The organism is Superficieibacter sp. BNK-5, from assembly GCF_047456055.1.
Classification (GTDB): Bacteria; Pseudomonadota; Gammaproteobacteria; order Enterobacterales; family Enterobacteriaceae; genus Superficieibacter.
Genome location: NZ_CP179893.1, coordinates 1,488,073 through 1,544,160, shown reverse-complemented (window position 1 = coordinate 1,544,160; position 56,088 = coordinate 1,488,073). Strand labels below are relative to the sequence as shown.

The window sequence follows — 56,088 nt, the reverse complement described above, 5'->3', positions numbered from 1 at the left end:
CCAACAGCTCAATGTACCGGGCAATAATCGGCGAGTCATACCAGTATTCGCCGTCATCGGTCACCAGCGCAGGCACTTTTCCCAGCGGGTTGTACTGCGCCACGCCGTTCGTCTGGTTATAAGGCAGTTCGTTGATAAATTCGAAGGTGATGCCTTTTTCCAGCAGGATCACCGAAATTTTGCGTACAAACGGGCTGGTATAGCTGCCGATGAGTTTCATGCCTGCTCCTTTCCGCCAACAAAAAGGTAATTATGATCGAAGATGACGGGATCATCCCGCCGTCTCGCGTTTAATCCTCTCTTTTATCAATAATTCTTTAATCGATAAACCGGTAGAGGCGCTGTCGCGCAGGTTATGCCGCGTAATTTCGGTGCAGAGAAACTCAATAATAAAGAGTTGAGAAATACGCGTGGCGATGGAGTCGCCCTGCATTGGCCCGGCGCTGCCGCTGGTCAGCAGGAAAGTATCCGCCAGTTCATTAAGCGGAGAATGGGGGCTGTGGGTAATCGCGAGTTTGTATACGCTTTTTTTCTGCGCCAGGCGAAAGGCGTTAACCACTTCCGGCGTCTCCCCCGAATGCGAGAAGGCGACGACAAAATCGTCCGCTTTCAGGTTGGCTAATTTCAGCGTCATAGTAAAGCGGTCGGTAAACGCTTCGGAATCGATGCCCAGACGGTTCATTTTGTCACGCGCTTCCATCGCCGCCAGCCCGGATGCGCCGAAGCCGACAAACATCACCCGCCGCGCGGTTAAGAAACGCTCCACCACCGGCTTAACGATTTTCATATCCAGCAGGCCGACGGTTTCTTTCACGGTGGTGTCGATGGTCAGGGCAATTTTATTGGCGACCTCATTACGTGAGTCGTCGAGAAAGATATCGGGCGACGAGGGTAAAGAAAGATCGCTCTCCGCCAGCAGCTCGCGCTTTAAATCGGCCTTAAGATTCAGCAGCCCGCTATAGCCGATTTTTTTACTGAAGCGAACAATCGTCGCCTCGCTCACGCCGATTTCCTGCGCCAGCTTTTTTATCGGTAACTGTACCATCTGCGCAGGACGCTGCAAAATGTAGCCCGCGATTTTGCGGTCCGTATCGCCCAGACCGCCGAGGATATTGGCAATGTACATGCGGACGTTTTCTTTATTCACACTCATTACGGGCTCTCCTGACCGATCCGTCTGGCAAGTCAGGTATTGTAATCGTCTCCCCATCAACTGTCTGCCGGGAAGCGCATGGCGAGGTGATGAATGTGCGTTTGTGCGGGTTCAAGCCAGCGAATACCGCGCTTGTGCTCGATTTGTCCGTCAAAATCGGGCGCATCGGTGGTGCCGCATAAAGGCTCCACGCACAGCAGATCGGCACCGGGCACGCCCCACAGGGCCAGCCAGGGCTGGTCGCCTGTCGTCAGAATAATACGCGCCTCTCCGGAGGGGGAGCAGATCGCGATCTGGCAATGCTGCGTCCCGGCAAAATAGATCGCGCCAGCGCTAAACGCCTGCGCCGTCAGCGGGTAGGTTTTTGCCTCTGGCGCGTCGCCGTCAATGACCAGCGTGCGCTGGTGGGTGGGAAACGGTCCGCACGGCGCGCCGCCGGAAAAGCGGATGTGCCATCCCTCCTGACTGGCGATCTGCAAAGCAAACCCTGGGTGCCAGCCCAGCGAATATCCCCAGCGCGCATTACCGGGGTTATGTACCTGCCAGCGGATTTCCAGTCCGTCATTGGTCAGTTGCCACGTAATGCGCATCCGCCATGCGAAGGGCCAGACGGCGCGCGAGTCGTCGTTATCGCACGCCTCAATCACCAGGCGCGTCGCGCTTTGCTCGCAGCAGCGGAACAGGTGATGGCGCAGAAATCCGTGGGCGGTGAGCGGGAAAAAACGTTCACCCTGCCACAGCCCGTGGTGGATAAGCTGCCCCACCACCGGGAAAAGCTGCGTGGCGACGTTGTTCCATATGTCCGGCTGCGGTTGCCACATCCAGTTACGCTGCGTGTGTTTGTCCCATAGCCGGGTAAGCTCAGCCCCCGTCGGGTTCACGCTGACCTGAAATCGCGCGTTCTCCAGCTGCCACGTCATGCTTATGCTTCCCTATGCCGTGCGCAGCAGCAGCCGCGTCTGATAAACCATTGCGCGATGCTTGTCACCCGTAAAGCAGCGATCAATAAGGGCATAAATATCCGTTTCTTCAAGCGGATCCGCCTGACGGGACACCATCGACGCATCAGCGCCATTACGCAGCAGAAACGTTAATGCTTCCCCGATACCCGCGTGCGCACAGCGATAACCTGCCACCTTCGCATTGATCCGCTGTGCGAACAGGCGGTCATCGTCGGCGTTAAGCGAATCGAGGGCGAAACGGGTATACAGTTCTGGCGGCGCATCATGCTGCTGCATCATGGGGATCATCGCCTGCGCGTAATGTAATGATAAAGCGGTATTTTCCAGCGTCTGATGCTGCCCCGGATCCTGTTTGACATCAAACAGCTTGTCGCCAAAGCGCCACGGATTCAGATAGCCGAAAGAGGCCGGGATCTGCATCACCTGTGCGCCCTGGGTGAAGTCAAAGCCCGGATGAATACGGATATTGTTTAACTCGCTGAGTTTAAAGGGGCTATCAATACGCGTGGGCATTAATGTGTATTCGAACAGATGCGCCTTGTCCTGCTCACGAGGACAGCGCATGTAGACGTACTCGCCGTCGGTAATATTGATATGGCCGCCGAAATAGCCGAACAGCGCATAATCACGGATAGCGTCATCGCGCTCAATGGCCGGGCGCAGCGACTGGCCGGTCATCGTCTGCGGACGCGGCACTTCAAAATAGTCCAGCAGCGTCGCCGGGATATCGATGGTTTGCGCCAGCGCGCTGCGCCGTTCACCCTGCGCCTGGCTACGCGGATCGCGGATAAAGAACGGCGTATTGGCGATTTCGTTATAGACGGGCATGATGTTTTTGCCCCACCAGTCGTGCTCGCCGAGCAGAAAACCATGATCGGTGCAGACAATAAATAGCGTGTCGTCCCAGAGATCTAACGCCTTAAGCTTGTCCATCACCTGACCGAGATAGTCATCGCACATGGTCATCAGCGCCTGGTAGAACTTGCGCGCCTTATCATCCTCTTTTCCGCCCGGTGCGCCGCAATAATAGGGTACCCAGCCGTCAAATTCGTCCGGTTTGCAGCCGTATTGCGCCAGATACTTTTCGGGCACAAAAAAGGGTTCATGCGGATCGAAACATTCAATTTGCAGGAACCAGTTGTCCTGATCGTGGTTGGTATCGAGGAATTCCATCCCGGCGCTGATGGTGCGATGGGTAAAGTGCTCCTGCTGCGTCGGCATCGCTTTCCGGTTGATCAGGTCCTGCGTCATTCGTCCGGCGCGGCGGCGCAGCGTCTCTTCATCCTCATTGCCCTGCCAGTGGATAGCAGGTTTTTCGACCTGTCCTTTCCAGCAGTCACCTTCCTGACCGCGAATAAATTCAAACGTCGAGTAGCGCGTGTGATAGGTTGCGCCGCCGTCACGCCAGTAGTGTTTATGATCCGTGACCATATGCGTATGTACGCCGTTATGGCGCAACGCCTGCATGGCGGAGAAATCGAACGGCTCCAGCGGCCCCCAGCTCCGGTGCAGGAAATTATAACGACCGGTATGCAGCTCACGGCGCGCGGGCATACAGGGCATGCTACCGACGTAGAAGTTGTCGAACTGGGTGGACTCTTGCGCCAGACGGGTAAAGTTGGGCGTAATCGCGTCGCCGCCATAGGGTGCAAGATGGTTGCGTGCCAGGGTATCAAACATCAACATTACTGCTTTCATAAGACGTCTCTCTTTATGAACCGATCAATTCTTCGACTTCGTTTTTAATCAGGGTGACGTGCGGGCCATAGACCACCTGTACGCCCTGACCGCGAATAAACGCCCCCCGGCTGCCCAGCGCCTTAAAATCATCTATTTTTACCTGCTCGGGGACATTTACCGTCACGCGAAGGCGCGTGGCGCAACAATCTACATCCACAATATTGGCCCGACCGCCAAGCGCTTCAACAATACCCGCCGCCCGGGCGCTGCCAGACACCGCGACGTCCGGCGCATCATCTGACTGTTCTTCGCGACCCGGCGTTTTGAGCTGTCGCCACTGAATGAGAAACCGAAACGAAAAGTAGTAGAGGCAGAACATCATAACGCCCAGCGGCAGCATCAGTAGCCAGTTGGTTTTGGCATTCCCTTGCAGCACGCCAAACAGCAGGAAATCAACCAGCCCGCCGGAGAACGTCTGCCCGACGGTAATTTCCAGAATATGAGTGCACATGAACGCCACACCGGTCAGCACGATATGAACGGCATACAGCAGCGGCGCACAGAACATAAAGGCGAACTCCAGCGGCTCGGTGATGCCGGTGACAAACGCCGTCAGCGCGGCCGAGAGCATCAGGCTGGCCACTTTCTTCTTATTTTCGGGTTTCGCGCACTGGTAAATCGCCAGCGCCGCGCCTGGCAGACCAAACATGAAATCGGCAAAACGTCCGGCCATAAAGCGTGAGACGCCGATGTAGTACTGCGTCACCGTCGGGTCGGCCAGTTGCGCAAAGAAGATTTTTTGCGTGCCCTCAACAACGTGACCATTTACCACCGCCTCGCCGCCTACGCTGGTCAGCCAGAACGGGAGGTAAAAAAGATGGTGCAGGCCAAGCGGGATCAGACATTTGAGGATCATGCCGTAAAACAGGGTGCCAACATATCCCGTTTTTTCCACCAGCCCACCCATATGACTAATGCCGGTCTGGATCGGCGGCCACAGCCAGAAAAGCGCGACGCCCAGAAAAATGGCAAAAAAGGAGGTCACGATAGGCACAAAGCGTGAACCACTGAAGAAGGCCAGCAGCGTGGGCAGTTCGGTTTTACCGTAACGCGCATGCACCCATGAGGTGAGCAGGCCCGCCATAATGCCGCCCATGACGCCGGTTTGCAGGGTAGTGATTCCCAGCACGCTCGCCTGCCCTGCGGCCGCCAGGTTATCCGTCTCCAGCGTTCCCGTCAGTAAGAGCGACGCGTTGATGGCTTTATTCATCACCAGAAAACAGAGTACCGCAGCCAGACCGGCGGTGCCTTTATCGCTACGCGCCAGTCCGACCGCAATCCCCACCGAGAACAGGAGGGCGAGGTTATCAAACACCACGCTGCCGCACAGTTTCATGACGGTGAAAATAGCCTGCACGACGTTATTGTCGAGAAAAGCATAGGTGGAGATGGTTACCGGGTTGGTAAAGACGCCGCCAAACCCCAGCAACATCCCCGCTGCGGGTAAAACGGCGATGGGCAGCATAAACGATTTACCCAGATTTTGTGCTCCGGAAAATAATTTGCTCATAGCGATCCCTGGTGTTGACGTAAGAAATTAAAGTTTCAACTTATAAAATATTTTATGAAACTATTATTCCGATCATTTGTTCAAAATGCCAACACCGGGTAATGAGATTAGTGAGCCATATCACTAATTTTTTCTCTGTCATTGGAATGACATGTTTTATGGCGATGGTTTCACTGGCGGGGCAGTCGGTAAGAAAATTACAGCGTAAATTTTAACCGCAGACGCAATTTGCGTTTGATCACACTCGGAAAAATCCTGACAAAAATATCTTGTGATCTAACTCACAAATAATTGACAAAGAGGGAGATAAAAAATGTGATTAACATCACATTAACGCCCGGATGGTGGCCTTTTTTAGTGCTGTGTTCTTTTTTTACACATACTATTTGTGATCTAAATCACTACAAACAGCCGTTAACCCCCTGCATTTAGGTGATCTACATCACATAAAAAGGTGCTCTCTGGACAGTTGACCGTTTAAGTGCCAGATTTCGCATTATCAACAGGGTACGGCTACCTCTGCCGCCATATTAACAAAAAACTCGGGCTTCCAGCCTCGCGACAGTACACATAAGAAGGGGTGTTTTATGTCATCCGATATCAAGATCAGAGTGCAAAGCTTTGGTCGTTTCCTCAGCAACATGGTGATGCCAAATATCGGCGCGTTTATCGCGTGGGGTATTATCACCGCGTTATTTATTCCAACAGGGTGGTTGCCTAACGAAACGCTGGCGAAACTGGTTGGCCCGATGATCACCTATCTGCTGCCGCTACTCATCGGTTATACCGGTGGTCGTCTGGTTGGCGGCGATCGTGGTGGCGTGGTCGGCGCTATCACTACCATGGGCGTTATCGTCGGTGCCGATATGCCGATGTTCCTCGGCGCAATGATTGCCGGTCCGCTGGGCGGCTGGGCGATCAAACGTTTTGATATGTGGGTAGACGGTAAGATCAAGTCCGGTTTTGAAATGCTGGTGAATAACTTCTCCGCTGGCATCATCGGTATGATCCTTGCGATTCTGGCATTCCTCGGCATCGGCCCTGCGGTTGAAGTCCTGTCCAAAGTTCTGGCGGCAGGCGTTAACTTCATGGTGGTGCATGAAATGCTGCCACTGGCGTCTATCTTTGTTGAACCAGCGAAAATCCTGTTCCTCAATAACGCCATCAACCACGGTATCTTCTCGCCGCTGGGTATTCAGCAGTCTCACGACCTCGGCAAGTCTATCTTCTTCCTGATCGAAGCTAACCCAGGTCCGGGGATGGGCGTTCTGCTGGCGTACATGTTCTTTGGTCGCGGCAGCGCTAAACAGTCTGCGGGCGGTGCGGCTATCATTCACTTCCTGGGTGGTATCCACGAAATCTACTTCCCGTATGTGCTGATGAATCCGCGTCTGCTGCTTGCCGTTATCCTCGGCGGTATGACTGGCGTGTTCACCCTGACCATGCTGAACGGCGGTCTGGTTTCTCCGGCGTCTCCGGGTTCCATCCTGGCCGTACTGGCGATGACACCGAAAGGCGCTTACTTTGCTAACATCGCCGCTATTCTTGCCGCGCTGATCGTTTCCTTCGTGGTTTCCGCTATCCTGCTGAAAACCAGCAAAGTGAAAGAAGAAGACGATATCGAAGCGGCAGCGCGTCGCGTACAGGACATGAAAGCCCAGTCTAAAGGCGCAACGCCGCTGGCAACGGGCGATGTGACTAACGACCTGAGCCACGTGCGTAAAATCATCGTGGCCTGCGACGCCGGTATGGGTTCCAGTGCTATGGGCGCGGGCGTACTGCGTAAGAAAGTGCAGGATGCGGGTCTGAGCCAAATCTCTGTTACTAACAGCGCGATTAACAGCCTGCCGCCGGATGTTGACCTGGTCATCACCCACCGCGATCTGACCGAGCGTGCGATGCGCCAGGTTCCGCAGGCGCAGCACATTTCGCTGACCAACTTCCTCGACAGCGGCCTGTATACCAACCTGACCGAGCGTCTGGTGGCGGCACAGCGTCATACGGACAACGAAGTTAAAGTTCGATCCAGCCTGCAGGACAGTTTTGATCAGCCGGATAACAACCTGTTCAAACTGGGCGCGGAGAACATCTTCCTCGGTCGCACTGCAGCCACCAAAGAAGAAGCGATTCTGTTTGCCGGCGAGCAACTGGTGAAAGGCGGCTACGTTGAACCTGAATACGTTCAGGCGATGCTGGACCGCGAGAAGCTGACCTCAACGTATCTGGGCGAGTCCATCGCCGTACCGCACGGTACGATCGAAGCGAAAGACCGCGTGCTGAAAACCGGTGTGGTATTCTGCCAGTATCCGCAGGGTGTTCGCTTCGGCGAAGACGAAGATGACATCGCCCGTCTGGTGATTGGTATCGCCGCTCGCAATAACGAGCACGTGCAGGTGATTACCAGCCTGACCAATGCGCTGGATGACGAAACGGTCATCGAACGTCTGACGCACACCCAGAGCGTTGACGAAGTGCTGGCGCTGCTGGCAGGTACTAAGTAACGTTTGTCCGCGTCTCTGCGGAGGCGCGGTTCTGACTCTCTCCCTTTGGGAGAGGGTTAGGGTGAGGTAAGCGCCTCACCCCAGCCCTCTCGGGTAAAAACATTGAGAAAGGTTATTTCTATGAAAGCATTACATTTTGGCGCAGGTAACATCGGTCGTGGCTTCATTGGCAAACTGCTTGCCGACGCGGGGATCACCCTGACGTTTGCTGATGTAAACCAGGTGGTTCTCGACGCCCTGAATGCCCGTCATAGCTATCAGGTTCATGTTGTCGGCGAAAATGAGCAGGTGGATACCGTGTCCGGCGTGAATGCCGTCAGCAGCATTGGTGACGAGGTGGTTGATTTGGTCGCTCAGGTCGATCTGGTCACTACCGCCGTGGGTCCGGTGGTGCTTGAGCGTATCGCCCCGGCCATTGCCAAAGGTCTGTTGAAACGTAAAGCGCAGGGCGTCTCTGCGCCGCTGAACATTATCGCCTGTGAAAATATGGTGCGCGGCACTACCCAGTTGAAAGGTCATGTCTTCGCCGCGCTGGCAGAAGAAGATAAAGCCTGGGTTGAAGAACACGTCGGCTTTGTTGACTCCGCCGTTGACCGCATCGTGCCACCGTCCGCCTCCGCGACCAACGATCCGCTGGAAGTGACCGTTGAAACCTTCAGCGAATGGATTGTTGATAAAACCCAGTTTAAAGGCGACCTGCCGACCATTCCAGGTATGGAACTCACCGACAATCTGATGGCCTTCGTAGAACGTAAACTGTTCACCCTGAATACCGGCCACGCTATCACCGCCTACCTCGGTCAACTCGCCGGGCACCAGACCATCCGCGACGCCATTCTGGATGAAAAAATCCGCACCGTGGTACAGGGCGCGATGGAAGAGAGCGGCGCGGTGCTGATCAAGCGCTACGGTTTCGATGCCGATAAGCACGCGGCCTACATTCACAAAATCCTCGGCCGCTTTGAAAACCCGTACCTGAAAGATGACGTTGAGCGCGTAGGCCGCCAGCCGCTGCGTAAACTGAGCGCGGGCGATCGTTTGATCAAACCGTTGCTGGGTACGCTGGAATATCATCTGCCGCACGCCAACCTGGTGAAAGGGATTGCCGCCGCGATGCATTACCGTAGCGAACAAGATCCGCAGGCGCAGGAACTGGCCGCGCTGATCGATGCAAAAGGTCCACAGGACGCGCTCGCGCAGCTTTCTGGCCTTGATGCTAACAGCGAAGCCGTTGAGAAAGCCGTAGCTGAATACAACGCCACCAAATGATGACCGATCTGGCGCAGGTTACTCTGCGCCAACCTTTTAGATTGTCAGATATGCAGGCAATAATGGAAGAAACCCAGGCCTTTGAAAACCGTGTGCTTGAGCGTCTGAATGCTGGCAAAACCGTAAGAAGCTTTTTGATTGCCGCCGTTGAACTCCTCACCGAAGCGGTCAATATTCTGGTTATGCAGGTATTCCGCAAAGACGACTACGCGGTGAAATATGCGGTTGAACCGCTGCTGGACGGTAATGGTCCGCTGGGCGATCTCTCCGTGCGTCTGAAGCTTATCTACGGCCTTGGCGTGATAAGCCGACCTGAGTATGAAGATGCTGAACTGCTGATGGCGCTGCGCGAAGAACTGAATCACGACGGTAACGAATATACCTTTACCGACGACGAGATCCTCGGGCCGTTTGGCGAGCTGCACTGCGTCACCGCCCTCCCCCCGGCTCCCCAGTTTGACGACAGCGATGCGGAACTTCTGGCGATGCAAATCCAGCGTTATCAGCAGGTTGTACGTTCCACGATGGTACTTTCCCTGACCGAGCTGATCTCCCGCATCAGCTTAAAAAAAGCCTTTCAGAAGTAACCTCGCGCACATTGGTGTATCCTTAGCGCAATCACCCTGATTCAGAGTCAATTTGTTATGAAAGAAGTCGAAAAGAACGAAATTAAACGCCTGAGCGATCGCCTCGATCTCATCCGCCACCAGCAGGCCGATCTGTCGCTGGTTGAGGACGCTGAAAAATACGCCGAACTGGAAAAAGAGAAAGCGACCCTGGAAACGGAAATCGCCCGCCTGCGTGAAGTCCACGGCCAGAAGCTGAGTGTCGAAGCGCAAAAGCTGAGCAAATTACCGTTCCGCCGCGCCATCACTAAAAAAGAGCAGGCCGATATGGGCAAGCTGAAGAAAAGCGTCCGCGGGCTGATTGTCGTGCACCCGATGACCGCGCTGGGGCGTGAGATGGGGCTGAAAGAAGTGACGGGGTTTGCGAAAAACGAATTCTGATCGTTTGCCTGGTAAGCACAATGCCACTGTATTGTGCTTATCCCTGATAAACCTCATCGAAATATCATGGCTGGCATTATACCTGAATGAAAATGCTACACGCCTGGCTTATAAACCAATACCTTTCTTATTGGCCCTACCAATTACCCCTTCAACCCTCCCGTACTTCACAATTCCTTAATTTTTACTCACACATACGTTGCTTACACATAACATTTAGTTAACCTTTCAAGGTCGTGACCCTAAACCCTCATATTGGCAGGACCACCTTTACACAGAATGTGACGCAGCAATGAGCGCAGACTCACTGTGTTGGCGTAACGGTGGGCCTCAGGAGACCTGCATGAACCTTTGGCAACAGAATTACGATCCGGCTGGCAATATCTGGCTCTCAAGCCTGATCGCTTCGCTTCCGATTCTCTTTTTCTTTTTTGCGCTGATAAAGCTCAAGCTGAAAGGCTATCTTGCGGCAACCTATACCGTGATTATCGCCCTGCTGGTAGCGCTGTTCTTCTACAAAATGCCGGTCGATCGCGCGCTGGCCTCGGTGGTGTACGGCTTCTTCTACGGGCTGTGGCCGATTGCCTGGATCATCATCGCAGCGGTGTTTGTTTATAAGATTTCAGTGAAAACCGGTCAGTTCGACATTATCCGCTCATCAATTCTGTCGATTACGCCGGACCAGCGTCTGCAAATGCTGATTGTCGGCTTCTCTTTCGGCGCGTTTCTGGAGGGGGCGGCAGGCTTTGGTGCGCCGGTGGCGATTACCGCTGCGCTGCTGGTTGGCCTCGGCTTTAATCCGCTGTACGCCGCCGGACTGTGCCTGATAGTAAACACCGCGCCGGTGGCCTTTGGCGCGATGGGTATTCCGATTCTGGTCGCCGGACAGGTGACGGGACTGGACAGTTTTGAAATTGGCCAGATGGTTGGTCGCCAGTTGCCGTTCCTGACGATTATCGTGCTGTTCTGGATCATGGCAATTATGGACGGCTGGCGCGGGGTGAAAGAGACGTGGCCGGCGGTGATGGTGGCAGGCGGCTCGTTTGCCATCGCGCAGTATTTAAGCTCTAACTTTATTGGCCCGGAACTGCCGGACATCATCTCTTCACTGGTGTCGCTGGTCTGCCTGACGCTGTTTCTTAAACGCTGGAAGCCGGTGCGGATTTTCCGCTTTGGTGATATGGGGGCAGCGCAGGTCGATCCTTCGCTTGAACGCACCCGCTACACGCCTGGGCAGATCCTGCGTGCCTGGTCGCCGTTTCTGTTTCTGACCGCGACGGTTACCCTGTGGAGCATTCCGCCGTTCAAGGCGTTATTTGCGCCAGGCGGTGCGATGTACAACTGGGTGATCAACATTCCGGTGCCGTTCCTCGATAAACTGGTTGCCCGGATGCCGCCGGTAGTCCACGAAGCCACCGCGTATGCTGCGGTATATAAATTCGACTGGTTCTCGGCCACCGGCACGGCGATCCTGTTTGCCGCGTTCTTGTCTATCCTTTGGTTAAAGATGAAGCCGGGTGCGGCATTGCACACTTTCGGCAGCACGCTGAAAGAGCTGGCGTTACCGATTTACTCAATTGGCATGGTGCTGGCCTTCGCGTTTATCTCGAACTACTCCGGCCTGTCGTCCACGCTGGCGCTGGCTCTGGCGCATACCGGCCACGCGTTTACCTTCTTCTCGCCGTTCCTCGGCTGGCTGGGGGTATTCCTGACCGGTTCGGATACGTCGTCGAACGCGCTGTTTGCCGCGCTGCAGGCCACCGCTGCGCAACAGATCGGGGTATCGGATATTCTGCTGGTCGCCGCTAACACCACCGGTGGCGTCACCGGCAAGATGATTTCTCCGCAGTCCATCGCCATTGCCTGTGCGGCAGTGGGGCTGGTCGGGAAGGAGTCAGATCTGTTCCGCTTTACCGTCAAACATAGCCTGATTTTCACCTGTATGGTGGGCGTGATCACTACGCTTCAGGCCTATGTCTTAACCTGGATGATCCCGTGATAATCATGCCTAAACGCCTGGCAGACGATGTTGCCGACCGTCTGCGGGCAATGATCGAAGAACAACAGCTGGAGGCGGGTATGCGTTTACCCGCCGAGCGCCAGCTCGCCGTCCAGCTTGGGGTCTCACGTAATTCTCTGCGCGAGGCCATCGCCCGGCTTAACAGCGAAGGGCTACTGTTGAGTCGTCGCGGCGGCGGCACGTTTGTGCGCTGGCAGCATGAAAACTGGACTGAACAAAATATCGTTCAGCCGCTAAAAATGCTGCTCGCGGATGACCCGGACTACAGCTTCGACATTCTGGAAGCGCGTCATGCGATTGAGGCCAGCACCGCCTGGCACGCGGCGCTACGTGCGACCAGCGCGGACAAAGAGAAGATTAAGCTTTGCTTTGAAGCCACGCTCGGCGATGACCCGGATCTGGCTTCGCAGGCAGATGTCCGTTTTCACCTCGCGATTGCCGAGGCTTCCCATAACGTCGTGCTGCTGCAAACTATGCGCGGCTTTTTTGACCTGTTGCAGTCCTCTGTTAAACAGAGTCGCCAGCGCATGTATCTGGTTCCGCCCGTTTTCGCCTGCCTGACCGAGCAGCATCAGGCGGTGATGGAGGCGATCCTCGCCGGTGACGCCGATGCCGCGCGCAAGGCGATGATGGCGCACCTCAAATTCGTCCATACCACGATTAAACGCTTCGATGAAGATCAGGCCCGCCAGGCGCGTATTACCCGCCTGCCCGGCGATCAGAACGATAATTCAAGGGAGAACAAATCATGATTATTTCCGCCGCCAGCGACTATCGCGCTGCCGCTCAACGCATCCTGCCGCCGTTTTTGTTCCACTATATCGACGGCGGTGCCTATGCCGAATATACCCTGCGCCGCAACGTCGAAGATTTGTCGCAGATCGCCCTGCGTCAGCGCGTGCTGAAGAACATGTCCGATCTGAGCCTTGAGACTACGCTGTTTAACGAGACACTTTCTATGCCGGTTGCGCTGGCTCCGGTCGGGCTGTGCGGGATGTACGCCCGTCGTGGGGAAGTACAGGCGGCAGCGGCAGCGGACGCGAAAGGCATTCCATTTACGCTTTCTACCGTGTCGGTGTGCCCGATTGAAGAGGTCGCGCCGACCATTAAGCGCCCGATGTGGTTCCAGCTCTACGTCCTGCGCGATCGCGGTTTTATGCGCAATGCGCTGGAGCGGGCAAAGGCGGCGGGCTGCTCCACGCTGGTCTTTACAGTGGATATGCCAACGCCGGGCGCGCGTTATCGTGACGCCCACTCCGGCATGAGCGGCGCAAACGCCGCGATGCGCCGTTACTGGCAGGCGGTAACCCACCCGCAGTGGGCATGGGACGTGGGCGTTAACGGTCGTCCGCATGATTTAGGGAACATCTCGGCCTACCTCGGCAAACCGACCGGGCTGGAAGATTATATCGGCTGGCTGGCCAATAACTTCGATCCCTCTATCTCCTGGAAAGACCTTGAGTGGATCCGCGAGTTCTGGGACGGGCCGATGGTGATCAAGGGGATCCTTGACCCGGACGATGCCCGCGACGCGGTACGCTTTGGCGCTGACGGGATCGTGGTCTCCAACCACGGCGGTCGCCAGCTTGACGGCGTGCTCTCCTCCGCGCGCGCCCTGCCCGCTATTGCCGACGCGGTAAAAGGCGATATTGCGATCCTCGCTGACAGCGGTATCCGCAACGGACTGGACGTGGTGCGGATGATCGCCCTGGGTGCGGATACCGTGCTGCTTGGTCGCGCGTATCTTTATGCGCTGGCGACGCACGGGCAGGCGGGCGTCGCCAATCTGCTGAATTTGATTGAGAAAGAAATGCGCGTAGCAATGACGCTGACCGGGGCGAAGTCGATTAAAGAGATCACACAGGATTCGCTGGTGCATGAATTGGGCAAAGCGCTGCCCAACGCCCTTGCACCGATGACACACGGAGATGCGGCGTAATTCCCCTCACCTCAACCCTTTCGATCTGCTATTCTGCCCCCGCAATTTAAGGGGGCAGTATGCTGAATATCGTTTTATTCGAACCGGAAATCCCGCCGAATACGGGAAACATCATCCGTTTATGCGCCAATACCGGCTTTCGTCTGCACATCATTGAGCCAATGGGCTTTGCCTGGGACGATAAGCGCCTGCGTCGCGCCGGGCTGGATTACCATGAATTTACCGCCGTCACGCGACATCACGATTATACCGCCTTTGCTGAAGCACAAAAGCCGCAGCGCCTGTTCGCGTTAACCACTAAGGGCACGCCGGCGCACAGCGCGGTAAGCTATCAGGACGGGGATTATCTGATGTTCGGCCCGGAAACGCGCGGCCTGCCTGCCAGCATTCTTGATGCCTTACCGGCGGAGCAAAAAATTCGTATTCCGATGATGCCGGACAGCCGCAGCATGAATTTGTCGAACGCGGTGTCGGTGGTGGTGTATGAAGCCTGGCGACAGCTGGGGTATCCGGGCGCGGTGTTAAGAACCTGATATTGGCCAGGGTGCTGCGTTTGCCCGACCTACAGAAGTGCCATACAGTCCACATACCGTAGGCCCGGTAAGCGTAGCGCCACCGGGCAACCTGCGCAGGAAGGCGGGCGTTAAATCCCGTCCCCGTACTCAAACCCGTTATGCGCGCTGAAATGCTGGTCCATATCCATGGCCGGTTTATCCGATTCCGGTTTACCGACGATGCGCGCCGGGACGCCGGCGACGGTGGTATGCGGCGGAACAGGCTGTAATACCACTGAACCAGCGCCAATCTTCGCGCCGCGTCCCACTTCAATGTTACCGAGGATTTTCGCGCCCGCGCCAATCATCACACCTTCGCGGATCTTCGGGTGGCGGTCGCCGCTGGTTTTACCGGTCCCGCCTAACGTGACCGATTGCAGAATAGAGACATCGTTTTCAATCACTGCCGTCTCACCCACCACAATGCCGGTGGCGTGATCGAGCATGATCCCATGACCAATCATTGCCGCCGGATGAATATCCACCTGGAAAGAAACCGACACCTGATTTTGCAGGAAAATAGCCAGCGCCTGACGGCCCTGATGCCACAGCCAGTGGCCGATGCGGTAGGCCTGGAGCGCGTGGAAGCCTTTGAGATAGAGCAACGGCGTGGAGTATTTATCCACCGCCGGATCGCGGGTGCGGACAGCCTGGATATCGCAGGCGGCAGAGGCAATCATCTCCGGGTCCGCTGCATATGCCTCTTCCACTACTTCACGGATGGCGATGGCAGGCATGATCGGCGAGGCCAGTTTATTCGCCAGCATATAGCTTAATGCACTGCCAAGATTTTCATGCTTCAGTAACGTCGCGTGATAAAAGCTGGCCAGCATTGGCTCGCAATCGGCCAGCGCTCTTGCTTCGGATTTAATATTGTTCCAGACGATATCCAGTTCTTCACACGGCATTGCTGACTCCAGCGGATATAGACGATCGGCCAGTTCTCTGCTGACCGTATCTGAGATAACAGTATTCCTTACGACTAGCTGCTGCTGCGCTCGTCCTTGCGCGAACGACCCAATAAGGTCAATGCTGCCTCGCGCGCATTTTTTCCGCAATACAATACCTGATAAATTTCCTCAGTTATTGGCATTTCCACCCCGAAGCGATGCGCCAGCGCGCGCACTTCTTTGGTATTGCGATAACCTTCAACCACCTGGCCGATTTTATCCTGCGCGCCCTGTACATCCATGCCCTGACCGAGCATCATGCCAAAACGACGGTTACGCGACTGGTTGTCGGTACAGGTCAGCACCAGATCGCCCAGACCCGCCATGCCCATAAAGGTGGACGGATCGGCACCCAGCGCAGCCCCCAGACGCGACATTTCCGTCAGGCCGCGGGTAATTAAAGCGGTGCGGGCGTTAGCGCCAAAACCAATACCGTCCGACATGCCCGCGCCGATGGCAATGACGTTTTTCACCGCCCCGCCCAATTGCACGCCGATAAAATCCGGGTTGCTGTAGACGCGAAAACTTTTGCCGCAGTGTAAAAGCTGCTGGAGATCGTCCGCAAAGGCGGTATCTGTCGCCGCCAGCGAGATCGCTGTCGGTAAGCCTGCCGCCAGCTCTTTAGCAAAGGTCGGGCCGGAGATCACCGCCAGCGGGATATCATCTCCCAGCGCTTCACGGGCGACATCCTGCAACAGGCGTCCGGTTTCCGCTTCAAGCCCTTTGGTCGCCCATACCAGCCGTGCATCGGCACGCATCAGCGGCTTAATCTGGCGCAGCACTTCGCCAAACACATGACTCGGCACCACCACCAGGATATTACGGCTGGCGGCCAGCGCGGTCGCTAAATCGCTCTCAAGGCGCAGCGTATCCGGGAAAGGGACATCAGGAAGGAACGCGACGTTGCAGCGATCGTGCTCAAGCGTCGCGATATGTTTGGGATCGTGGCCCCACAGGACAACCTGGTGGCCGTTTCTTGCCAGAGTGATGGCAAGAGCGGTGCCGTAAGAGCCGGCACCGATCACTGTCATTGACGCATTACTTTCGCTCATCAGGCATCCTGATGTTCTTCAGTACCTTCGCCGCCTTCGCCAGCCTGCTGCTGCAAATAGTTCATAAACAGCGCATCGAAGTTAACCGGCGCGAGGTTCAGTTGCGGGAACGTACCGCGTGAAACCAGGCTGGTGATGCATTCGCGGGCATACGGGAACAGAATGTTCGGGCAGTATGCGCCAAGGCAATGCGCCATCTGAGTGCCTTCAATGCCTTCAACGGAGAAAATACCGCCCTGCTGAACTTCGCACAGGAACGCGGTCTCTTCGCCAAGGGAGGCGGTCACGGTTACACGCAGTACTACTTCGTAAACACCTTCAGCCAGCTGGCTGGACGCGGTATCCAGATCCAGTTTAACTTCCGGCTGCCAGTCTTTCTGAAAAACGTGCGGCGCGTTAGGCGCTTCGAAAGAGATGTCTTTGGTGTAGATACGCTGGATCTGAAAAGCCATCTCAGTATTATTTTGTTCTGACATGTGAAAAACCCTTTAGTGTTGTCCTTAAAATATACGTCATCCTTCCGGTTGCATCCCTGATGCCATCCTGAATGATGTTTTGTATGCCTTAGCGCAGCAGAGGATCCAGTCCACCACGTGCGTCCAGCGCATACAAGTCGTCGCAGCCGCCAATGTGCTGCGCATCAATAAAAATCTGTGGGACGGTCGTGCGGCCACTGCGTTGGATCATCTCATCGCGTTTGTGCGCATCGCCGTCAATCGGCAGCTCTTCAAACGTCACGCCTTTGCTGTTCAGCAGCGCTTTTGCACGATGGCAAAACGGGCAGGTTGCTTTGGTGTAGATCTCAATATTGGCCATAATCGTCTCTCCGGGTTATTTACCGCGAACCAGAGGCAGGTTCTCACCGCTCCAGCCAGCAACGCCTTCTTTCAGTACGAAGACTTTCTCGTATCCGGCTTTGATCAGCGCATTGGCAGATTCCTGAGCCTGAACACCTGTACCATCAACAACAATAATGGGTTTGTCTTTGTGTTTATCAAGCTCGCCGACGTTATTCGCTTTGATTTCGGCAGGCAGTACGTTAACGGAACCGGCAATGTGCCCTTTACGGAAGTCGTCGCGCTGGCGCAGATCGACCACAACGGCATCTTCTTTATTGATAAGACGAGTCGCTTCACCGCGCGTAATGACCTTCACTTTAGACGTGAGACCTTTAAAGGTGGTGAACAGTACGGCCACCAGCAATGCCACCCACGCGAGACAAAGTATGGGGTGACGGCTAACAAATTGCATAATTTCTTGCATGGGGGTAACAACTCCCGACGTAGTGATTGAAAAACCAGGGAAGGAGTATACCTGTGCAGTGTGGCAAATACAGCCAGCCAGCGCGATGTTATGCATTTTCTGCGGCGCGCCGCGAAAAAAATTGTCGCATATGGGTAAATCTGCACCCAACGCAGCCGCTTTCTTTGATCTTCTGCGGCTATTTAATCGATTCAGTTGAAGTAATATTAGGCAAATTTTTTTGGCTCATGAGCATGAGGTTGTCGCAATGTCGATTTCTAAAAAACCAATGGTACTGGTGATTCTGGATGGCTATGGCTATCGCGAAGATAAACAGGATAACGCCATTTCCGCTGCAAAAACGCCGGTAATGGACGCCCTGTGGGCAAAACGTCCGCATACGCTGATCGACGCCTCAGGGCTGGAAGTCGGTCTGCCGGATCGCCAGATGGGCAACTCCGAAGTGGGTCACGTGAACCTTGGCGCAGGCCGCATTGTGTATCAGGACCTGACCCGTCTGGACGTCGAAATTAAAGAACGCACCTTCTTCGCTAACCCTGTGCTGACGGCGGCAGTAGAAAAAGCCGCCGCCGCAGGCAAAGCCGTACACATCATGGGCCTGCTCTCCGCCGGCGGCGTTCACAGCCATGAAGATCACATCCTGGCGATGGTAGAACTGGCGGCTGAACGCGGCGCGGAAAAAATCTATCTGCATGCGTTCCTCGACGGTCGCGACACTCCGCCGCGCAGCGCTGAAGGCTCCCTGAAAACCTTCGAAGACAAATTTGCCGCACTGGGCAAAGGTCGCGTGGCGTCAATCATTGGCCGTTATTACGCGATGGATCGCGACAACCGTTGGGATCGCGTAGAGCAGGCGTATGACCTGCTGACGCAGGCCAAAGGCGATTTCCAGGCGGATACCGCTGTTGCCGGTTTGCAGGCTGCCTATGCGCGTGATGAGAACGACGAGTTCGTTAAAGCCACGGTGATCCGCGCTGAAGGCCAGGCCGATGCCGCAATGGAAGACGGCGACGCGCTGATTTTCATGAACTTCCGCGCCGACCGTGCCCGTGAAATCACCCGCGCGTTTGTTAACGCCGATTTCGACGGTTTTGCCCGTAAGAAAGAAATTAAGCTCGGTGATTTCGTCATGCTGACGGAATATGCCGCCGATATCAAAACCGCCGTCGCTTATCCGCCGTCTTCGCTGGAAAACACCTATGGCGAGTGGATGGCAAAGAATGACAAGACCCAGTTGCGCATCTCCGAAACCGAGAAATATGCGCACGTGACCTTCTTCTTTAACGGCGGCGTAGAAGAGCCGTTTAAAGGTGAAGAACGCATTCTGATCAACTCACCGAAAGTAGCAACCTACGATCTGCAACCGGAAATGAGTTCTGCCGAGCTGACCGAAAAACTGGTTGCCGCCATCGAAAGCGGTAAGTATGACACCATCATCTGTAACTACCCGAACGGTGATATGGTCGGCCATACCGGCGTGATGGAAGCCGCAATCAAGGCGGTTGAAGCGCTGGATCACTGTGTTGAGCAGGTGACGAAAGCCGTTGAGTCCGTTGGTGGACAACTGCTGATCACCGCCGACCACGGCAACGCCGAGCAGATGCGCGATCCGTCCACGGGCCAGGCGCATACTGCCCACACCAACCTGCCGGTTCCGCTAATTTATGTCGGCGACAAAACCGTAACGGCAGTAGAGGGCGGCAAGCTTTCTGACATCGCGCCGACCATGCTGACCCTGATGGGGATGGAAATCCCGCAACAGATGACTGGTAAGCCGCTGTTCATCGTGGAATAATCCCTCCCCATGAGGGGAACGGTGATTTTTTCAAACAAACGGATCGCGACGGCAGTCAGATCCGTACTTTACGCCAGCGCACTTAGCGCTGGCGTATTGCTGTGCGCCATTCCCGCCCACGCCGATGAGCGCGATCAGCTGAAGAGCATTCAGGCTGATATCGCCGCTAAACAGCGTGCGGTACAAAAACAGCAGCAGCAGCGCGCTGGTCTGCTTAACCTTCTCAAGCAGCAGGAAGAGGCCATCGCCGCCGCCGCGCGTAAGCTGCGAGAAACCGAAAACAGCCTTACCCAGTTAAATAAACAGATCGCCGACATGAACGCCTCCATTGCCCGCCTCGAACAGCAGCGCGCGGCGCAGGAGCGTAATCTTGCTGCACAGCTGGATGCCGCCTTTCGTCAGGGCGAACATTCTGGCCTTCAGTTTGTGTTGAGCGGTGAAGAAGGCCAGCGCGGACAGCGTTTACAGGCCTATTTCGGCTATCTTAATCAGGCGCGTCAGGAAACCATTGCACAGCTCAAGCAGACCCGTGCCGAGGTCGATGCGCAGAAAGCCGAGCTGGAAGAGAAACAAAGCCAGCAGCAGACGCTGCTCTATGAACAGCGGGCGCAGCAGGCGAAGCTGGAGCAGGCGCGCAACGAGCGTAAAAAGACCCTGGCCGGTCTGGAGTCCTCTATTCAGCAGGGCCAGCAGCAACTAAGCGAAATGCGCGCTAACGAATCACGCCTGCGTAACAGTATCGCTCGTGCCGCTGCGGCAGCTAAAGCCCGTGCCGAGCAGGAAGCCCGCGAAGCGCAGGCGGTACGCGACAAGCAGCAGGAAGCGTCCCGGAAAGGCTCCACCTATAAACCGACCGAAAGCGAACGTTCACTGATGTCCCGAACAGGCGGGCTGGGCGCGCCGCGCGGTCAGGCCTACTGGCCGGTTCGCGGGGCAACCCTGCATCGTTATGGCGAGCAGCTCCAGGGCGAGCTACGCTGGAAAGGCATGGTTATCGGCGCGTCTGAAGGTTCCGAGGTTAAAGCCATCGCCGATGGCCGGGTGATCCTCGCCGACTGGCTGCAGGGCTACGGTCTGGTGGTGGTGGTGGATCACGGGAAAGGCGATATGAGCCTTTATGGCTATAATCAGAGCGCGCTGGTTAGCGTGGGAACCCAGGTGCGCGCAGGTCAGGCGATTGCACTTGTGGGCAATAGCGGCGGTCAGGGCAGACCGTCGCTCTATTTCGAAATTCGCCGCCAGGGTCAGGCGGTCAATCCACAGCCGTGGTTGGGAAGATAAGTTTTGCTTCAATTTCGTCGAATTGTTGTTTGTACCGCCGGAATGTTAGCCGTTATCGCACCGGTTTACGCAGGTAAACTCGCCATTGTGATTGATGATTTTGGCTATCGCCCGCAGACTGAAAATCAGGTGCTGGCCCTCCCCCCTACCATCAGCGTTGCCGTGTTACCCAACGCGCCGCACGCCCGTGAGATGGCGACCAAAGCGCACAATAACGGTCATGAAGTGTTAATTCACCTGCCAATGGCACCGTTAAGCAAACAGCCGCTGGAAAAAGATACCCTGCGCCCCGAAATGAGTAGCGCTGAAATTGAGCGCATCGTGCGTGAGGCGGTAAATGACGTCCCCTATGCGGTGGGACTGAATAACCATATGGGTAGTGCCATGACCTCCAGCCTGTTCGGCATGCAGAAAGTGATGCAGGCGCTGAGCCATTATAATCTCTATTTTCTCGACAGCATGACGATTGGCAACAGCCAGTCGATGCGCGCGGCCAGCGGCACGGGCGTAAAAGTGATTAAGCGCAGGGTTTTTCTGGATGACACGCAGCGGGAGGCGGATATTCGCGCCCAGTTTACGCGTGCGGTTGAGCTGGCGCGGCGTAATGGTTCGGCGATTGCTATCGGGCATCCGCATCCGACCACCGTGCGCGTGTTGCAACAAATGGTCTATAGCCTGCCGTCAGATATTACCCTGGTGCGTCCGAGCGATTTACTTAACGAGCCGCAGATTGATACCTCGACCCCGAATACAAAACCGCCGAAAACCAGTACGCCGGATGCGCCGCGCAATCCGTTCCGCGGCGTAAAACTTTGCAAGCCGAAGCAAAAAACCGAGCCGGTTTACGCCACCCGCTTCTTCAGCGTACTGAGCGAGAGCATCAGTCAGAGCACCCTGGTGCAATATTTTCAGCACCAGTGGCAGGGCTGGAACCAGCAAAAATAACGGATGGCGTCCGCTTAGCGCAGGTTAACCGCCTCGCGAGCGAGACGCCGGATGCATAGCTTGCGGTCACGCCACTTCCACAGCCGCGCCGACCATAACAGCGCCTGATACGCCAGTTTCGGGCTACGCACGTTCGTCACCATCCGCTTATACATGCCGGAGGTAAAAATCTCGGCGATCATGCGCTGGCGGATCATCGGATCGCGCTCTTTGCGTACCGAATGGCACACCCGCAACGCTTCGTAAACGATTTGCTGATGGAATTCAGGATGGATAGTGATTTTCCCGGCGTAGTCGCGGTTCAGCTTTTCCAGCAGGCGAGTGATCTTCATATAGTGACGCTGATAGGCCAGGTTTTTTTGCCCCTGACGCTTGAGGCGGCTTACCGAGGCGTCGTGCAGGAAGTATTTATACAAACATTCTTCCGTATAGCGCACGCGACGGGCGTTAAACATGCACTCAGTGGACCATAAAATATCCTGATGATGCAGACCCGGTACGAAAGTCAGGCCACAATCTTCAAGCATCTGACGGCGATACACGCCCATCCATACCACGTGCGTCCAGCGGCGAGAGGCCAGCGCCATACGCAGCCAGTCCGGGCCGCTCAGTACCTCGGTTGAACGCAGACGATCAAGCGGGATCGACTGCCAGCAATCACCGGTCGCGCTGTCGCACCAGTCGGCGTTGCACTGCGCGACGTCGAGATTATCCCGCAACGCCATGGTCATCAGCGTTTCATACATCCTGGAATAGGTCAGATCGTCGGCATCAACAAAAGCAACATACTCCCCTGTCGCCGCTTCCATGCCGCGATTACGCGCGACGGACGCACCGGCATTCGCCTGCGTAATCAACTGGATATGCGGATATTTATCTGCATAATGCTGCGCAATATCGACGGAACAGTCCGTTGAACCATCATTAACAATAATAATTTCCAGAGCGCTCCAGCTCTGAGCCACCAGCGACTCCATGCAGGCGGCGAAAGCCTGGCCTGCGTTATAGAGAGGGATAATGACGCTGAGTTTGCCTGAGCGAATCATCATAGTAATTACCTGCTTAATAATGGATATGCGGTTACGTTTTACGCGCTATTCCTTAAGAAAGACTTAAGGCCCGACGCGCTTTGTTTATCCCGTTGATTTTCAAATTGAAAATAAATCCAGATTAAGAATAATCACTTATTGTTAAGTTTTGACGACACCAGCTCGTTTAGGGTTAGGGTATAATGCGTCGGATAATCATTACTCTTACATGTAACCACCCAACCGGAAGTGTTATGCCCATCGTTACCAGTAAAGAAAACGGCTTCACCATTTATGAGAAGGACACAGGCGTCCGTTTTGGCGAGATAGTAAAAAAATATCTGGCCGGCGAGTTGCCGTCGGTATCATTGGGTAGTGGTAATGAGGACAGAACCGTTGCGGTTGTGGAATACGAGGGTAAAAAATACATCGTCAAAAACGATCGGGAAAAAGATAAGCGGCTTGAGAAACGGCTGCAGAATTATCTCTCCGGGCCTTTTTTCTCAAAGCTGATTTACGCCACCGACCGCGCGATAACCCAGGGTTATACCGGGACGGCCGATCTCTATTATGTGGCGGAGAAAATGGTCGGCCGCGAATGTGAAAACGTCTTTACCCTTCATGAGTATGTCGAAGGGACGCCGTTGAAGGTGATTGATGATTCGAATCGCGAGGAGATTAAGCAGTGTATTCTGGCGCTGCACCGCGCAGGGTTGGCATCCAATGATATCCATGCCGGGAATTTTATCCGCACCCCGGAGGGGGAGTTGAAGATTATTGACCTCTCCTGCCGGGGCAGTATGCGAGTGTGCCAGGCGAACGATATTTTAACGCTGCGGAAAAAATACCATCTCGAGGTAGAAGGTCACGGCGCGGTGTATCGCCTGATCAGGCTGAAAGAGGATTTTCGAAAGCTTTCACGCAGGTTGCGGGGCAAAGTTAGCTCTCACGCCTGACGTCAGCTCCACCCCATAAAATGCCGGATGGCGGCTTCGCCTTATCCGGCCTACCGCCGATGGCACATCGTTTCCGGCCCACGTTTAACAACAAACCGTAGCCCCGGTAAGCGTAGCGCCACCGGGGAAATCACCGGACCTTAATCCCAGCTCAGGATCACTTTCCCGGACCGACCGGAACGCATCTCGTCAAAGCCCTGCTGGAACGCATCAATCGGGAAACGGTGAGTAATAATAGGTGACAGGTCCAGACCAGACTGGATCAGCGCCGCCATTTTGTACCACGTTTCGAACATCTCGCGTCCATAGATGCCCTTGATAAACAATCCTTTAAAAATCACCTTATTCCAGTCAATCGACATATCCGACGGTGGAATGCCCAGCATGGCGATACGTCCGCCGTGGTTCATGGTATCAAGCATGGAACGAAACGCGGGCGGCGCGCCGGACATCTCCAGCCCCACGTCAAAGCCTTCGGTCATGCCCAGCTCAGTCATCACTTCGGTCAGGCTTTCTTTAGAGACATCAACCGCACGGGTCACGCCCATTTTGCGCGCCAGCTCAAGGCGGTATTCATTCACATCGGTGATAACAACGTTACGTGCGCCGACGTGTTTCGCCACCGCAGCGGCCATAATGCCAATCGGACCCGCGCCGGAGACCAGCACATCTTCACCGACCAGATCGAACGACAGCGCCGTGTGAACCGCGTTGCCGAACGGATCGAAGATAGACGCCAGATCGTCGGAAATATTGTCGGGAATTTTGAAAGCGTTGAAAGCCGGGATCACCAGATATTCCGCGAAGCAGCCTGGACGGTTAACCCCCACGCCCACGGTATTGCGACACAGATGCGTGCGCCCACCGCGGCAGTTACGGCAGTAGCCGCAGGTGATATGACCTTCGCCCGACACGCGATCGCCAATTTTAAAGCCTTTTACTTCCTGACCAATACCGACCACTTCACCCACATATTCATGGCCGACGACCATCGGCACCGGGATAGTCTTTTGCGACCACTCGTCCCAGTTATAGATATGCACATCGGTGCCACAGATAGCGGTTTTACGGATTTTGATCAGCAGATCGTTATGCCCGACGTCCGGTTTTGGAACGTCGGTCATCCAGATGCCTTCTTCCGCTTTCAGTTTCGCTAACGCTTTCATCTAAGATCCTCAGGCAATCACGCCCAGTTGTTTACCGATGCGGGTAAAGGCTGCCACCGCACGTTCAATTTGTTCAGGGGTATGCGCCGCCGACATTTGGGTGCGAATACGCGCCTGCCCTTTTGGCACCACCGGATAGAAGAAACCGGTGACGTAAATCCCTTCTTTTTGCAGCTCGCGGGCAAAGTTCTGCGCCACCGTGGCGTCGCCAAGCATCACAGGAATAATCGCATGATCGGCCCCGGCCAGCGTAAAGCCCGCCGCCGACATCTGCTCGCGGAACTGCCGGGCATTGGCCCACAGGCGCTCACGCAACTCCGCGCCGGAGGCCAGCATTTCCAGTACTTTAATTGAGGCGGAAACAATGGCCGGGGCCAGGGAGTTGGAGAACAGATACGGGCGAGAACGCTGACGCAGCCACTCAACCACTTCCTTACGCGCCGCCGTATAGCCGCCGGATGCGCCGCCAAGCGCCTTGCCCAGCGTACCGGTGATGATGTCCACGCGGCCCATTACCTCACAATACTCGTGCGTACCGCGACCGTTCGCGCCGACAAAGCCGACTGCGTGGGAGTCATCCACCATCACCAGGGCGTCATATTTATCCGCCAGATCGCAGACGCCTTTGAGGTTGGCGATCACACCGTCCATGGAAAAGACGCCGTCGGTGGCGATCAGCACATGACGCGCCCCGGCTTCACGCGCCTCTTTGAGGCGGGCTTCCAGCTCCTGCATATCGTTGTTGGCATAGCGAAAACGCTTCGCTTTGCACAGGCGCACGCCGTCAATGATTGAGGCATGATTCAGCGCGTCGGAAATAATGGCATCTTCCGCCCCGAGCAAAGTTTCAAACAGGCCGCCGTTGGCATCAAAGCAGGAGGAGTAGAGGATTGCATCTTCTATGCCGAGGAAGTCGGCCAGTTTTTTCTCCAGCACTTTGTGGCTGTCCTGCGTACCGCAGATAAAGCGCACCGATGCCATACCAAACCCGTGAGAGTCCATGCCCGCTTTGGCAGCGGCGATCAGTTCAGGATGGTTAGCAAGGCCAAGATAGTTATTGGCGCAGAAGTTAATAACGTGGCTGCCGTCGCCGACGGTGATATCCGCCTGCTGAGCAGAAGTAATGATCCGTTCTTCCTTAAATAACCCTTCCGCCCGCGCCGTTTCCAGATCGCCACTTAACTGCTTATAAAAGTCCCCACGCATAACCACTCTCCCGATTCGATAAAAGTTGGTACATATTACCCAAAGCTATACGTTGATACGAGATGACGCATTAGCAGATGCGATTTTTGCAGCATAAATCACGTGTATACAGGTGGCTGTCGGTGAAAGCTGAAGACTGGTCGTTGTGATGGTATGATAAAGACATTCGTATCTGAGACGGTCTCAGTACCCACTATTTCAAAGGTTAACGTATGATCATTGTGACTGGCGGCGCGGGTTTTATCGGTAGTAACATCGTTAAAGCCCTGAATGATAAAGGCATTACCGACATCCTGGTGGTTGATAACCTGAAAGATGGCACCAAGTTTGCCAACCTGGTCGACCTCAACATCGCTGATTATATGGATAAAGAAGACTTCCTTGTTCAAATCATGGCGGGCGAAGAGTTCGACGATATCGATGCCATTTTCCATGAAGGTGCGTGTTCTTCCACCACCGAGTGGGACGGCAAGTATATGATGGATAACAACTATCAATACTCCAAGGAGTTGTTGCACTATTGCCTGGAGCACGAAATTCCGTTCCTGTATGCCTCTTCGGCTGCCACCTACGGCGGACGCACCTCCGACTTTATTGAATCGCGCGAGTACGAAAAGCCATTGAACGTCTATGGCTACTCTAAATTCCTGTTTGATGAATATGTGCGTCAGATCCTGCCGGAAGCGAACTCGCAGATTGTCGGCTTCCGCTATTTCAACGTCTATGGTCCGCGCGAAGGACATAAAGGCAGCATGGCGAGCGTCGCTTTCCATCTCAATACCCAACTGAACAATGGCGAAAGTCCGAAACTGTTTGAAGGCAGCGACGGCTTTAAGCGTGATTTCGTCTATGTGGGTGACGTTGCGGCGGTGAACCTGTGGTTCCTGGAAAACGGCGTATCCGGCATCTTTAACCTGGGCACCGGGCGCGCGGAATCTTTCCAGGCCGTCGCGGATGCGACGCTGGCCTTCCACAAACAAGGCAGCATCGAATACATCCCGTTCCCGGAAAAACTGAAAGGCCGCTATCAGGCGTTTACGCAGGCGGATCTCACAAATCTGCGTGCTGCGGGCTACGACAAGCCGTTCAAAACCGTCGCTGAAGGCGTGACGGAATATATGGCCTGGCTGAACCGCGACGCATAATCCTATGAAAATACTGGTGATTGGCCCGTCCTGGGTGGGCGACATGATGATGTCGCAAAGTCTTTACCGCACGCTCCGGGCGCGCTATCCCCAGGCCATTATTGATGTGATGGCGCCCGCGTGGTGCCGTCCGCTGCTGTCGCGCATGCCGGAAGTGAATGAGGCAATCCCCATGCCGCTGGGTCACGGCGCGCTGGAGATCGGCGCGCGCCGCAAGCTGGGCCGCAGTTTACGCGACCGCCATTACGATCGCGCTTACGTCCTGCCGAACTCGTTTAAATCCGCGCTGGTGCCGTTTTTTGCCGGTATTCCGCTTCGCAGCGGCTGGCGCGGCGAGATGCGCTACGGCCTGCTTAACGATGCACGTGTTCTGGATAAAGAGGCCTGGCCACTGATGGTTGAGCGTTATGTGGCGCTGGCGTATGACAAAGGCACGATGACCAGTGCGAAGGATCTGCCGCAGCCGCTTTTGTGGCCTGCGCTTCAGGTCAGCGATGAAGAGAAATCAGCGACCTGCGAGGCGTTTACATTATCGACAGAACGTCCGCTGATCGGCTTTTGTCCCGGCGCGGAATTTGGCCCGGCCAAACGCTGGCCGCACTATCACTACGCAGAGCTGGCAAAACAGCTCATTGATGAAGGGTATCAGGTAGTCCTGTTCGGCTCGGCGAAAGATCACGATGCGGGCAATGAAATCCTTGCCACCTTAAGCATTGAACAACAGGCGTGGTGCCGTAACCTGGCGGGCGAAACCCAGCTCGAACAAGCCGTGATCCTGATTGCGGCCTGCAAAGCCGTGGTCAGCAACGACTCGGGATTGATGCACGTGGCCGCCGCGCTTAACCGTCCACTGATCGCCCTGTACGGCCCCAGCAGCCCGGACTTTACGCCGCCGCTCTCTCATAAGGCGCGCGTCATTCGCCTGATTGAAGGCTACCACAAGGTACGTAAAGGCGACGCCGCCGAAGGCTATCACCAGAGCCTGATCGATATCACGCCACAACGCGTACTGGATGAACTTAATGCGCTACTGCTTGATGAGGATGCCTGACGGATGCGGGTGTTAATCGTAAAAACCTCATCAATGGGTGATGTCCTGCATACGCTTCCTGCCCTCACCGACGCCATGTATGCCCTGCCCGGCATTCGCTTTGACTGGGTGGTTGAAGAAGGATTCGCACAAATTCCTTCCTGGCATGAAACGGTCGACCGCGTATTGCCCGTGGCGATCCGCCGCTGGCGCAAAGCCTGGTTTTCCGCAGCCATAAAAGCTGAACGCGCCGCGTTTTCTCGCCGTTTACGTGAAGTGCACTATGATGCGATCATTGATGCACAAGGGCTGGTGAAAAGCGCAGCGCTGGTCACCCGCCTGGCTCATGGCGTGAAGCACGGTATGGACTGGAAAAGCGCCCGCGAACCGCTGGCAAGCCTCTTTTATAACCGCCGACACTTTATTGCCAAACAGCAGCATGCGGTAGAGCGCACGCGTGAACTGTTTGCCAAAAGTCTTGGATATAGTCAACCGCAAACGCAAGGCGATTACGCGATTGCACGCCACTTTTCGACTAATCTGAAGGCCGATAATGCGTGTTATGCGGTATTTTTACATGCAACGACGCGCGATGATAAGCACTGGCAAGAAGATCACTGGCGTCAGTTAATTAGCTTATTGCGTGATGCAGACATACGCATCAAACTACCCTGGGGTGCGCCTCATGAGGAAGCGAGAGCGAAGAGGCTGGCGGAAGGATTTGACTATGTGGACGTATTGCCACGCATGAGTCTGGAAGAAATTGCGCGGATGCTCGCAGGGGCAAAATTTGTGGTCTCGGTCGATACTGGCCTGAGTCACCTGACGGCAGCGCTCGATCGTCCTAACATCACGCTTTATGGCCCGACCGATCCGGGGTTGATTGGCGGCTATGGCAAAAATCAGCTGGCGTTGAAGTCTCCGGGTCAGGAGACTGGTGAGATTTCACCTGAGATGGTTTTTGAGCATTTAACTAACCTGAGTGTATAAGATGACCTTAAAGGGATTGACCTTTTCTCCACTGGCAAAAAAAGCATGTGAATGGACGCTGTGTGCAAGCTTACTGGCAACCCTTTTTTCGCTTCTGTTGGTGAATGTTGATGTGGCCGCAAAATTATTTAGCGTCACCGCGTTGGTTTCCCTGATTTTTATCGTTACTGAAAGGAAGTACCTCTCTTCAAAAAAAGCGCTTCTGATGCTGGCTGGCGTTATTTTCCTGATAGGTATTTATAATGTTCTGTGGCTGGAGCTTTTCAAGCCGGAGAAGACCGTTTTTTCAGGAACGTATCGCGCTTATTTATACGCAGCACGTATGCTCATCTCGGGTGCCTTTGTCGTTGTGGCATTCAGTTTGATCACGCAAAGTATGAAACGTTTTATCTTACCTTGCCTGTCGGTAATGCTTATTGCAGTAGTGATCTATGCGGGAGTAGAAGAAGCGCATCATCAGCTACCCAGAATTATGCTGGCCTTTAAAGTCGCTACTACCGCAGGCTATGCCGTTGCGCTCATCGGTATAGTATGCAGCGCCTGGCTCATCCAGCTAAAGCCAAGGCTTTATCCGCTGATATTGGCGTTAGTTTCGTTATGCGTTTTAGTCACTCTGGCATTAAACGAAACCCGGGCGGCAATGCTGACATATCCAGTTGTTATCCTGCTGATGTTGTTAGCAAATTATTCTCACTCCAGAAAAAAACTGCTGAAACGTGCGGCGCTCTTTTTTGTCCTGTTGGTAGTGTGCGGCGTGGTAATGAAAGATGTGCTCCAGCAGCGTACACAAAATTTAATGAGCGATATTACCAGCTATCAAAATAATAATAGTAATACTTCTGTCGGTGCGCGCCTCGCTATGTATCAGGTGGGGTTAGAAACGATGAGATTTAATCTGATCGGGCAATCCATCGAAGAACGTCAAAACGCTATCACTGCCATGATACAGGCACACCCTAATCTGTCAGGTGCAGCACCTTACCTGAATGTCCATTTGCATAATGAACTCATCGAAACCCTTTCATTAAAAGGTATTGTTGGTACGTTACTACTGATTTTGTTCTATATAACGCTTATTTATTACTCAATAAGACATAAAAATACATCGCTTTTTGTTGTGACACTTGCAATCATGTTGTTCGGCCTTTCCGATGTTTTGCTCTATTCAAGGGAAATGCCCATTGTTGCAACGTCGTGTATCGCACTTTGTATATTATTACAACAGAATAAAGTTAATGATGAACGAAAAGCCTGTTCTTAGCATAATTATGGCGACACATAACAATGGCGTACTGGCGTCAGATGCCATTATGTCTGTTATAAATAATATGCCGCATAATTGTGAACTACTTGTGATAAACGATGGTTCAACAGATGAGTCGGATCAAATTATCCGCGATCTGACTCATAAATATAATAACATACGTTACTATTACCAGCCTAAAAATGGCGTCTCCGTTGCACGAAATCGGGGCATTGAGCTAAGCCAGGGAGACTACCTCGCGTTTATCGATGGAGACGACCTGTACAGCAAGAATTTCTTTAGCGTCATAATGCCGGTCTTGGAAAAGCAGCAGTACGACATTATTGCTTATGAAAGCACTCGCGATCTCGATACGTTTATAGCTGAACAAAAAAATGATTTGCCCTATAAATTAGATACCCGCTACGCAGAGATTATCCAAAAAACATTCAAAGCCTCTCACTGGCAAGTATGGCGTCGTATTTTTAGAAAAGACATTATCGGAGAGGATCGTTTTCCTGAGCATCTTTCCTATTTTGAAGATGTCTCCTTTACTCCTTTTCAATATTTGAAAAGTAAGACACTCTGTAAAATAAACAGCATCCTGTATTATTATCGCAAGAATAGACTGAGTGTCACCGAAACGCATCAGGAAAATGATATCATGGATATGTCGCATGCGTTGAATAAATTTATTACCAGCGTGAAAGAGCATCCGGAGACAGCGTCGCTGACCACCATGGCAATGATGAATTGCTATATTGAGCTGAGAAAGAAAACCAGAAAGATGCGCGGCTATTATAATTACAGCTACGAGGAAATGCAGTTAATTGAAAGGCTGAAAGAGGCGTGTCTCTATAAAAATATAGATAAAAAGCATAAGAAATTTTATTTAAGAGTCAAACTTTATCAATTCGATCTTTTCTTTTCACGCTTAAAATACAGACTATTGCCTCGCTGGATCAGGAGGCAGTAATCGGGAATCGGCATTAACCTGCTAATTTTAATGGAAAATAAAATCATCCCAGGGAAGGAACACAAAAGCGCCGTCTTTACCGCTTATAGTCATCCTCTTGATAACATGTTATCATTGGCTATGATATTTTTGCTACAGGTACAGGTATGTTCGGTAAGCAGCCCATTCTCAGCCAACAAACTTTTTCCGGCATTGACTCTGAATCGTTACCGGCTAAACGGCTCAATATTGCTTATGGGGTCGATAAAAACTTCCTGTTCGGTGCTTGTATTTCTGTGACATCGATACTTGAAAATAATAAGAACGTTCCTTTAGCTTTTCATATTTTCTCTGACTACGGCGATGAAGAGACCTGCAAAAAATTAAATGAGCTGGCCGTTCACTATCAAACAACCATTTCATTATATATCATTAACAATGACTGCTTTTCTGCGTTCCCCTATACCGTTCGCTATGCCTACGCAACATATTACCGTTTCCTTACCTGTGAGTATCTCCAGTCACAGGCCGAGAGTCTGGTATATCTGGATGCAGATATCATCTGTAAGGGCAGTGTTGAACCACTGCTCAACCTGGATATCGAAGATAATATTGTCGCGGGCGTCATTGACGTAGAAATGATGCAGAAAAGAGCGGTGCAGGTTTTTGGCTTTGAGCCTAATACTTACTTTAATACCGGTATGTTGTATATCAACCTGAAAGCATGGCAGCAAAACAATATTCTGGAAAAAATCATCGCCACCTTCTCGGACGAAGCGCTTGCACCGAAGTTAACGTTCCCCGATCAGGACGCGCTCAACCTTCTGGTGAAAGGCAAGGTGAAGTTCCTCCACCGTGGGTACAATGCTTTCTATAACTTTGATGACGAGCCAAAAATAAAACGGGCCGATCGTTATAAAGAAATCATCAACGATGACACTGTGTTTATTCACTATGTTGGCGTCACTAAACCCTGGTTCCAGTGGGCCAAAGATTACCCTGCCGTGAAGTACTTTAGCGAAATCTATAAAATTTCGCCGTGGCGTGACCAGCCGCTATACGACGCCAGAACGTTAAAACAGTTTAAAAAGAAATCGGTCCATCAAAAATATCTGGGTTACCGTTTGGAAGGTTTCAAAACCTGGCTGACCTATACCTGGATGAAGATGAAAAAATAAGTAAAAAAAAAGCCACTGGTTTTGACGCCAGTGACTTTTTTTATTTCGCTAATTTCTTTCTGATATAGCCTGCGTAATAACGTAATCCTTCCACCACCTGCCCTTTTTTGAAGGCATCGCGCGCATACACCCGATAATCCGTTGTCCGCATCCGCCCGCTATAGCTGCGTAGTGGAGCGTCGCGCCATGCGGTAAAATTACGGTAAAAGAGATAGAGATGTTGACCGGTCCCCCGATGCTCCCGATACCAGGGTTTACGTCCACCGGTAAAATGCATGATCACCGGGATCGATTCAGGATGATAAATAAAATCTTGCCGCTGCTCGTCATTCAGCAGCGTATAAAGCAGGTTCCATTTCTTATCAATGAAAACGACCTTATTTTCCAGAACGATATTTAACGCATCCTGATCGAGATACTTCAGCTGGCCTTTACGCTCACGCAAGATATCCTGCGTTTTGCGCTCCACGTCGTGTGCCAGCCAGGCGCGACGGTTAATATAGAGGAAACCGGCATTAAAATAGCGGGCATCAGTCATACCAATACGCTGGCTGTTTTTACGGTTAATCTCTTGCGAGTTATCCGTCACCACGGCGCAGACCGTATTATCGATATCGACCGCGCTGAGGGCAGCTAAAGAGGAAAAACAGAGCGTATCAACATCCAGATAGACAAAGCGGGTGACATCTTCCGGCAGCAGACGCGGCACCAGCAGCCGGATATAGGTTGATTTATTGATATGCGCTAATGATGATTGCCCATCGTATTTCTCAAGATCGGCATCTTCAATTTTATAAACTGAAATATTACCGGGCTGCGATCTAACTTTAACAAGCTGGTCTTCGCTGACATCATAAGAGAAGACATGGAAATGCACGTCGTTTGTCAGGTTATTATGATAAACCGACGCCAGAGAAGTCGCTAAATATTCTATGTAATTGCCGTCAGAGCAAAAAACGACGTGAATGGTGGATTCCATACGTATTACAACCCTTTCCGTTGCGTTCTTTCTTTGATCTTTTGCGCCCTGACCTGGGCACTGGCGATCAGACTATGTTCATCACGCAGAATGTCACGCAGCGGCTTCGCAAAATAGATTTTCATAAAATACAAAACATCCGCCCTGGTCAGGCCAATCTCCAGCGATGAAAAATAGAGGCCGATGAGATCCTTATTTCTCCAGCGCAAAGGAACGCCAGGGCGAATCTGAGCGCGATGTAAATCGATGACCGATAGCTTTGGCGTATCCCGATTAGGATCGTAAGGAAGATGCAGCAGGAAATGGCATAAATAGCAGTCGCGATGATTAACGCCCGCCGCATGCATGTTCTTCACCATAGTTGCCAGATGGGCGATGAGTTTTCTTTTCGGCTTATACCCCGGCGGCTGGCTTTTCCATTCAGCGCAATAATCTTCCAGGCTAATGGTATTGGTTAGCTCTTCAGTGATAATAAACGATGTGATGGTAACCGGGTTGGTTCCTTTCATACCAAAGGCCACGCCATGCATGGTATCTACGCCAACCTCGGCCAGGCGATGAATAGCCTTCCATTCCCGGTCAGCACCCAGTACTGGCAGACGAAACGACAGCAAGTTTTTGACCACTTCTTTGGTCGTGGTGCCGTAATGTATTTTGATGAAATAGCCGACATTATCTATTTCGAAACGCAGCGTTTTGCGGGTCTCAAGCGCCCGATAAACATGGCCGGTAAGCAGTTCTATTTCGTGGAAGGGATCTTTACCCTGCCACAGCGTTTTGAATGGTTCTTTTAATTCAACCATCTTTCCCACCATCATTCTGCATTGTTATTAAATAGGGTCTTTGCCGCAGGATATTGCGCTAACATTCTGTCCGATGCAGCAATCACGTCCTCTGCGGGGATGCAGGTCAAATATCGGTAGCTACGATCGAGATCTTTGCGCAGCGGCATAGGTTTATAGTCCCCGGCCCAAATCAACTCAAGCTTTTCCGTCCAGGGATGCCAGAAGCGATGCTTGGTCGCGCCAAAAAGGCATACGACCGGCGTATCGACCGCTGCGGCAATATGGCCTGGTGCCGAATCGACTCCGATAAATAATGCGGCGTGGTCAATCAGCGCCGCCAGTTCAGGGAACGAGGTTTTTCCGGCAAATTCCGTTACCGGTTTACGGTTACACTGGCGCACAATATCAGCAATAATATCCGCATCTTCTTTGCCGGGTCCGGCGGTCAATATCACCTCATAACCCCGCGCCATAAGATGATTAATGACTGCGGCAAACTTGTCGTTATCCCAGCACTTAAATATCTGCCTGGCCGTGGGCTGAATGGCGACATACTCTTTCGTCACGCCCAGTTCATCCATTCTCGTTTTTAAGCGATCCCAGTGCCGGACGTCATACCGCATTGAGGTGCGGGTGATCATCGGATCGATATCGAGCAACGTCAGAATGGACAGGTTTTGCGGCACGATATGTTCACCGGCATCGTCGAGGGTTTTATCAAACGCGTTCATCCAGTAAGACGATTTCCGGCGGCCAAAGGTAAAGCCGATTTTTAAGCGGGCAGGAATGCAGCGAATGACGAATCCCAGCAATTTCTGGCTGGAGAGATTAACAATCAGGTCGTAGTTATTTTTTCGCAGCGCTTTAATGATATGGAAAATATTAATGATTTTATTTAGCGCTGAGGATTTTTTATCTGCGATACCGTAAATTTTGTGAAGATTTGGGTTTTCTGAGATGATTTGAACCGTAGAGTTATAAACCATCATATCGATTTCGGCATCAGGATATTGTGCCTTTAACGTGCTGATCACCGGCGTCGTTAGCAGGACATCTCCCTGAAACTTCAATTTGATAATCAGAATCTTTTTAAATTTACTCATGATTTTCCAGATATTTACGCAAATTCATGGTGCTTATTACAGTAGCGTTTTATTTACAGCGATGACGGTGCCATCACCATGTCGGCCACTTTTTCCGGCAGGCTATAGATGTCCTGAGTATCAGCATAATGACGGGCGTTCTCTGCCCACTGGCGTCGCTGCGTTTCGTCTGTAGCCACCTTTACCAACGCCGCATTGAGTTGATCCTGGCTGAACGGCTCGGCAATCACCTCACCGCACTGCGCTTTATCAATGTAGTGCGCATAGCCGCAGACTTCAGTCGTCAGCACCGGTAGTCCGGCGGCAATCGCTTCCAGCAGCACAATCCCAGCCGCTTCCTGATAGGCCGGATGGATCAGCACATCTGCCGCCATCATCAGGTTCGAGACGTCATTTCGGCCCGCGTAAAACCAGACCCGGTTTTTAACGCCAAGCTGGGACGCCAGCGCTTCAAATTTGCCAGGTTTATCCTGCCCCACCACCACCAGTCTGGCATTTGCTTTAACCATATCAGGCAGCGCGGCAAAGGCTCTGATGCTGCGATCAACCCCCTTGCGGGAGAAGTCTGATCCAACCTGCAACACCAGAAACTCGTTGGCACCGATGTCATTTTCCTGACGAAACGCTTCCCGGCAGTCCGGTGCATGAGCGCTGTATTTGCGGTCAGGGTAGATCCCCGGCGGCAGAATATGAAAACGCGCCTCTTCGGTGCCGTAATGCTTTTTGAAATCGTTAATTTGCCGATCGGTAAGCATCAGCAGTTCTGTTTTTGCGCCTTTGCGAAAAACGGCCTCTTCAAAGGCAGCAAAGTGGCGATAGCGGGGGGTCAGCTTGTAAAAGAAGCCTTTTTCTTTGGCGACCTTCTCGGCATAGCAGACGTCGGCGGCGTAGTAGATATCAAGGCCAGGCATCTTATTGAAGCCAATCACTTTATCGACCGGGTGTTGCAGTAAATGTTGATGCACCCACTGATAATATTCTTTGTTTTTACCATGATTGGTTGAGGCGGTTGCCGGTACTGTCACAATCTCCACATTATCCGGGCGCTCTTCCTGCCAGGAAAGCACATACACCCGAACCTTTGCACCGCGCTGCGCAACGGTTTTTGCGATGCGCAGGAAATCGCGCTGCAAGCCGCCAAAGGGGAAATATTTATACAAGCAAAACGCGATAATCATGCCGACTCCCTGCCCAACGTTTCGTGGTAAAAAAGAATGAATTCAGCAGGCTACTCACTCGACCTGCCATTGCTACCGCGGCAAAAATAACATAGCTTTCACCTGCGGACACGCTACCGCTCAGGCTTACAGCTACCCGCTCGCTATCCACAACAATTTAGCGCTACAGTGTACCATTACTTGCCCTGCAAGCCGATATGAATGTTTTTTAACCTTACAACAAGACAATGGCTATAAAAACAAACACATAAAAAATATCTTCACCCCAAAATACCCGCTTTAGCGATGACGAATAATCTCGATTAAACGTTAAAATATGGCGATAAAATTTAAAAAATACGCTCTCAGGGCTGCTTTTCAGTTGCTGTTTACCCTCACCTAAGCCAAATTCCGCAAAAGTAATGGCAAAGGCTCCGCTAAAAACTTAGAATCCCCAGCACATTCATTAGTCAATTACATCCTATGCTGCAATTGCTTTACACCACATTGCTTTACCTTATTCAGCCGCTCATTTGGGTACGGCTTTGGGTGCGTGGTCGTAAAGCTCCGGCATATCGCAAACGTTGGGGCGAGCGTTACGGCTTTTACCGCACACCGCTGAAGCCTGGCGGCATCATGCTGCACTCGGTCTCAGTCGGTGAAACGCTCGCGGCAATCCCTCTGGTGCGAGCATTACGTCACCGCTACCCTGAGCTTCCCATTACGGTCACCACCATGACGCCGACCGGCTCTGAACGTGTTCAGTCCGCGTTCGGTAAAGATGTTCAGCACGTCTATTTGCCCTACGATCTGCCGGACGCGATGAATCGTTTCCTGAATAAAGTCGACCCGAAACTGGTGTTGATCATGGAAACGGAACTGTGGCCGAACCTCATTACGGCGCTCTATAAGCGTAAAACGCCGCTGGTCATCGCTAACGCGCGTCTCTCGGCACGCTCGGCCACGGGCTATGGCAAGCTGGGCAAGTTCATCAAAACGCTGCTGCGCCGGATCACCCTGATTGCGGCGCAGAATGAAGAGGACGGCGAACGTTTTATTCAACTTGGGGCGAAACGTAATCAGCTAACCGTCACCGGCAGCCTGAAGTTCGATATTTCTGTAACGCCGCAACTGGCAGCGAAAGCCATTACGCTGCGTCGCCAGTGGGCACCTCGCCGCCCGGTGTGGATTGCTACCAGTACCCATGACGGTGAAGAGAGCGTGGTGCTGGCTGCTCATCAGGCGCTACTGCAACAATTCCCTGACCTGCTGCTCATTCTGGTCCCGCGCCATCCTGAACGTTTCCCGGATGCAGTAGATCTCGTGCGTCAGGCGGGCCTGAGTTACACCACCCGCTCCTCGGGTGAAGTGCCTTCCGGTAGCACGCAGGTGGTGGTGGGCGATACCATGGGCGAATTAATGCTGCTGTATGGCATTGCCGATCTGGCGTTTGTTGGCGGCTCGCTGGTTGAACGTGGCGGTCATAATCCGCTGGAGCCTGCTGCTCACGCCATTCCGGTGTTGATGGGCCCGCATACCTTTAATTTTAAAGATATCTGCGCACGCCTGGAGCAGGCGGACGGCCTGATCACCGTTGAAGACGCGCCTTCCCTGACCAAAGAGATTGCCTCGTTGCTGACGGACGAAGATTATCGTAATTACTATGGGCATCATGCCGTAGAAGTCCTGCATCAGAACCAGGGCGCGTTACAACGGCTTCTGCATCTGCTACAACCGTATCTGCCACCCAAAACGCATTGAGGGCTGTTATGCAAAGACGGGCAATTTATCCTGGGACGTTCGATCCCATTACTAATGGCCATATTGATATCGTCACCCGCGCGACCATGATGTTCGATCAGGTGGTACTCGCCATTGCTGCCAGCCCGAGTAAGAAACCGATGTTTACCCTTGAAGAGCGCGTAGCGCTGGCGAAAGAAGCAACCTCGCATCTGTCGGGCGTTGAGGTGGTGGGGTTCAGCGATTTGATGGCGAATTTCGCGCGCGATCAGCAGGCGAACATCCTGATCCGTGGCCTGCGCGCCGTGGCGGATTTCGAGTATGAGATGCAACTGGCGCATATGAATCGCCATTTGATGCCGGATCTGGAAAGCGTCTTCCTGATGCCGTCAAAAGAGTGGTCATTTATCTCTTCGTCGCTGGTAAAAGAAGTCGCGCGTCACGCGGGCGACGTGACGCATTTCCTGCCTGCTAACGTCCATCAGGCGCTGATGGACAAGCTCAGGTAATTTACCTTTGGCACTGGCGACAGTAAAACGTCGCCCGCTGTGCATGCTTCGCTGCCACAATCGGTGTTCCACAAACGTGGCACGGCTCGCCTTTACGTCCATAGACCTGTAGCTGCTGGGCGAAATAGCCCGGCTTGCCGTCGCTCTGTAAGAAGTCCTTCAGCGTCGTTCCGCCCTGCTCTATTGAACGCAGCAGCACCGCTTTGATAACCCGCACCAGCAGTTCGCACTCGTCGCGTGAAAGCGATGACGCCAGCCGATCCGGATGGATCCCAGCGGCGAACAGCGATTCGCTGGCGTAAATGTTACCCACGCCTACCACCAGTTTATTGTCCATCAGCCAGGGCTTGATGGCGGTTTTCTTCTTCGCGCATTTCTGTTGCAGGTAGTCGGCATTAAACGCATCGCTGAGCGGCTCCGGCCCCAGGTGCGCCAGTACGTTATGCCCTTCCAGCTCTTTGGTCCATAGCCAGGCGCCGAAGCGCCGGGGATCGGTATAGCGCAGCACTTTACCGTTGCTCATCACCATATCGACGTGGTCGTGCTTTTCTGCCGGACGTTCTTCTGTGAGGATGCGCAAACTGCCTGACATCCCCAGATGGATGATGATCCAGCCGTCCGGCAACTCCAGCAGCAGGTATTTCGCACGCCGCTGCACGCTGAGCACTGGTTTATCACTCAGGGTATGGATTTCGTCTGACACCGGCCAGCGCAGGCGGCCATTGCGGACAATGACGTGGAGGATGGTCTCGCCCACCAGATGCGGTTCAATCCCGCGACGGCTGGTCTCAACTTCAGGTAATTCAGGCATTTTTATGTTCTCCAGAGCCAGAAAACAGAAAACCCCGCCGGAGCGGGGTTTTCATACAATTCACTAAAATTACTTGATTTTAGCTTCTTTGTATAAAACGTGCTGACGGACAACTGGATCGAATTTTTTCAGTTCCAGTTTTTCCGGTTTAGTACGCTTGTTCTTCGTGGTGGTGTAGAAGTGACCAGTACCAGCAGAAGAAACCAGCTTGATTTTCTCACGAATACCTTTAGCCATGATTTATTTCCTCTAAGTACTTAGTACTTTTCGCCACGGGCACGCAGTTCGGAAAGAACTGTATCGATGCCTTTTTTATCGATTACACGCATACCTTTAGCAGATACACGCAGGGTGACAAAACGCTTCTCGCTCTCAACCCAAAAACGGTGAGAGTGCAGGTTCGGCAGAAAACGGCGTTTAGTCGCGTTCAGTGCGTGGGAACGGTTGTTACCGGTCACCGGACGCTTGCCAGTAACTTGGCAGACTCGGGACATTTCTATTCTCCAAAAATCAAATTAGCTCGAGCTTCGTATGGGGTATTGACGCCTCGTCAGGCTGTAAAGCCCGGTCCTGGCGGTTCTAAGTGAACTCGCGATTACCAGGCCCAAATGCCAAACCCGAGATTCTCAAAGGTGGCGTAGTATACGCTGAGTCGGCGGTGTGCTCAAGTCCCGAACAGACAAAGATCCCGATGGATCGCGCGATCCGGGCTAAATTAAGCCTCTTTCCGCAAAGGAAACGTACTCACCACGTCCAATCACCAGGTGATCAAGTACGCGAATATCCATTAGCTGACAGCAGCTTACCACACGTTCGGTGATCATTTTATCAGCTTTACTCGGTTCGGCGTTACCCGAGGGATGATTATGCGCGAGGATCACGGCAGCGGCGTTGACGTTGATGGCTTCTCGTACAATTTCCCGCGGATGCACTTCGACATGGCTTAGCGTACCGGAAAACAGGCGACGATGTTTGAGTATTCGATTCTGGTTATCGAGATAAATCGCCATAAAGACTTCACGATTTTCACCCGTAAACTGGCTTTTTAAAAACTCTCGCGTTAGCTCAGGACTGTAAAGCCCCCTTTTTTCCCGCAGGCGTTCGTTATAACAGCGGCGGGCCAGTTCTGCGATGGCTCTTAGCTGGCAATATTTCGCAATGCCGATACCCTCTATTTGGTCGAATTGCTTCCAGTCCGCCGACATCAGCTGCGAAAGCGTATCAAAATGCCGCAATAATTCCGTCGCCAGCGTCATGACGTGTTTACCTCGTGCACCGGTACGCAAAAACAGCGCCAGCAGTTCCACTTCACTGAGCGTTTCAACGCCATAACGCCGTAGTTTTTCCCGCGGCAACTTTTCCCGTTCTTCTCTGGACATCTTCATATGGCGTCTCCCTTTGCACCCGCCGCTATGCTGCCACAGGGTATTTTCCGCTTCGACCTGCGTTTTCAACTCTTGCGTGGCGCCTCGCAAAGTGAATGATCCCGGACCGCACGATACAAAAGGTTTGTGATAAAATGCTCAGCCTCTGGTGCAATCCAACAGGAAAGAATCATGATGAGCCTGGCCGGTAAAAAAATCGTTCTCGGCGTGAGCGGCGGCATTGCCGCCTATAAAACGCCTGAGCTGGTACGTCGCCTGCGCGATCGCGGGGCGGATGTGCGCGTGGCGATGACCGACGCCGCCAAAGCGTTTATTACTCCTTTGAGCCTGCAGGCCGTTTCAGGTTATCCCGTTTCTGACAGCCTGCTCGACCCGGCAGCCGAAGCGGCGATGGGGCATATCGAACTGGGCAAATGGGCCGATCTGGTGATTCTGGCACCCGCCACCGCCGATTTACTGGCGCGCGTTGCCGCGGGTATGGCCAACGATTTGGTTTCTACCATTTGCCTGGCCACGCCTTCCCCCGTCGCGGTGGTGCCTGCCATGAATCAACAGATGTATCGCGCCGCCGCAACACAGTATAATTTACGCGTTCTGGCCGAACGCGGGCTGCTGATCTGGGGGCCGGATAGCGGCAGTCAGGCGTGCGGTGATGTAGGACCGGGGCGGATGCTCGATCCACTGACCATTGTTGATATGGCCGCTGCGCACTTCTCTCCGGTCAACGATCTGCAACATCTGAATATTATGATTACCGCAGGCCCGACGCGGGAACCACTGGACCCGGTACGCTATATCTCCAATCACAGCTCCGGCAAAATGGGGTTTGCTATCGCCGCCGCCGCCGCCAAACGCGGGGCGAAGGTTACGCTGGTCGCGGGTCCCGTGTCGTTGCCAACGCCGCCACTGGTACAGCGTGTTGACGTCACCACGGCGCTGGAAATGGAAGCCGCAGTACAGGCAAGCGTTCAGCAGCAGCATATTTTTATCGGCTGTGCTGCCGTAGCGGACTACCGTGCCGCCGCCGTCGCCGATGAAAAGATTAAGAAGCAAGGCGATGAATTAACAATAAAAATGGTCAAAAACCCGGATATCGTTGCCGGGGTCGCCGCACTTATCGATCATCGACCTTATGTTGTTGGGTTTGCCGCCGAAACAAATAATGTGGAAGAATACGCCCGGCAAAAGCGAACCCGCAAAAACCTTGATTTAATCTGTGCAAACGATGTTTCGCTTTCTAATCAAGGATTTAATAGCGACAGCAATGCATTGCACCTTTTCTGGCAGGAGGGAGATAAAGTCTTACCGCTTGAGCGGAAAGCGCTCCTTGGCCAATTATTACTCGACGAGATCGTGACCCGTTATGATGAAAAAAATCGACGTTAAGATTCTGGACCCGCGCGTAGGTGAACAGTTCCCACTGCCCACCTATGCCACCTCCGGCTCGGCTGGCCTTGATCTGCGCGCCTGCCTTGACGACGCCCTTGAACTGGCGCCGGGCGAAACCGCGCTGCTGCCTACCGGGCTGGCGATTCATATCGCCGATCCGTCGCTCGCGGCGGTGATGCTGCCGCGCTCAGGTCTCGGCCACAAGCACGGTATTGTGTTAGGCAATCTGGTGGGTCTGATTGATTCCGACTACCAGGGTCAACTGATGGTCTCCATCTGGAACCGTGGTCAGGATCATTTCACCATTGAACCCGGCGAGCGCATCGCCCAGATGGTGTTTGTCCCGGTAGTCCAGGCTGAATTCAATCTGGTGGAATCTTTTGACGCCACCGATCGTGGCGAAGGCGGCTTTGGCCACTCCGGGCGTAAATAAAACGTAACGCATCCCACCGCGCACAAAGCTATAACATTACCGCAAGCCCTGAGTTTGCGGTCGCTGTGTGGATGCTCGCCTGACTATTGCTTATTTTCAGGGGTATTTTGCAACATGGCAGAAAAACAAACTGCGAAAAGGAACCGTCGCGAAGAAATACTTCAATCTCTGGCGCTGATGCTTGAATCCAGCGATGGCAGTCAACGCATTACTACGGCGAAGCTGGCGGCCTCGGTAGGCGTTTCCGAAGCGGCACTGTATCGTCATTTTCCCAGCAAGACGCGCATGTTCGATAGTCTGATTGAGTTTATCGAAGATAGCCTGATTACCCGCATCAATCTGATCCTTAAGGATGAAAAGGATACGACCGCGCGCCTGCGCCTGATCGTACAACTGATTCTGGGGTTTGGTGAGCGTAATCCGGGGCTGACGCGCATCCTGACCGGTCATGCGCTGATGTTCGAGCAGGACAGGCTGCAGGGGCGTATCAGCCAGCTTTTCGAGCGTATTGAAGCTCAACTGCGGCAGGTGCTGCGGGAAAAGCGCATGCGCGAAGGCGAAGGCTATGTAACGGATGAAACGCTGCTTGCCAGTCAAATTCTGGCCTTCTGCGAAGGCATGCTGTCACGCTTTGTGCGGAGCGACTTTAAATATCGCCCGACGGAAGATTTTGACGCCCGCTGGCCGCTGATTGCCGCGCAGCTACAGTAATACCTTCTATGCAGCCTGTCAGGCTGCATTACTCTCATCTTTGTAAGAAACGCCAGGTTAATTCGTTGAATTGCCAGATGCTTTCTGTCTTTGCTCTCTCCTACTATCCATTGAACTGTATCGTTTAGCGGCTACGGAGAGGATCAATGGCAACATCACGGCGGGAATTGTTAAAACTGAGCGGTCTTGCCACCGCCACATTACTGTTAAGCCAAAAAAGCATTGCTGGCTGGACACCGTCCGGGCGTTATCCCGATCCACGCGTCACTGCCGTTGATGATAGCTTTCGTAAATATATGGTCGCCAGCGCGAAGGTGGAGCAAATCGCGACGGGCTTCCGCTGGGCGGAAGGTCCGGTCTGGTTTGGCGATATGCAGATGCTGTTATGGAGCGACATCCCTAATAACGCCATTATGCGCTGGGATGAGGTTTCCGGGGAAACCAGCATATTCCGCCGCCCTGCCAATAATACGAACGGCCACGCCCGCGATCGTCAGGGCCGTCTGATTAGCTGTGAGCACGATACGCGGCGCATCACCCGCACTGAATACGACGGAACCATTACCGTGCTGGCTGATAGCTTCGACGGTAAGCCGCTTAACTCACCCAACGATATTGTCGTGAAGTCGGATGGTTCCATCTGGTTTACCGATCCGCCTTTTGGCATAACAGGATTTTATGAAGGCCATAAAGCCGAGCCGCAACTGCCGCAAAACGTTTATCGGCTTGATCCGCAAAGCCGTAAATTAGATGTGGTTCTCGGTGACGTTAAAGGTCCTAACGGCCTGTGCTTTTCACCTGACGAAAAAATACTCTACGTTGTCGAAAGCCGTGCTGCACCAAACCGATTGATTCTGGCCTATGACGTGGTGAATAACGCGCTGCAAAACAAGAGAACGCATATTGACTGCGGCAATGGCACGGCGGACGGCATCGCCTGCGATGTGGACGGCAACCTGTGGTGCGGCTGGGGCACCGGTACTGAAGAACTTGATGGCGTGCGGGTTTTCAACGTCCAGGGGAAACATATCGGAACCGTTCAATTACCGGAACGTTGCGCCAACCTCTGTTTTGGCGGCGAGCAGCGTAATCGGCTGTTTATGGCCTCCAGCACGTCCATTTATTCCCTGTTTGTAAATACGCAGGGCGCGAAACTGATCTAAAAATGCCCCGGCAGCCATCCTGCCGGGGAATGATTTACACTCCGTATGCTTCCCGGTACGCGCGCACCGACGCCAGATGCGTCGCCATCTCAGGCTTCTCTTCCAGATACGCAATCAGCTCTTTCAGGGTGATAATAGAAATCACCTTGCAGCCATAATCGCGTTCTACTTCCTGAATCGCGGAGATCTCACCGCGGCCACGTTCCTGTCGGTCCAGTGAAATCAGCACGCCCGCTAACTCTGCGCCGTTGGCCTGAATAATCTCCATGGACTCACGGATAGCGGTACCGGCGGTGATGACGTCATCCACCAGCATGACTTTTCCCTGAAGCGGGCTGCCCACCAGATTACCGCCTTCGCCGTGGTCTTTAGCTTCTTTACGGTTAAAGCAGTACGGCAGGTCGCGATCGTAATGCTCCGCCAGCGCGACGGCCGTGGTCGTCGCAATCGGAATGCCTTTGTAAGCAGGACCAAACAGCAGATCGAAATCGATACCAGAATCGACCAGCGCTTCGGCATAGAAACGGCCAAGCAGTGCCAGATCGCGCCCGGTATTAAATAGTCCGGCGTTGAAGAAATAGGGGCTTTTACGTCCGGATTTCAGCGTGAACTCGCCAAACTTCAGTACCTGCTTGCTGAGCGCAAATTCAATAAACTGGCGCTGATACGGTTTCATGTCGATACTCCTCCAGGTTTCATTTTTCAGGCAAAAAAAAAGGCGACCTCTCAGTCGCCTTAACATCAATTTTCTAACGCCGCCTTCTGCGTGGCGATGATGGATTCTATCCCCCCTCGGGCCAGCGCCAGCAGGGTGAGAAGCTCTTCGTGAGTGAACGGCTCGCCTTCCGCCGTCCCCTGTACTTCAATAATGCGACCGTCTTCGGTCATCACCACGTTCATATCGGTTTCGGCGGCAGAGTCTTCAACGTATTCCAGATCGCAGACCGCTTCGCCATTGACGATACCCACGGAGACCGCGGCCACCATCCCTTTCAGCGGGTTGGTTTTCAGCTTGCCATCCGCGACCAGTTTGTTCAGCGCATCGGCCAGCGCCACGCAGGCACCGGTAATAGACGCCGTCCGCGTGCCGCCATCGGCCTGAATAACGTCGCAGTCGAGGGTAATGGTGAATTCACCGAGCGCTTTTAAATCAACCGCCGCACGGAGCGCGCGCGCGATAAGACGCTGGATTTCCATCGTGCGGCCGCCCTGCTTGCCCTTCGCCGCTTCGCGGGCGTTACGGGTATGGGTGGAACGCGGCAGCATGCCGTACTCGGCGGTGATCCAGCCCTGGCCCTGACCTTTCAGGAAGCGCGGCACGCCTTCATCGATGGACGCGGTGCACAGCACTTTGGTATCACCGAATTCGACCAGCACGGAGCCTTCTGCGTGTTTTGTATAATTACGGGTCAGGGTGACGGGACGCACCTGATTGACGCTACGACCTGCTGGACGCATGTGATTTCTCCGGCTTGAAACGAATGTGGCTGCGCATTATACGGACTTCCGGCGGTTATTCCTATCCTGCCAGAGCAGTGAAAGCTATAATCCTCCCATCTCTCCTTTAAAAACAGGAACGTTTATGATCCGCAGTATGACCGCTTATGCCCGCCGTGAAATCAAGGGCGAATGGGGCAGCGCCACCTGGGAGATGCGCTCGGTAAACCAGCGTTATCTGGAAACCTGGTTTCGTCTGCCGGAGCAGTTCCGCAGCCTTGAACCGGTCGTTCGCGAGCGTATTCGCACCCGTCTGACGCGCGGTAAAGTTGAGTGCAGCCTGCGTTTTGAACCCGACGCGAGCGCACAAGGAGAACTGATCCTTAACGAAAAACTGGCGAAGCAGCTGGTAGCATCAGCGAACTGGGTCAAAATGCAGAGTGACGAAGGAGAAATCAATCCGGTAGATATTCTGCGCTGGCCAGGCGTGATGGCCGCTCAGGAGCAGGATCTGGATGCTATCGCCAGCGAAATCCTCGCCGCGCTGGATGGCACGCTGGATGACTTTATCGTTGCCCGCGAAACTGAAGGTCAGGCGTTGAAAGGCTTAATCGAACAACGGCTTGACGGCGTCAGCGCTGAAGTCGCCAAAGTACGCGCCCATATGCCGGAAATTTTACAGTGGCAGCGTGAACGTCTGGTCGCCAAACTGGAAGACGCTCAGGTTCAGCTGGAAAATAACCGCCTTGAGCAGGAACTGGTGCTGATGGCGCAGCGTATCGACGTGGCGGAAGAGCTTGATCGCCTCGAAGCGCACGTAAAAGAAACCTGGAACATCCTGAAGAAAAAAGAAGCCGTCGGTCGCCGTCTGGACTTTATGATGCAGGAGTTCAACCGCGAATCGAATACGCTGGCCTCGAAGTCGATTAATGCTGAGGTGACCAACTCTGCGATTGAGTTGAAAGTGCTGATTGAGCAGATGCGGGAACAGATCCAGAATATTGAGTAACGCCTCCTTACCTGTAAACCTTATCAAGCCTGGCTATCAGGCTTGATAAAACCCATCCAGAATGACCCCCTTTCTCCACGCTCAGATTTTCACATCTGCTGGATTATGCATTTTCAGCCAGTCTCTCAGCGCTGCGTCCATACGGGTTTGCCAACCTGCCCCTGTCGCTCTGAACGCTGCCACAACGTCAGGCGAACAACGGATCGTAATACGGGTTTTGACAACCGCTGCTGTCGGGCGACCCCGGCGTGCTTTAACTACCGTTTTAAGGGGTACAAGTTTTTCTGAGGAGTTTTCAAGCAGCCGGGCATCAGGATCGGCAGCCACTGCTTCGCGAATTTTTGCATCCTCTTCATCCGTGGGGAAGAGGGTTCCGGGTTTAAGCTTCGGCATATCGTCTCATCTCCTGTTTCGTTGCGAGGCGCAGGCTAATCACTCGGCAGACTGCAAAATCATCAGATTCAGTAAAGCAGACCGAAAAGATCCTGTTATTGATATAAGCCAACCCATAGGTCAACCCAACGTAACGTACCTCGCCATAGTCAAAACGATCATCTTCAAAAATGACCATATTTTCCCAGTCGAGCCTGCATGCATCGGCAAGGGAATAACCATGCTTATGCTGATTGATCACATCCTTGTCAGGATCAAATATGATATTCATCTAATTATCGTATGCACAATAAATAAAGGCCAATAAAAATTTCACTTCTCCGGCGTGGTACTCTGTACATCCCATTTATCGCCTGCTAAATCCCCCTATTCCCTGCTCTCCAAGCCACTGTGCCAGACGAACTACACCCGTATCATGAAACCATGCTGCCAGCTTACCGGCTCGCCCGGCCCCCACGCCTGGCAGCGTCTGCCAGCGGCTTTCATCACGAGCAACAAGCTGTGCCCAGCTATCTGCATCCAGGCTGTTGAGCGCCGCCTGCGGCAGCGGCGGACTAAACGCTTTTACCCAGCGCTTAAACGGTCGGGTGCGGACCATATTAAACTGATGCCAGAGCTGCTGGCCTCTTTTGCCGGTAAAGCCCGGCGTTGACTGAAGCATTTCCCGGCTAAGCGCCAGCCAGGAAAAAAGATGCTCAAAATGATGCGCACGATGCAGCATGCGCCACCCTTCCTCCCCCATGCCTTTAATATCCAGGACCTGCGCGGAACTCAGCCATACCAGGCGGGAGATGAACTGTTCCTCACATCCGGGCGTAGCGTAAAAACAGGTCAGCGCATTAAAGCGCGGCGGCGGCGGGAGGGGTTTTGAACGCTGCGTACTCCGCCAGACCACGCTATCAATACGCGGGATCCCCTGCCCGGCCAGGCTGACCTGTACCTGATCCCCCGGCGCAATATCCAGCGTTTGCCAGCGACCAACCGAACCGACGTTAACCCGGCGAACCTGTTTATCATCAAGTTGGAGTGGCTCAAGCTGCGCGACAACGGCAATTTTGCCGCTGCGTCCCACGGTGAAAGTAATCGCTCTCACCTCGGCGACCTGCGCCGTCGGCAGATATTTCCACGCGACGACCCAGTCAGCCTGCCCCGGCAGCCAACGTCCACCTGCAGGTTCCGCTGCGGTTCGCACCACGATGCCGTCCGTAACGAAAGGCAGCGCGGAGGCGAACCAGCGTGCGCGCTGTGTCTCTACCTGATCGACACGGCTCACCGGCAGCGAATAGCGAGCACTCCACGGAAACCCCGCAGCGGTCAGCAGACGCATACGTTGTTGCAGAGTGGCCGGTCCGTCCGGCCATGCCCAGATAAACACAGAGAGATCGCGTAACAGCGCCGGGCTATCGCGCCGCATCATCGCCCCGGCGACTTTTGAGCGCGCATTCATACCTCCCATCTGCTTCTGAATATGCCCCTCACGCAGCAGGAACAGCTCGCCCTGAAGGACGGCATCGGCCAGCGCGCCGGATGTCGTTTGCGGTATTGAGGGGATCTGCCGCACCTTTTCCGTCCAGTCTTCCCCTTTCAGCCCGTTTCCCCGGCTGATTGCCTGCGCCAGCTTACCGTGGCGATAGACCAGGGTGACGGCGACGCCGTCGACCTTCGGCTGGATCCAGAGATCCTGTTTCCCGGCCATCCACTGCACCAGCGCCTGTTTATCCGCCAGCTTACGCACGCCGGTATGCGCCACAGGATGATTAACCGTACCGCTGATAGCAGGAGACGTCAGGTCGCTATGCGTCGCAGAAGTAAAGCAGCGCTGCCACTGGGCCAGTCGCGCGCTTAGCTGGTCATAGACGCCGTCACTGACCTCGCTGGCCCCCTGCTGCCAGTACGCCTCATTCCACTGCCTGAGCTGTGCATTAAGCTGCGCGATTTCTTGCTCTGCCCTGGCTGGAGACCATACCGGACAAAGCGCCCAGCCCTGGGTCATCCACAACATTACCCCTAACAAAACGCCTGTCCGTCGCCACATATTCAGCCTCCTCTGCGTAATGCAGAGGGTATAGCCTGGGGACTCGTCCGCTGGCGAGAGGCAAAAGAGGATTTTCCGGGCATGCTTCCAGAATTTTTGACTTGTTGCTGCAACTGAGGGAGAAAACGGGAAAACAGTACGCAAAATGCAAGAAACTGGCGCAAAAAGTGTGACGAAGACTACGTCACGCAGCGGCGACGTGTATAATAGGCTCGTATGTAAGCTCACTTTCGTTTAACACATACATAAGATTCTCATGGCTCAAGGCACGCTTTATATTGTTTCTGCCCCCAGCGGCGCGGGTAAGTCCAGCCTGATTCAGGCTTTGCTAAAAACCCAGCCGTTGTACGATACTCAGGTTTCCGTTTCGCACACCACGCGCGCGCCGCGTCCGGGTGAAGCGCACGGTGAACACTACTTCTTTGTGAATCATGATGAGTTCAGAACCATGATTAGCAATAATGCCTTTCTTGAGCATGCAGAGGTTTTTGGCAATTACTACGGCACGTCACGCGAAGCTATTGAGCAAGTGCTGGCAACGGGCGTAGATGTTTTTCTGGATATTGACTGGCAGGGCGCGCAGCAAATTCGTGAGAAAATGCCGCAGGCACGCAGTATTTTTGTCCTGCCGCCGTCGAAGCTTGAGCTGGATCGCCGTTTGCGCGGTCGCGGTCAGGATAGCGAAGAGGTTATTGCAAAACGCATGGCCCAGGCAGTTGCAGAAATGAGCCATTACGCCGAATATGATTATCTTATTGTGAATGATGATTTTGACACCGCTATCGGCGATCTGAAGACCATCATTCGCGCTGAACGTCTGCGGATGAGCCGCCAGAAACAGCGACATGACGCTTTAATCACCAAACTGTTGGCAGACTGAACTCACTTTCAGTATCATGCCCAGTCCTTTCTTCATCTGTGGAGCATTTTAAGTATGGCACGCGTAACTGTTCAGGACGCTGTAGAGAAAATTGGTAACCGTTTTGACCTGGTACTGGTCGCCGCGCGTCGCGCTCGTCAGATGCAGGTAGGCGGAAAGGATCCGCTGGTACCGGAAGAAAACGATAAAACTACCGTTATCGCGCTGCGCGAAATCGAAGAAGGTCTGATCAACAACCAGATCCTCGACGTGCGCGAGCGCCAGGAACAGCAAGAGCAGGAAGCCGCTGAAATACAAGCCGTTACCGCTATTGCTGAAGGTCGTCGTTAATCACAAAGCGGGTCGCCCTTGTATCTGTTTGAAAGCCTGAATCAGCTGATTCAAAACTACCTGCCGGAAGACCAGATTAAGCGTCTTCGGCAGGCCTATCTCGTTGCACGTGACGCTCACGAGGGGCAGACACGTTCAAGCGGTGAACCCTATATCACGCACCCGGTGGCGGTAGCCTGCATTCTGGCCGAGATGAAACTCGACTATGAAACGTTAATGGCTGCGCTGCTGCATGACGTGATTGAAGATACCCCCGCCACCTATCAGGACATGGAACAACTGTTTGGTAAAAGCGTTGCCGAGCTGGTGGAAGGTGTCTCTAAGCTGGATAAGCTTAAATTTCGCGACAAGAAAGAGGCGCAGGCCGAAAACTTTCGCAAGATGATTATGGCGATGGTGCAGGATATCCGCGTCATTCTTATCAAACTCGCTGACCGCACTCACAATATGCGCACGCTGGGAGCTTTACGCCCGGACAAGCGTCGCCGCATCGCCCGTGAAACCCTCGAGATCTATAGTCCGCTGGCGCACCGTTTAGGTATCCATCACATCAAAACCGAGCTGGAAGAGCTGGGCTTTGAAGCGTTGCATCCGAACCGCTATCGCGTGATTAAAGAGGTGGTGAAAGCCGCGCGCGGCAACCGTAAAGAGATGATCCAGAAAATCCTCTCTGAAATCGAAGGCCGTTTACAGGAAGCCGGTATTCCCTGTCGCGTGAGTGGTCGTGAGAAACATCTTTACTCGATTTACTGCAAAATGGTGCTTAAAGAGCAGCGTTTTCACTCGATCATGGACATTTACGCATTCCGCGTCATTGTTCAGGATGCCGACACCTGTTACCGCGTGCTGGGCCAGATGCACAGCCTGTACAAACCGCGTCCGGGCCGCATGAAAGACTATATCGCCATTCCGAAAGCGAACGGCTATCAGTCTCTGCATACCTCCATGATCGGCCCGCACGGCGTACCGGTGGAAGTGCAGGTGCGCACCGAAGACATGGATCAGATGGCGGAAATGGGGGTCGCGGCACACTGGGCTTATAAAGAGCACGGTGAAACCAGTACCACGGCGCAAATCCGCGCCCAGCGCTGGATGCAAAGCCTGCTTGAACTTCAGCAAAGCGCCGGTAGCTCCTTTGAATTTATCGAGAGCGTTAAATCCGATCTCTTCCCCGATGAGATTTACGTTTTCACGCCGGAAGGCCGTATTGTTGAACTTCCTGCTGGTGCGACGCCAGTCGACTTCGCCTACGCGGTACATACCGATATCGGTCACGCCTGCGTCGGTGCGCGTGTGGATCGCCAGCCGTATCCGCTGTCGCAGCCGCTCACCAGCGGTCAGACGATAGAGATTATTACCGCGCCGGGCGCACGTCCTAACGCGGCCTGGCTGAACTTTGTCGTCAGCTCGAAAGCACGCGCCAAAATTCGCCAGCTGCTGAAGAATCTCAAGCGCGACGACTCGGTGAGCCTTGGCCGACGTCTGCTCAATCACGCGCTGGGCGGCAGCCGCAAGCTGGCTGAGATCCCACAGGAAAGTATTCAGCGTGAGCTTGACCGCATGAAGCTTGCTTCGCTGGATGATTTACTGGCGGAAATCGGTCTGGGCAACGCAATGAGCGTGGTGGTGGCGAAAAATCTCCAGCAGGGTGATGCGACAACCCTTCAACCGAGCAGCGGGCATTTGCCGATCAAAGGCGCAGATGGCGTGCTGATCACGTTTGCCAAATGCTGCCGTCCGATCCCTGGCGATCCGATCATCGCGCACGTCAGCCCCGGTAAAGGTCTGGTCATTCACCATGAATCCTGCCGAAATATTCGCGGCTACCAGAAAGAGCCGGAGAAGTTTATGGCGGTTGAGTGGGATAAAGAGACCGAGCAGGAGTTTATCACCGAGATCAAAGTGGATATGTTTAACCATCAGGGCGCGCTGGCGAACCTGACGGCGGCGATCAACACGGCGTCCTCAAATATCCAGAGCCTGAACACGGAAGAGAAAGATGGCCGCGTCTACAGCGCCTTTATTCGCCTGACCGCGCGTGACCGCGTGCAACTGGCGAATATTATGCGCAAAATTCGCGTGATGCCGGACGTCATTAAAGTCACCCGTAACCGAAATTAGCGTATGAATCCACAACGTTATGCGCGTATACGCGAGATGCTCGCCAGACGTCAGCCCGATCTGACGGTGTGCATGGAGCAGGTGCATAAACCTCATAACGTCTCGGCGATTATCCGTACCGCTGACGCCATCGGCGTGCATGAAGTTCACGCCGTCTGGCCGGGCAACCGCATGCGCACGATGGCTTCCGCTGCCGCAGGCAGTAATAGCTGGGTTGAGGTCAAAACTCACCGCACCATTGGTGATGCCGTTACGCATCTGAAAGGCTGCGGTATGCAGGTTTTAGCAACCAATCTTTCCGACAAGGCCGTCGATTTTCGCGAAATCGACTATACCCGGCCGACCTGCATCCTGATGGGGCAGGAAAAAACGGGGATTACTCAGGAAGCGTTAGCCCTCGCGGACCAGGATATCATCATTCCAATGGTCGGCATGGTGCAGTCGCTTAACGTCTCCGTCGCCTCCGCATTGATCCTCTATGAAGCGCAGCGCCAGCGGCAAAACGCGGGCATGTATCTGCGTGAAAACAGCACCCTGCCGGAAGAAGAACAGCAGCGCCTGCTGTTTGAAGGCGGCTATCCGGTACTGGCTCGCGTCGCAAAGCGCAAGGGCCTGCCCTATCCGCGCGTCAACGAGCAGGGCGAACTTGATGCAGACGCCGCATGGTGGTCAACCATGCAGGCCGCAGGCTAAAACATGCAGGGCCGGTTGCTGGACGCCATCCCGCTTAGCTCCCTGACTGGCGTCGGCGCGGCGCAGAGCAGCAAACTGGCAAAGATTGGCCTGCATACCGTTCAGGATCTCCTTTTACATCTCCCGCTGCGCTACGAAGACCGCACCCAGCTTTATCCTATCGGCGAGTTGCTCCCTGGTATTTACGCCACCGTGGAAGGCGAAGTGCTGAACAGCAATATCACCTTCGGCGGTCGCCGGATGATGACCTGTCAGATCAGCGACGGCTCCGGCATTCTGACCATGCGCTTTTTCAACTTCAACGCGGCGATGAAAAACAGCCTCGCCACCGGGCGGCGCGTGCTGGCCTACGGGGAAGCAAAACGCGGGAAGTACGGCGCGGAGATGATCCATCCGGAGTACCGCGTACAGGGCGATCTCAGCACGCCGGAACTCCAGGAGACGCTGACGCCGGTCTATCCGACGACGGAAGGCGTGAAACAGGCGACGCTGCGCAAGCTGACCGATCAGGCGCTGGATCTGCTGGATACCTGCGCAATTACCGAGCTGTTACCACCGCAGCTGGCGCAGGGGATGATGACGCTGCCGGAAGCGCTGCGCACCCTGCATCGCCCACCACCGTCACTGCAACTGGCCGATCTGGAAACCGGCCAGCACCCGGCGCAGCGGCGGCTTATTCTTGAAGAACTGCTGGCGCACAATCTCAGCATGCTGGCGCTACGTGCAGGCGCTCAGCGCTATCATGCACAGCCGCTCAGCCCGCAGGATGAGTTAAAACACCGTTTTCTCGCCTCCCTGCCCTTTAAACCGACCGGCGCACAGACGCGGGTGGTGGCGGAAATCGAACATGATATGGCGCTGGATTTTCCGATGATGCGCCTGGTGCAGGGCGATGTCGGCTCCGGCAAAACGCTGGTCGCCGCCCTCGCCGCGCTGCGTGCTATCGCGCACGGCAGGCAGGTGGCGCTGATGGCCCCGACCGAGCTGCTCGCCGAACAGCACGCCAACAATTTCCGCAGCTGGTTTGAACCGCTCGGCATTAACGTCGGCTGGCTGGCGGGCAAGCAAAAAGGCAAAGCGCGGCTTGCTCAGCAGGAGGCGATTGCCAGTGGTCAGGTACAAATGGTGGTCGGCACCCACGCCATCTTCCAGGAACAGGTACAGTTTAGCGGCCTCGCGCTGGTGATCATCGACGAACAGCATCGTTTCGGCGTCCATCAGCGGCTGGCGCTGTGGGAAAAAGGCCAGCAACAGGGTTTTCATCCCCATCAGCTGATCATGACCGCCACGCCGATCCCGCGCACGCTGGCGATGACGGCTTACGCCGATCTGGACACCTCGGTGATTGACGAACTGCCGCCTGGCCGCACGCCGGTCACCACGGTCGCCATTCCGGATACCCGGCGCAGTGAGATTATCGATCGCGTGCGCCACGCCTGTACGGATGAAGGGCGTCAGGCCTATTGGGTCTGTACGCTGATCGAAGAGTCCGACCTGCTGGAAGCGCAGGCGGCAGAAGCGACGTGGGAAGAGCTAAAGCTGGCGCTGCCGGAGCTTAACGTCGGTCTGGTGCACGGGCGAATGAAGCCGGCTGAGAAGCAAGCCGTCATGCAGTCCTTTAAGCAGGGCGAGCTGCATCTGCTGGTGGCGACGACGGTTATCGAAGTGGGCGTGGACGTGCCCAACGCCAGCCTGATGATTATCGAAAACCCGGAGCGTCTGGGGCTGGCGCAACTTCACCAGCTACGGGGTCGCGTCGGGCGCGGCGCGGTGGCCTCCCACTGTGTGCTGCTGTACAAATCGCCGCTGTCCAAAACTGCGCAAAAACGGTTACAGGTACTGCGCGACAGCACCGACGGTTTTATCATCGCGCAAAAAGATCTAGAAATCCGTGGGCCGGGCGAACTGCTGGGCACCCGCCAGACAGGTAACGCCGAATTCAGGGTGGCGGATTTATTGCGCGATCAGGCCATGATCCCCGAAGTTCAGCGCCTGGCTCGCCATATTCACGAACGTTATCCGGAGCAGGCGGTTGCGTTAATTGAACGCTGGATGCCGGAAACGGAACGTTATTCGAATGCGTAGATAACCCTACCTGAATCAGGGTTGTGCTAAACTGCGCGCAATTTTTCTGCTTAAACGAGTTGGTAATGAGACGGGAACTGGCAATCGAATTTTCGCGCGTCA

At 54.0% G+C, this 56,088-nt stretch carries 57 protein-coding genes (2 of these 57 cut by a window edge); 31 read left to right on the top strand and 26 right to left on the bottom strand.

Going from position 1 to position 56,088, the window contains the following annotated elements; all coding sequences use genetic code 11:
* The 5 genes in view from ACMGGS_RS07420 to ACMGGS_RS07400 are tightly spaced (at most 56 nt apart) and all read right to left on the bottom strand, a layout consistent with a single transcriptional unit that may run on beyond the window.
* Positions 1-220, bottom strand: the 5' portion of a protein-coding gene (locus tag ACMGGS_RS07420) for a glutathione S-transferase (protein ID WP_176920054.1). 389 nt of this gene lie to the left of the window's left edge; 220 of the gene's 609 nt are visible here — the first part of the coding sequence; it begins with the start codon at positions 218-220; its stop codon lies off the left edge, out of view.
* Between the two features lie 51 nt (positions 221-271).
* The gene (locus ACMGGS_RS07415; protein WP_414165596.1) at positions 272-1,153 is read right to left on the bottom strand and encodes a MurR/RpiR family transcriptional regulator; all 882 of its coding nucleotides are present in this window, start codon (positions 1,151-1,153) and stop codon (positions 272-274) included.
* Positions 1,154-1,209: 56 nt separating this feature from the next.
* Positions 1,210-2,073 carry an aldose 1-epimerase family protein gene (locus ACMGGS_RS07410; protein WP_414165595.1) on the bottom strand — a complete coding sequence of 288 codons (864 nt, stop codon included), beginning with the start codon at positions 2,071-2,073 and terminating at the stop codon, positions 1,210-1,212.
* A 12-nt stretch (positions 2,074-2,085) separates the two neighbouring features.
* Positions 2,086-3,813: a sulfatase gene (locus ACMGGS_RS07405; RefSeq protein WP_414165594.1), complete on the bottom strand. Its 1,728-nt coding sequence runs from the start codon at positions 3,811-3,813 to the stop codon at positions 2,086-2,088.
* Positions 3,814-3,826: 13 nt separating this feature from the next.
* Complete coding sequence (locus tag ACMGGS_RS07400; protein ID WP_414165593.1) at positions 3,827-5,365, bottom strand: PTS transporter subunit EIIC; 1,539 nt, start codon at positions 5,363-5,365, stop codon at positions 3,827-3,829.
* A gap of 587 nt (positions 5,366-5,952) precedes the next feature.
* On the opposite strand from ACMGGS_RS07400, the gene ACMGGS_RS07395 reads away from it, so the two are divergent.
* The 8 genes from ACMGGS_RS07395 to trmL all read left to right on the top strand — a co-directional run bounded on the left by ACMGGS_RS07395 (position 5,953) and on the right by trmL (position 14,634).
* Positions 5,953-7,866, top strand: a complete 1,914-nt coding sequence (locus ACMGGS_RS07395) for a PTS mannitol transporter subunit IICBA (RefSeq protein ID WP_414165592.1) — start codon at positions 5,953-5,955, stop codon at positions 7,864-7,866.
* 120 nt (positions 7,867-7,986) lie between these two features.
* Positions 7,987-9,135 (top strand): mannitol-1-phosphate 5-dehydrogenase, encoded by a 1,149-nt coding sequence (gene mtlD, locus ACMGGS_RS07390; RefSeq protein WP_414165591.1) that lies wholly within the window; start codon positions 7,987-7,989, stop codon positions 9,133-9,135.
* Complete coding sequence (mtlR, locus tag ACMGGS_RS07385) at positions 9,135-9,722, top strand: mannitol operon repressor MtlR (RefSeq protein WP_414166220.1); 588 nt, start codon at positions 9,135-9,137, stop codon at positions 9,720-9,722. The genes mtlD and mtlR overlap by 1 nt, the downstream gene beginning before the upstream one ends.
* Positions 9,723-9,779: 57 nt before the next feature.
* A complete protein-coding gene (locus ACMGGS_RS07380) occupies positions 9,780-10,142 on the top strand; it encodes a YibL family ribosome-associated protein (RefSeq protein ID WP_194207552.1) in 363 nt (120 codons plus the stop codon).
* A gap of 343 nt (positions 10,143-10,485) precedes the next feature.
* On the top strand, positions 10,486-12,141 hold the full coding sequence (lldP, locus tag ACMGGS_RS07375) for an L-lactate permease (protein WP_414165590.1): 1,656 nt from the start codon (positions 10,486-10,488) through the stop codon (positions 12,139-12,141).
* The gene (lldR, locus tag ACMGGS_RS07370) at positions 12,138-12,914 is read left to right on the top strand and encodes a transcriptional regulator LldR (RefSeq protein WP_414165589.1); all 777 of its coding nucleotides are present in this window, start codon (positions 12,138-12,140) and stop codon (positions 12,912-12,914) included. Before lldP ends, lldR begins: the two co-directional genes overlap by 4 nt.
* Positions 12,911-14,101, top strand: a complete 1,191-nt coding sequence (lldD, locus tag ACMGGS_RS07365) for an FMN-dependent L-lactate dehydrogenase LldD (protein WP_414165588.1) — start codon at positions 12,911-12,913, stop codon at positions 14,099-14,101. The genes lldR and lldD overlap by 4 nt, the downstream gene beginning before the upstream one ends.
* Before the next feature lie 59 nt (positions 14,102-14,160).
* Complete coding sequence (trmL, locus tag ACMGGS_RS07360) at positions 14,161-14,634, top strand: tRNA (uridine(34)/cytosine(34)/5-carboxymethylaminomethyluridine(34)-2'-O)-methyltransferase TrmL (RefSeq protein ID WP_414165587.1); 474 nt, start codon at positions 14,161-14,163, stop codon at positions 14,632-14,634.
* 110 nt (positions 14,635-14,744) lie between these two features.
* Here trmL and cysE read toward each other — a convergent pair whose 3' ends face one another.
* The 5 genes from cysE to ACMGGS_RS07335 form a co-directional block, all read right to left on the bottom strand.
* The gene (cysE, locus tag ACMGGS_RS07355) at positions 14,745-15,563 is read right to left on the bottom strand and encodes a serine O-acetyltransferase (RefSeq protein ID WP_414165586.1); all 819 of its coding nucleotides are present in this window, start codon (positions 15,561-15,563) and stop codon (positions 14,745-14,747) included.
* A gap of 74 nt (positions 15,564-15,637) precedes the next feature.
* Positions 15,638-16,657, bottom strand: coding sequence for an NAD(P)H-dependent glycerol-3-phosphate dehydrogenase (gene gpsA / locus ACMGGS_RS07350; RefSeq protein WP_414165585.1), 1,020 nt, complete (start codon positions 16,655-16,657; stop codon positions 15,638-15,640).
* Complete coding sequence (gene secB / locus ACMGGS_RS07345) at positions 16,657-17,133, bottom strand: protein-export chaperone SecB (protein ID WP_176920038.1); 477 nt, start codon at positions 17,131-17,133, stop codon at positions 16,657-16,659. The genes gpsA and secB overlap by 1 nt, the downstream gene beginning before the upstream one ends.
* 88 nt (positions 17,134-17,221) lie before the next feature.
* The gene (gene grxC, locus ACMGGS_RS07340) at positions 17,222-17,473 is read right to left on the bottom strand and encodes a glutaredoxin 3 (protein WP_176920037.1); all 252 of its coding nucleotides are present in this window, start codon (positions 17,471-17,473) and stop codon (positions 17,222-17,224) included.
* A 15-nt stretch (positions 17,474-17,488) separates the two neighbouring features.
* Positions 17,489-17,920: a rhodanese-like domain-containing protein gene (locus tag ACMGGS_RS07335; RefSeq protein WP_176920036.1), complete on the bottom strand. Its 432-nt coding sequence runs from the start codon at positions 17,918-17,920 to the stop codon at positions 17,489-17,491.
* A gap of 247 nt (positions 17,921-18,167) precedes the next feature.
* Between ACMGGS_RS07335 and gpmM the strand changes: the two genes are divergently transcribed.
* From gpmM to ACMGGS_RS07320, 3 genes are read left to right on the top strand one after another with little or no spacing between them, the layout of a single operon-like run.
* Positions 18,168-19,715, top strand: coding sequence for a 2,3-bisphosphoglycerate-independent phosphoglycerate mutase (gpmM, locus tag ACMGGS_RS07330; RefSeq protein WP_414165584.1), 1,548 nt, complete (start codon positions 18,168-18,170; stop codon positions 19,713-19,715).
* Positions 19,716-19,724: 9 nt separating this feature from the next.
* A complete protein-coding gene (gene envC / locus ACMGGS_RS07325) occupies positions 19,725-20,996 on the top strand; it encodes a murein hydrolase activator EnvC (RefSeq protein WP_414165583.1) in 1,272 nt (423 codons plus the stop codon).
* 3 nt (positions 20,997-20,999) lie between these two features.
* Positions 21,000-21,941 carry a divergent polysaccharide deacetylase family protein gene (locus tag ACMGGS_RS07320; RefSeq protein WP_414165582.1) on the top strand — a complete coding sequence of 314 codons (942 nt, stop codon included), beginning with the start codon at positions 21,000-21,002 and terminating at the stop codon, positions 21,939-21,941.
* 14 nt (positions 21,942-21,955) lie between these two features.
* Here ACMGGS_RS07320 and ACMGGS_RS07315 read toward each other — a convergent pair whose 3' ends face one another.
* The gene (locus tag ACMGGS_RS07315) at positions 21,956-22,987 is read right to left on the bottom strand and encodes a glycosyltransferase (protein ID WP_414166219.1); all 1,032 of its coding nucleotides are present in this window, start codon (positions 22,985-22,987) and stop codon (positions 21,956-21,958) included.
* A gap of 236 nt (positions 22,988-23,223) precedes the next feature.
* Here ACMGGS_RS07315 and ACMGGS_RS07310 point away from each other — a divergent pair, with 236 nt between their 5' ends.
* Positions 23,224-23,925: a lipopolysaccharide core heptose(II) kinase RfaY gene (locus ACMGGS_RS07310; protein ID WP_414165581.1), complete on the top strand. Its 702-nt coding sequence runs from the start codon at positions 23,224-23,226 to the stop codon at positions 23,923-23,925.
* A 140-nt stretch (positions 23,926-24,065) separates the two neighbouring features.
* On the opposite strand, the gene tdh is transcribed toward ACMGGS_RS07310, so the two are convergent.
* Positions 24,066-25,091: an L-threonine 3-dehydrogenase gene (gene tdh / locus ACMGGS_RS07305; RefSeq protein ID WP_414165580.1), complete on the bottom strand. Its 1,026-nt coding sequence runs from the start codon at positions 25,089-25,091 to the stop codon at positions 24,066-24,068.
* Positions 25,092-25,100: 9 nt separating this feature from the next.
* Positions 25,101-26,297, bottom strand: a complete 1,197-nt coding sequence (gene kbl / locus ACMGGS_RS07300; RefSeq protein ID WP_414165579.1) for a glycine C-acetyltransferase — start codon at positions 26,295-26,297, stop codon at positions 25,101-25,103.
* 212 nt (positions 26,298-26,509) lie between these two features.
* Here kbl and rfaD point away from each other — a divergent pair, with 212 nt between their 5' ends.
* The 6 genes from rfaD (at position 26,510) to ACMGGS_RS07270 (ending at position 32,838) form a co-directional block, all read left to right on the top strand.
* The gene (rfaD, locus tag ACMGGS_RS07295; RefSeq protein ID WP_414165578.1) at positions 26,510-27,442 is read left to right on the top strand and encodes an ADP-glyceromanno-heptose 6-epimerase; all 933 of its coding nucleotides are present in this window, start codon (positions 26,510-26,512) and stop codon (positions 27,440-27,442) included.
* A gap of 4 nt (positions 27,443-27,446) precedes the next feature.
* A complete protein-coding gene (gene rfaF / locus ACMGGS_RS07290; RefSeq protein ID WP_414165577.1) occupies positions 27,447-28,493 on the top strand; it encodes an ADP-heptose--LPS heptosyltransferase RfaF in 1,047 nt (348 codons plus the stop codon).
* A 3-nt stretch (positions 28,494-28,496) separates the two neighbouring features.
* Positions 28,497-29,462 carry a lipopolysaccharide heptosyltransferase RfaC gene (gene rfaC, locus ACMGGS_RS07285; RefSeq protein ID WP_414165576.1) on the top strand — a complete coding sequence of 322 codons (966 nt, stop codon included), beginning with the start codon at positions 28,497-28,499 and terminating at the stop codon, positions 29,460-29,462.
* Position 29,463: 1 nt separating this feature from the next.
* Positions 29,464-30,723: an O-antigen ligase family protein gene (locus ACMGGS_RS07280; RefSeq protein WP_414165575.1), complete on the top strand. Its 1,260-nt coding sequence runs from the start codon at positions 29,464-29,466 to the stop codon at positions 30,721-30,723.
* Complete coding sequence (locus ACMGGS_RS07275; protein ID WP_414165574.1) at positions 30,698-31,681, top strand: glycosyltransferase family 2 protein; 984 nt, start codon at positions 30,698-30,700, stop codon at positions 31,679-31,681. The genes ACMGGS_RS07280 and ACMGGS_RS07275 overlap by 26 nt, the downstream gene beginning before the upstream one ends.
* A gap of 146 nt (positions 31,682-31,827) precedes the next feature.
* A complete protein-coding gene (locus ACMGGS_RS07270) occupies positions 31,828-32,838 on the top strand; it encodes a glycosyltransferase family 8 protein (RefSeq protein ID WP_414165573.1) in 1,011 nt (336 codons plus the stop codon).
* A 40-nt stretch (positions 32,839-32,878) separates the two neighbouring features.
* On the opposite strand, the gene ACMGGS_RS07265 is transcribed toward ACMGGS_RS07270, so the two are convergent.
* From ACMGGS_RS07265 to ACMGGS_RS07250, 4 genes are read right to left on the bottom strand one after another with little or no spacing between them, the layout of a single operon-like run.
* Positions 32,879-33,817, bottom strand: coding sequence for a glycosyltransferase family 8 protein (locus tag ACMGGS_RS07265; RefSeq protein ID WP_414165572.1), 939 nt, complete (start codon positions 33,815-33,817; stop codon positions 32,879-32,881).
* A 5-nt stretch (positions 33,818-33,822) separates the two neighbouring features.
* Positions 33,823-34,620 carry a lipopolysaccharide core heptose(I) kinase RfaP gene (gene rfaP, locus ACMGGS_RS07260; RefSeq protein ID WP_414165571.1) on the bottom strand — a complete coding sequence of 266 codons (798 nt, stop codon included), beginning with the start codon at positions 34,618-34,620 and terminating at the stop codon, positions 33,823-33,825.
* An 11-nt stretch (positions 34,621-34,631) separates the two neighbouring features.
* On the bottom strand, positions 34,632-35,705 hold the full coding sequence (rfaQ, locus tag ACMGGS_RS07255) for a lipopolysaccharide core heptosyltransferase RfaQ (RefSeq protein WP_414165570.1): 1,074 nt from the start codon (positions 35,703-35,705) through the stop codon (positions 34,632-34,634).
* A gap of 53 nt (positions 35,706-35,758) precedes the next feature.
* Positions 35,759-36,883: a glycosyltransferase family 4 protein gene (locus tag ACMGGS_RS07250; RefSeq protein WP_414165569.1), complete on the bottom strand. Its 1,125-nt coding sequence runs from the start codon at positions 36,881-36,883 to the stop codon at positions 35,759-35,761.
* A gap of 462 nt (positions 36,884-37,345) precedes the next feature.
* On the opposite strand from ACMGGS_RS07250, the gene waaA reads away from it, so the two are divergent.
* Together waaA and coaD are read left to right on the top strand one after the other, a co-directional pair.
* Entirely contained in the window at positions 37,346-38,623 is a 1,278-nt protein-coding gene (gene waaA / locus ACMGGS_RS07245) for a lipid IV(A) 3-deoxy-D-manno-octulosonic acid transferase (protein ID WP_176920017.1), read from the top strand.
* Positions 38,624-38,631: 8 nt separating this feature from the next.
* The gene (gene coaD / locus ACMGGS_RS07240) at positions 38,632-39,111 is read left to right on the top strand and encodes a pantetheine-phosphate adenylyltransferase (protein WP_414165568.1); all 480 of its coding nucleotides are present in this window, start codon (positions 38,632-38,634) and stop codon (positions 39,109-39,111) included.
* A gap of 1 nt (position 39,112) precedes the next feature.
* On the opposite strand, the gene mutM is transcribed toward coaD, so the two are convergent.
* The 4 genes from mutM to radC form a co-directional block, all read right to left on the bottom strand.
* Positions 39,113-39,922 carry a bifunctional DNA-formamidopyrimidine glycosylase/DNA-(apurinic or apyrimidinic site) lyase gene (gene mutM, locus ACMGGS_RS07235; protein WP_414165567.1) on the bottom strand — a complete coding sequence of 270 codons (810 nt, stop codon included), beginning with the start codon at positions 39,920-39,922 and terminating at the stop codon, positions 39,113-39,115.
* Positions 39,923-39,991: 69 nt separating this feature from the next.
* On the bottom strand, positions 39,992-40,159 hold the full coding sequence (gene rpmG, locus ACMGGS_RS07230; RefSeq protein ID WP_003024094.1) for a 50S ribosomal protein L33: 168 nt from the start codon (positions 40,157-40,159) through the stop codon (positions 39,992-39,994).
* 20 nt (positions 40,160-40,179) lie between these two features.
* Positions 40,180-40,416: a 50S ribosomal protein L28 gene (gene rpmB, locus ACMGGS_RS07225; RefSeq protein ID WP_002436699.1), complete on the bottom strand. Its 237-nt coding sequence runs from the start codon at positions 40,414-40,416 to the stop codon at positions 40,180-40,182.
* 216 nt (positions 40,417-40,632) lie between these two features.
* Complete coding sequence (radC, locus tag ACMGGS_RS07220; RefSeq protein WP_276165214.1) at positions 40,633-41,301, bottom strand: RadC family protein; 669 nt, start codon at positions 41,299-41,301, stop codon at positions 40,633-40,635.
* 180 nt (positions 41,302-41,481) lie between these two features.
* Here radC and coaBC point away from each other — a divergent pair, with 180 nt between their 5' ends.
* From coaBC to ACMGGS_RS07200, 4 genes are all read left to right on the top strand, one after another.
* Positions 41,482-42,693 carry a bifunctional phosphopantothenoylcysteine decarboxylase/phosphopantothenate--cysteine ligase CoaBC gene (coaBC, locus tag ACMGGS_RS07215; protein WP_414166218.1) on the top strand — a complete coding sequence of 404 codons (1,212 nt, stop codon included), beginning with the start codon at positions 41,482-41,484 and terminating at the stop codon, positions 42,691-42,693.
* A complete protein-coding gene (gene dut / locus ACMGGS_RS07210) occupies positions 42,671-43,129 on the top strand; it encodes a dUTP diphosphatase (protein ID WP_414165566.1) in 459 nt (152 codons plus the stop codon). Before coaBC ends, dut begins: the two co-directional genes overlap by 23 nt.
* Positions 43,130-43,243: 114 nt before the next feature.
* Positions 43,244-43,840 carry a nucleoid occlusion factor SlmA gene (slmA, locus tag ACMGGS_RS07205; protein ID WP_414165565.1) on the top strand — a complete coding sequence of 199 codons (597 nt, stop codon included), beginning with the start codon at positions 43,244-43,246 and terminating at the stop codon, positions 43,838-43,840.
* Between the two features lie 146 nt (positions 43,841-43,986).
* Positions 43,987-45,003, top strand: a complete 1,017-nt coding sequence (locus ACMGGS_RS07200) for an SMP-30/gluconolactonase/LRE family protein (protein ID WP_194207580.1) — start codon at positions 43,987-43,989, stop codon at positions 45,001-45,003.
* A gap of 34 nt (positions 45,004-45,037) precedes the next feature.
* On the opposite strand, the gene pyrE is transcribed toward ACMGGS_RS07200, so the two are convergent.
* Both pyrE and rph read right to left on the bottom strand, forming a co-directional pair.
* Entirely contained in the window at positions 45,038-45,679 is a 642-nt protein-coding gene (gene pyrE, locus ACMGGS_RS07195) for an orotate phosphoribosyltransferase (protein ID WP_414165564.1), read from the bottom strand.
* Positions 45,680-45,744: 65 nt separating this feature from the next.
* Positions 45,745-46,461 carry a ribonuclease PH gene (rph, locus tag ACMGGS_RS07190; RefSeq protein WP_414165563.1) on the bottom strand — a complete coding sequence of 239 codons (717 nt, stop codon included), beginning with the start codon at positions 46,459-46,461 and terminating at the stop codon, positions 45,745-45,747.
* A 124-nt stretch (positions 46,462-46,585) separates the two neighbouring features.
* Between rph and ACMGGS_RS07185 the strand changes: the two genes are divergently transcribed.
* Positions 46,586-47,449: a YicC/YloC family endoribonuclease gene (locus ACMGGS_RS07185; protein WP_176920009.1), complete on the top strand. Its 864-nt coding sequence runs from the start codon at positions 46,586-46,588 to the stop codon at positions 47,447-47,449.
* 81 nt (positions 47,450-47,530) lie between these two features.
* Here the strand turns inward: ACMGGS_RS07185 and ACMGGS_RS07180 are convergent, their stop codons facing one another.
* From ACMGGS_RS07180 to ligB, 3 genes are all read right to left on the bottom strand, one after another.
* Positions 47,531-47,842, bottom strand: a complete 312-nt coding sequence (locus tag ACMGGS_RS07180; RefSeq protein WP_414165562.1) for a BrnA antitoxin family protein — start codon at positions 47,840-47,842, stop codon at positions 47,531-47,533.
* Complete coding sequence (locus ACMGGS_RS07175) at positions 47,829-48,113, bottom strand: BrnT family toxin (RefSeq protein WP_414165561.1); 285 nt, start codon at positions 48,111-48,113, stop codon at positions 47,829-47,831. The genes ACMGGS_RS07180 and ACMGGS_RS07175 overlap by 14 nt, the downstream gene beginning before the upstream one ends.
* Before the next feature lie 75 nt (positions 48,114-48,188).
* Complete coding sequence (ligB, locus tag ACMGGS_RS07170) at positions 48,189-49,877, bottom strand: NAD-dependent DNA ligase LigB (RefSeq protein ID WP_414165560.1); 1,689 nt, start codon at positions 49,875-49,877, stop codon at positions 48,189-48,191.
* A gap of 256 nt (positions 49,878-50,133) precedes the next feature.
* On the opposite strand from ligB, the gene gmk reads away from it, so the two are divergent.
* The 6 genes from gmk to glpX form a co-directional block, all read left to right on the top strand.
* Positions 50,134-50,757, top strand: a complete 624-nt coding sequence (gmk, locus tag ACMGGS_RS07165) for a guanylate kinase (RefSeq protein ID WP_176920006.1) — start codon at positions 50,134-50,136, stop codon at positions 50,755-50,757.
* A 54-nt stretch (positions 50,758-50,811) separates the two neighbouring features.
* The gene (gene rpoZ, locus ACMGGS_RS07160) at positions 50,812-51,087 is read left to right on the top strand and encodes a DNA-directed RNA polymerase subunit omega (RefSeq protein ID WP_000135057.1); all 276 of its coding nucleotides are present in this window, start codon (positions 50,812-50,814) and stop codon (positions 51,085-51,087) included.
* Between the two features lie 18 nt (positions 51,088-51,105).
* The gene (gene spoT, locus ACMGGS_RS07155) at positions 51,106-53,208 is read left to right on the top strand and encodes a bifunctional GTP diphosphokinase/guanosine-3',5'-bis pyrophosphate 3'-pyrophosphohydrolase (protein WP_194207586.1); all 2,103 of its coding nucleotides are present in this window, start codon (positions 51,106-51,108) and stop codon (positions 53,206-53,208) included.
* Positions 53,209-53,211: 3 nt separating this feature from the next.
* Complete coding sequence (gene trmH, locus ACMGGS_RS07150) at positions 53,212-53,901, top strand: tRNA (guanosine(18)-2'-O)-methyltransferase TrmH (protein ID WP_414165559.1); 690 nt, start codon at positions 53,212-53,214, stop codon at positions 53,899-53,901.
* Between the two features lie 3 nt (positions 53,902-53,904).
* Positions 53,905-55,986, top strand: a complete 2,082-nt coding sequence (recG, locus tag ACMGGS_RS07145) for an ATP-dependent DNA helicase RecG (protein ID WP_414165558.1) — start codon at positions 53,905-53,907, stop codon at positions 55,984-55,986.
* A gap of 65 nt (positions 55,987-56,051) precedes the next feature.
* Positions 56,052-56,088, top strand: the start of a protein-coding gene (gene glpX, locus ACMGGS_RS07140; RefSeq protein WP_414165557.1) for a class II fructose-bisphosphatase. 974 nt of this gene lie beyond the right edge of the window; 37 of the gene's 1,011 nt are visible here — the first part of the coding sequence; its start codon is at positions 56,052-56,054; its stop codon lies beyond the right edge, outside the window.

Bases quoted from the DNA above. Each gene is read 5' to 3' on its own strand.
- ACMGGS_RS07415 (WP_414165596.1), bottom strand. From the start codon at position 1,153: ATGAGTGTGAATAAAGAAAACGTCCGCATGTACATTGCCAATATCCTC.
- ACMGGS_RS07410 (WP_414165595.1), bottom strand. From the start codon at position 2,073: ATGACGTGGCAGCTGGAGAACGCGCGATTTCAGGTCAGCGTGAACCCG.
- ACMGGS_RS07405 (WP_414165594.1), bottom strand. From the start codon at position 3,813: ATGAAAGCAGTAATGTTGATGTTTGATACCCTGGCACGCAACCATCTT.
- ACMGGS_RS07400 (WP_414165593.1), bottom strand. From the start codon at position 5,365: ATGAGCAAATTATTTTCCGGAGCACAAAATCTGGGTAAATCGTTTATG.
- ACMGGS_RS07395 (WP_414165592.1), top strand. From the start codon at position 5,953: ATGTCATCCGATATCAAGATCAGAGTGCAAAGCTTTGGTCGTTTCCTC.
- mtlD (WP_414165591.1), top strand. From the start codon at position 7,987: ATGAAAGCATTACATTTTGGCGCAGGTAACATCGGTCGTGGCTTCATT.
- mtlR (WP_414166220.1), top strand. From the start codon at position 9,135: ATGACCGATCTGGCGCAGGTTACTCTGCGCCAACCTTTTAGATTGTCA.
- ACMGGS_RS07380 (WP_194207552.1), top strand. From the start codon at position 9,780: ATGAAAGAAGTCGAAAAGAACGAAATTAAACGCCTGAGCGATCGCCTC.
- lldP (WP_414165590.1), top strand. From the start codon at position 10,486: ATGAACCTTTGGCAACAGAATTACGATCCGGCTGGCAATATCTGGCTC.
- lldD (WP_414165588.1), top strand. From the start codon at position 12,911: ATGATTATTTCCGCCGCCAGCGACTATCGCGCTGCCGCTCAACGCATC.
- trmL (WP_414165587.1), top strand. From the start codon at position 14,161: ATGCTGAATATCGTTTTATTCGAACCGGAAATCCCGCCGAATACGGGA.
- cysE (WP_414165586.1), bottom strand. From the start codon at position 15,563: ATGCCGTGTGAAGAACTGGATATCGTCTGGAACAATATTAAATCCGAA.
- gpsA (WP_414165585.1), bottom strand. From the start codon at position 16,657: ATGAGCGAAAGTAATGCGTCAATGACAGTGATCGGTGCCGGCTCTTAC.
- secB (WP_176920038.1), bottom strand. From the start codon at position 17,133: ATGTCAGAACAAAATAATACTGAGATGGCTTTTCAGATCCAGCGTATC.
- grxC (WP_176920037.1), bottom strand. From the start codon at position 17,473: ATGGCCAATATTGAGATCTACACCAAAGCAACCTGCCCGTTTTGCCAT.
- ACMGGS_RS07335 (WP_176920036.1), bottom strand. From the start codon at position 17,920: ATGCAAGAAATTATGCAATTTGTTAGCCGTCACCCCATACTTTGTCTC.
- gpmM (WP_414165584.1), top strand. From the start codon at position 18,168: ATGTCGATTTCTAAAAAACCAATGGTACTGGTGATTCTGGATGGCTAT.
- envC (WP_414165583.1), top strand. From the start codon at position 19,725: ATGAGGGGAACGGTGATTTTTTCAAACAAACGGATCGCGACGGCAGTC.
- ACMGGS_RS07315 (WP_414166219.1), bottom strand. From the start codon at position 22,987: ATGATTCGCTCAGGCAAACTCAGCGTCATTATCCCTCTCTATAACGCA.
- ACMGGS_RS07310 (WP_414165581.1), top strand. From the start codon at position 23,224: ATGCCCATCGTTACCAGTAAAGAAAACGGCTTCACCATTTATGAGAAG.
- tdh (WP_414165580.1), bottom strand. From the start codon at position 25,091: ATGAAAGCGTTAGCGAAACTGAAAGCGGAAGAAGGCATCTGGATGACC.
- kbl (WP_414165579.1), bottom strand. From the start codon at position 26,297: ATGCGTGGGGACTTTTATAAGCAGTTAAGTGGCGATCTGGAAACGGCG.
- rfaD (WP_414165578.1), top strand. From the start codon at position 26,510: ATGATCATTGTGACTGGCGGCGCGGGTTTTATCGGTAGTAACATCGTT.
- rfaF (WP_414165577.1), top strand. From the start codon at position 27,447: ATGAAAATACTGGTGATTGGCCCGTCCTGGGTGGGCGACATGATGATG.
- rfaC (WP_414165576.1), top strand. From the start codon at position 28,497: ATGCGGGTGTTAATCGTAAAAACCTCATCAATGGGTGATGTCCTGCAT.
- ACMGGS_RS07280 (WP_414165575.1), top strand. From the start codon at position 29,464: ATGACCTTAAAGGGATTGACCTTTTCTCCACTGGCAAAAAAAGCATGT.
- ACMGGS_RS07275 (WP_414165574.1), top strand. From the start codon at position 30,698: ATGATGAACGAAAAGCCTGTTCTTAGCATAATTATGGCGACACATAAC.
- ACMGGS_RS07270 (WP_414165573.1), top strand. From the start codon at position 31,828: ATGTTCGGTAAGCAGCCCATTCTCAGCCAACAAACTTTTTCCGGCATT.
- ACMGGS_RS07265 (WP_414165572.1), bottom strand. From the start codon at position 33,817: ATGGAATCCACCATTCACGTCGTTTTTTGCTCTGACGGCAATTACATA.
- rfaP (WP_414165571.1), bottom strand. From the start codon at position 34,620: ATGGTTGAATTAAAAGAACCATTCAAAACGCTGTGGCAGGGTAAAGAT.
- rfaQ (WP_414165570.1), bottom strand. From the start codon at position 35,705: ATGAGTAAATTTAAAAAGATTCTGATTATCAAATTGAAGTTTCAGGGA.
- ACMGGS_RS07250 (WP_414165569.1), bottom strand. From the start codon at position 36,883: ATGATTATCGCGTTTTGCTTGTATAAATATTTCCCCTTTGGCGGCTTG.
- waaA (WP_176920017.1), top strand. From the start codon at position 37,346: ATGCTGCAATTGCTTTACACCACATTGCTTTACCTTATTCAGCCGCTC.
- coaD (WP_414165568.1), top strand. From the start codon at position 38,632: ATGCAAAGACGGGCAATTTATCCTGGGACGTTCGATCCCATTACTAAT.
- mutM (WP_414165567.1), bottom strand. From the start codon at position 39,922: ATGCCTGAATTACCTGAAGTTGAGACCAGCCGTCGCGGGATTGAACCG.
- rpmG (WP_003024094.1), bottom strand. From the start codon at position 40,159: ATGGCTAAAGGTATTCGTGAGAAAATCAAGCTGGTTTCTTCTGCTGGT.
- rpmB (WP_002436699.1), bottom strand. From the start codon at position 40,416: ATGTCCCGAGTCTGCCAAGTTACTGGCAAGCGTCCGGTGACCGGTAAC.
- radC (WP_276165214.1), bottom strand. From the start codon at position 41,301: ATGTCCAGAGAAGAACGGGAAAAGTTGCCGCGGGAAAAACTACGGCGT.
- coaBC (WP_414166218.1), top strand. From the start codon at position 41,482: ATGAGCCTGGCCGGTAAAAAAATCGTTCTCGGCGTGAGCGGCGGCATT.
- dut (WP_414165566.1), top strand. From the start codon at position 42,671: ATGATGAAAAAAATCGACGTTAAGATTCTGGACCCGCGCGTAGGTGAA.
- slmA (WP_414165565.1), top strand. From the start codon at position 43,244: ATGGCAGAAAAACAAACTGCGAAAAGGAACCGTCGCGAAGAAATACTT.
- ACMGGS_RS07200 (WP_194207580.1), top strand. From the start codon at position 43,987: ATGGCAACATCACGGCGGGAATTGTTAAAACTGAGCGGTCTTGCCACC.
- pyrE (WP_414165564.1), bottom strand. From the start codon at position 45,679: ATGAAACCGTATCAGCGCCAGTTTATTGAATTTGCGCTCAGCAAGCAG.
- rph (WP_414165563.1), bottom strand. From the start codon at position 46,461: ATGCGTCCAGCAGGTCGTAGCGTCAATCAGGTGCGTCCCGTCACCCTG.
- ACMGGS_RS07185 (WP_176920009.1), top strand. From the start codon at position 46,586: ATGATCCGCAGTATGACCGCTTATGCCCGCCGTGAAATCAAGGGCGAA.
- ACMGGS_RS07180 (WP_414165562.1), bottom strand. From the start codon at position 47,842: ATGCCGAAGCTTAAACCCGGAACCCTCTTCCCCACGGATGAAGAGGAT.
- ACMGGS_RS07175 (WP_414165561.1), bottom strand. From the start codon at position 48,113: ATGAATATCATATTTGATCCTGACAAGGATGTGATCAATCAGCATAAG.
- ligB (WP_414165560.1), bottom strand. From the start codon at position 49,877: ATGTGGCGACGGACAGGCGTTTTGTTAGGGGTAATGTTGTGGATGACC.
- gmk (WP_176920006.1), top strand. From the start codon at position 50,134: ATGGCTCAAGGCACGCTTTATATTGTTTCTGCCCCCAGCGGCGCGGGT.
- rpoZ (WP_000135057.1), top strand. From the start codon at position 50,812: ATGGCACGCGTAACTGTTCAGGACGCTGTAGAGAAAATTGGTAACCGT.
- trmH (WP_414165559.1), top strand. From the start codon at position 53,212: ATGAATCCACAACGTTATGCGCGTATACGCGAGATGCTCGCCAGACGT.
- recG (WP_414165558.1), top strand. From the start codon at position 53,905: ATGCAGGGCCGGTTGCTGGACGCCATCCCGCTTAGCTCCCTGACTGGC.